Genomic DNA, 57671 nt, shown 5'->3' with positions numbered 1-57671 from the left:
CTACGTGGTTGAGCCTAAGATTACTGGGTAAAGGCGGTAACTCGCCGAGGCGTATACCGTCCAGACTAACGTTATAGCTGTCATCGCCTGGCGCCCATGAGATATGATCCAAGCCTCTGCGCCAGGCAAGCATCATCAGAGCACTCGCCTCATACTTATTTTCGGCACTATCCATAAACGCACTTTCAGGCCTACCTGAACCTGTAGGCGAGTCGATCCAAGCCTGTAAGCTTTTGGTTATCTCTCGCTTAACGCGCTTGAGTCGGCGCAATTCTGTCAGTGGATCAACCCCTTGCTCAATCAACAAATCGAGATATCCCACAACTTCAGCATCGTCAAAGTCCTTATAAATATATCTGGCACGCCGCTTTAACGATGAGGAGTGCGCTCCGACATCTCTCCCGCATAAGGGATAACCTACCTTGCCGCTCGCCAGCCTGATAGGCGGCTTAAACAACGGCTTAATCTGTTGCATGCCTAAGGCCTGCAGCGACTGCGTACGCGCCTTCACCGCCAACTTAGCCAGTGCCGCATTGAAAAGTGACTCATCTGTAACCTCTGGGAACCCCAGGGCATTACGCTCTGAGGCTGTCAGCGACTTAAATACTGTCGTCACCAAGGACGGTGTAGCCGCTTCGGGATCAAGTATGTAAGTCTCACCCATTAGCGTGTAACGCTGATACCCCTGAACACTGCTGACCAATACACGAGGGCTCGCCGAACCTACAGCACCAAATCGATGAGTGACTGCGCCATAGATAGAGCCATCACGGACTTCAAAACCCACGCCCTCTGGCCAATGATCAAGCAGAGGCAAGAAGTGGCCGGCGAGTGTTTCTGTGTCCTGAAGGTTTACCGACTCCAGATAAAAACCCTCTAAAGCGCGGTCCAAACGTGCTGTTTGCAGGTAACTACGAGCATACCCAGCCACACGAAGAGGCACTTTGCCTTCAATCAAAGAAATGTAATCAGCATGATTGGCTGTCTCCACCAAGGCTTGAATCACGGGTGCTGGCAAGCCCGAAAAACTCGTATGGATAGGGTTACCAGCCGTATCAGCGAACACATTGAAACGCTCATAATTACTTTCAAATACCTGCAGTCGGTGCTCCCGAGCATAAGTCGTCATCTTCGCAGCGAGCAGGTTCACCGAGTCCGGGGTCACTGCAGCACTTGTACCTATCAACGCTTCGCGCTCTTGCTCAGTCAGCCCGGTAAGTAGGGTTTCAAGCAGATTGCCTTCAACAGCTGCAGAAGGCAGAACGCTGATACTTTCAGCGGTATGACTCCAGGCAGAGTTGCCATATCGCTGCCTGACGGCACCCGAAGCATCCAGCAAGCTCAGTCCTTTGCCCTCAGGCCAGCCCGCCAATTGGGGCGCGACACTTAATTGCAGCTCTGCCAAACCCGGTGCTCGATGTTCACCGCGACCCATTTTTTCAATAAAAGCAGTGATCTCTGAATCAATCTCAAAACGTTTTAAACTCACCTTCAACAACGCGGGTAGCGGCAAGTTATCCAGATGCACCTCTCGCAACACCGCTTCGCTGGTGTCAGTGACCTGCATGACTCGCTCCAAAGCGACGTCATCGAGCTTGGCGGCGACGACTCCCAAACGCCGCATTAAGGTGCTACTCCCCTCCCACTTCAACGGCTGTTCATGCACATGCTGCCAAGTACCTTCACCATTGTGTACTAAGGCTGGCCCATAAGCGTTTTCACGCTTAGGGTGCTCAATGCGCCATTGATTGATTTTGTCATCAAACTCGATCTGGTATTTTTTGCCATCAACCTCGGCATAGGTTTTACCGCCAACAGTGATAATCCCCTGCTCATCGACGGTTTCATGGGGGAGCATCTGTTGCGTGCTTTCATAGTGCTTTAGATCACGGTTCCACAAGCGCACGGAGCCATCATCACGGGCAATAGGTTCAAACTCATTGAAGTAAGCCACGCTTGCTTGGCGCACACTGGTAACAGTCTTTTTGAGTACCTCTACCCCGATCACCGTGGCCACACCAACGGCCAAATCTTTAGCCACATTCAATAAGTGCGAACGGGCATGGTCGATATCGCCATGCGCCCAGTCCTCTACGCCTTCATAAACCTGCGACAGCATTTCAACAACTGCCACTGCCAACATCACTGCACCCAACGCCGGGACAAACAGCGAAGCCACATTGACCAAAAACAGCCCTGCTGACTTATACATCTGCCACGTTTTTTCACGCTCACGCTCATCGACCACCCGCGTAGGAACGGCAAATACTTGAGCGTCGGCAAACATCTTTTTTATATGGCTGGCGACTAAATAGTGCGCAGCTGTTTTGCCCAGAGGCGTTGTCGTAAGTGCCAAAGCCGGGGGCATGGATTTGAGTGACTGAATAAAAGCGGGTTTAGCACTAAGAGCAATAAAGCGACTAAAAAAACTCTGAAAATCCGGTTGTGCCAGCCGCACTTTCAAATCATCGATAAATGCCTGTAAAGACGGGTACTCCCGCAAGGGGGACACGGGGTCATTAGGGATATAAGCGATTAAACGGTTGGTCGGGTGCATCAACACCGAATCTGCTGAAAATACAACCACACCTTCGATGGTCGTGTCGAGAATAGACAACGAGCTTTGAAGAATCGGCTGATCATCCAGCATAACCTGAGCGTCAGAACCTGTTGCGCAACCTTGAGCCGCCAAATCAATCAGCGCTTGATAGGCTGTTTCGCTAATGCGATTGCTCAAATACGCCACATGAGCATCGACTTCCAAATCGTAAGCCTTGAGCAACTCCAAGTCCGAGTGAGTGGCCGCCTGCTCAGCGGTTGGGGCTTCACCGCCCGGTACTGCAACTTTCAAGAAGTCCTTCAAATAGGACTGATAATGACCACCCAAATCAAGCTGGCGACAAAAGGCTGCAAAGTGCCTGAACTCGAGACCGTTGATTTTTTTAGGCTGGCCCTTTAGTAAGAAGTGACACCGCTGGTGGAAGTTCTCCCTCTCTGGAAAGTTTTGCAGCGCTGCCCATAACAAGGTTTTAGGTTCTTCGTAGGTCACACGATAGTCAAGCGTGCCTAGCAATGTGCTAATCCCTGCGAGCTGTTCGTGAGCAATCACCACATGATCGCTTGGAGTAAGCGGTGCTCCTTTGAACTGGCGCTTGAGTTCAGCATTCAACAACGCTGCGCCGAAGGTTTCTACATCTTTAAGCTGCCCGAATTGCTTGCCGACTTTAAGGTGATAAGTACGGCTAACTTCCATTGCCTTATTCAAGGCTTTGATGATTTGCGGTGTAGCGCGAGTGCTTACCAACCACTTCGGCATGTGGCTGAGCACTAACTCCGTAGGCTCCAGATCGCTCAAGGTGTTGTCGCGTGCGTCCAACAGTAGACGCTTGTTGGTGTGGGTCATACAGGGGGCTTCCTTGTCAGTTGATAGTGAGCCATCAACCTAACGCCCCGTTTCTCGCTCCAATCCATACATAACTATTGCGCTCACTCAAAAAAATGGCTACACCAAGTTTTTTGAACGATTGAGGCTCTCCCCACTCGAAAAAAGACTGCTTACGCCAGCGCACTCTGACGATGTGCTTGCGCTGAAAGGGATCGGGTTAAAGGTCAGAGTGCTACACCCGGTCCAAAACAGAGCCTGAGCGCGATCAATCAGTTGCCATGTGTCATTGGCATGTGTGACTGAGAAACAGCGCTCAGGCCCGGATTCAAAAGGGTTTTAGCACCATGTGCGGATTAGCTGGCGAGTTACGTTTTGATCACCAACCTGCCGACCTGGCAGCCATCGAACGCATCACCCATCACCTTGCACCTCGTGGGCCTGACGCTTGGGGGTTTCACAGTCAGGGGCCAATAGCCCTCGGCCACCGCCGACTGAAAATCATGGATTTATCGGACGGCTCTGCGCAGCCGATGATCGACAATCAGCTTGGGTTGTCTCTGGCCTTCAATGGCGCCATTTATAACTTTCCCGAATTAAGGGCAGAACTCGAAGACCTCGGCTACGCCTTCTATTCCGAGGGCGACACGGAGGTGTTGCTAAAGGGTTATCACGCATGGGGCGAGGCCTTACTGCCCAAACTCAATGGCATGTTTGCTTTTGCCATTTGGGAGCGCGATAGCCAAAAACTGTTCATTGCCCGCGATCGTCTGGGCGTCAAGCCGCTGTACCTGTCGCATACCCACCAACGCTTGCGCTTTGCGTCGACCCTGCCAGCCTTGCTCAAGGGGGGCGACATCAACCCGATGCTCGACCCGGTCGCGCTCAACCATTATCTGAACTTCCACGCGGTAGTGCCTGCCCCTCGCACGCTGGTTGCCGGTATCGAAAAATTGCCACCCGCAACATGGCTGCGCATCGACGCCAAGGGCAACACCGAACAGAAAACCTGGTGGACCTTGCCCTACGGCCCCCATGCCGACGAAACCCATTTAACCCTGGAGGACTGGCGTGACCGCGTACTCGACAGCACCCGTGAAGCCGTGGCCATTCGCCAGCGTGCAGCAGTGGATGTTGGGGTTCTGCTGTCGGGCGGTGTTGATTCCAGCTTGTTGGTGGGGTTGTTGCGCGAAGTAGGCGTACAGGATCTGTCGACCTTTTCCATCGGATTTGAAGACGCAGGCGGCGAGCGCGGTAATGAATTCGAGTATTCGGATCTGATCGCCAAGCACTACGGCACGCACCATCACCAGTTGCGCATTGGTGAGCATGAAATCATCGAACAGCTACCCGCCGCTTTTCGGGCCATGAGTGAGCCTATGGTCAGTCACGACTGCATTGCGTTTTACCTGCTGTCTCGTGAAGTGGCCAAACACTGCAAAGTGGTGCAAAGCGGCCAAGGCGCTGATGAGTTGTTTGCGGGTTATCACTGGTATCCCCAAGTCGACGGCGCCAGCGACCCTTATGCGGCTTACCGCGAAGCATTTTTTGATCGCAGCTATGACGACTACAAGGCCACAGTTCAACCGCAGTGGCTGACAGCCAATGATGCGGCCGGCGACTTTGTGCGCCAACATTTCGCACAACCTGGCGCAGACGCTGGCGTCGATAAAGCCTTGCGGCTGGACAGCACAGTGATGCTGGTGGATGACCCGGTCAAACGAGTGGACAACATGACGATGGCCTGGGGGCTTGAAGCGCGTACGCCGTTTCTCGATTACCGCTTGGCTGAACTGTCGGCACGCATCCCCGCGCGCTTCAAGCTGCCCGATGGCGGTAAGCACGTCCTCAAAGAAGCTGCCCGTCTGGTCATTCCCAGTGAAGTCATTGATCGCAAAAAAGGCTACTTTCCGGTCCCCGGTCTCAAGCATTTACAAGGCGACACCCTCAATTGGGTGCGCGACCTGCTGCTGGACCCAAGCCAGGATCGTGGCCTGTTTCAACCCGCTATGCTCGACCGCCTGCTGACCAACCCCCAGAGTCAACTGACGCCGTTAAACGGCTCAAAACTGTGGCAACTGGCTGCGTTAAACCTGTGGCTGAGCGAGCAAGGAATCTAACCCATGAAACCCCTCGCTACGGCTTACAGCCAACGTTTGTTACGCGGCCAAACCCCGTCTTACGAGCGTCTGCAAGCACGCTTTGCCGAAGATGGCAGTGAACTGGGCGCACAACCCGTGGCCGTGCATTGCGGCTGGGGGCGTTTGCTGATCGGGCACACCTTTCCCGACCCGGCTTGTCTGGCCAGTGAGTTGCTCAATGAACAAGCTGGTGAACGCGATATCGCCCTGTATGTGGCTGCGCCCCAGCAAGTGCTCGCGCAATCGCCGCAACAGTTGTTTCTTGATCCGTCTGACACTTTACGTCTGTGGTTCACCGATTACCGGCAAGCAACCCGCGTGTTCCGTGGCTTTCGGATTCGACGGGCGCAAAGCGATGCCGACTGGCAAGCGATCAACGCGCTGTATCTGGCGCGCACAATGCTGCCCATTGACCCGGCCCTACTAACAGCCCGCCATCAAGGAGGCCCGGTGTATTGGCTGGCTGAGGACGAGGACAGTGGCGCGGTGATTGGCAGTGTGATGGGTTTGAACCACCACACAGCTTTTAACGACCCTGAGCATGGCAGCAGCCTGTGGTGTTTGGCCGTTGACCCGCAATGCACACGGCCTGGCGTGGGTGAGGTGTTGGTGCGGCACTTGATCGAACACTTTATGAGCCGGGGCCTTAGCTATCTCGACTTGTCGGTGTTGCACGATAACCATCAGGCAAAAAACCTGTACGCCAAACTGGGCTTTCGCACCTTGTCCACGTTCGCCATCAAACGCAAAAACGGCATCAATCAGCCGCTGTTTCTTGGGCCGGGGCCACAAGAAGGTCTAAATCCTTATGCCCGCATTCTGGTTGAAGAAGCCTACAAGCGCGGGATCGATGTCCAAATAGATGACGCCAGTACCGGACTTTTCACCCTCACCCACGGCGGTCGCAAAATCCGATGCCGTGAGTCACTCACCGACCTCACCAGCGCTATCAGCATGAGCCTGTGTCAGGACAAAAGCCTGACCCACAAGGTGTTAAACAATGCGGGTTTGAACGTGCCCACGCAGCAACGTGCGGGCAATGCCGATGACAATCTGGCGTTTCTTGAGCAGCACTTACGCGTGGTGGTCAAACCTCTGGATGGCGAACAAGGCAACGGCGTAGCCGTGGATCTGACCTGCATTGAGGATGTGCAGCACGCCATCGACGTGGCAAAGCGCTTTGACCAGCGCGTGCTGCTCGAAAGCTTCCATGAGGGGCTCGACCTGCGCATTGTGGTGATCGGCTTTGAAGTGGTGGCGGCTGCCATTCGCCGCCCTGCACAAGTGTTGGGGGACGGTTTGCACAGCGTGCAGCACCTGATTGAAACCCAAAGCCGTCGCCGACAAGCTGCCACCGATGGCGAGAGCCGCATCCCGCTGGACGCCGAAACCCTGCGCACAGTGCAGGCCGCTGGCTATGAGTACGACAGCATTCTGCCAGCAGGCCAGACACTGGCGGTGCGCCGCACTGCCAATCTGCACACTGGGGGGTGCTTGGAGGACGTGACCCAACACCTGCATCCCGTGCTGGCCGATGCAGCCATTCGCGCTGCTCGGGCGTTAGATATCCCGGTCGTTGGGCTGGATCTGATGGTGCCGGCTGCCGATCAGCCTGAGTACGTGTTTATCGAAGCCAATGAGCGCGCAGGGCTGGCCAACCACGAACCTCAACCGACAGCTGAGCGCTTTATCGACTTGCTGTTCCCCCACAGTCAGCCTGCGCTTTGAGTGCATGGCTGAACGTCAAATGGGGCCAACTCGCGAAGACAGAACGCGATTGGCCCTGCCTGAGGAGTTCTTATGAAACGCACAATCCCCGAACCCGACCTTGACTACCTGCAACGGGTACTGCTGGAAATGCTAGCCATCCCCAGCCCTACCGGGTTTACCGATACCATCGTGCGCTATGTCGCAGAACGCCTCGAAGAACTCGGAATCCCCTTTGAGTTGACCCGGCGCGGCACGTTGCGGGCCACTCTAAAGGGCCAGAAAAACAGCCCGGATCGCGCCGTCTCTGCCCACTTGGACACCATCGGCGCCAGCGTGCGGGCGATCAAAGACAATGGGCGTTTGGTGTTAGCGCCCGTGGGCTGTTGGTCTAGTCGCTTTGCCGAAGGCAGCCGGGTCAGCTTATTTACCGACAATGGCGTGATTCGCGGCAGTGTGTTGCCATTAATGGCCTCAGGCCACGCATTCAATACCGGGGTCGATGAACTGCCGATCAGTTGGGATCACATTGAATTACGTCTGGACGCCTACTGCGCCACCCGCGCCGACTGCGATTCACTAGGCGTCAATGTCGGCGATTTTGTGGCCTTTGATCCACTCCCGGAATTCACGGACAGCGGTCATATCAGTGCTCGCCACCTGGATGACAAAGCAGGTGTTGCGGCGTTGTTGGCCGCGTTAAAGGCCATCGTCGACAGCGGCCAACAGCCACTGATTGACTGCCATCCGCTGTTCACCATCACCGAAGAAACCGGCAGCGGCGCCGCAGCGGCATTGCCGTGGGACGTGAGTGAGTTTGTCGGCATTGATATCGCACCCGTAGCACCGGGCCAACATTCCAGCGAACACGCGGTGAGTGTGGCGATGCAGGATTCGGGGGGGCCGTATGACTATCATTTGTCGCGCCATCTGTTGCGTTTGGCGAGCGAAAACGAGTTGCCGGTACGCCGCGATATGTTCCGCTACTACTTCAGCGATGCGCATTCGGCAGTAACCGCCGGGCATGACATTCGTTGTGCATTGCTCGCCTTTGGCTGTGATGCGACCCACGGCTATGAGCGCACCCACATCGACAGTTTGGCGGCGTTAAGTCGCCTGCTTGGGGCGTACATCCTGAGCCCACCCGTGTTTGCCAGCGACGCACAGCCCGCACAAGGCTCGCTGGATCGCTTCAGTCATCAGCTGGAACATGACGCACAGATGGAGAGCGACACCCGAGTGCCGTCGGTAGACAGTTTGATGGGGGACAACCGAGGCTAAACAAACAAAAAACGCCCGCAGGCTGCGAACGCGTGATCGTAAAAATCACACAATCGCAGCCTACGGGCGTGTCGCGGGTTGTTACACCTGAGACTGTGCGCCTTCAAACCACGCCAGCTTCTCACGCAGCAATACCACTTCGCCCACGATCACCAGCGTAGGGGCGTGAACTTCATGCTCTGCCACCAGTGTCGGTAAATCGCTCAACGTGCCGGTAAATACTCGTTGGTTGGACGTTGTGCCTTGCTGTATCAGCGCGGCGGGCGTGGCAGGTGAACGCCCATGTGCGATCAACTGTTCGCAAATAGTCGGTAAACCCACCAGCCCCATGTAGAACACCAAGGTTTGTGCCGGGGCGACCAAGTCGTTCCACGGCAGATTGCTGGTGCCGTCCTTCAAGTGCCCGGTCACGAAACGCACAGATTGGGCGTAGTCGCGATGGGTCAGCGGAATCCCGGCATAGGCTGCGCAACCACTGGCTGCGGTAATCCCCGGCACGACTTGAAAAGGAATCCCGTGGGCGGCCAGCTCTTCGATTTCTTCGCCGCCACGACCAAAGATGAACGGGTCGCCGCCTTTAAGCCGAACCACACGCTTGCCTTGCTTGGCCAAATCCACCAATTGCTGATTAATCTGGTCTTGGGGCACGGCATGGTCAGCACGACGCTTGCCGACGTAAATGCGCTCGGCGTCACGACGGCATAGCTCAAGAATCGCAGGGGCGACCAAACGGTCGTAGAGCACCACGTCCGCCTGCTGCATCAAACGCAGTGCGCGAAAGGTCAGCAAATCCGGATCACCCGGGCCAGCACCCACGAGGTAAACCTCGCCGGTAGCCTTGGTGGCTTGGCCGTTGATCTTGGCCAGCAGCAAGCGCTCGGCTTCAGTCCCCTGCCCGGCCAGTTGGCGGTCAGCAATCGGGCCTTGAAAGACGTCTTCCCAGAAAGCGCGGCGTTGCTGCACATCCGGGAACAGGCCTTTGACCTGAGCACGAAAACGCGCGGCCAACCCCGCCAACTGACCATAAGTCGAAGGAATCCAGGTTTCGAGCTTAGCGCGAATCAAGCGGGCCAAGACCGGCGCATCACCACCACTGGAAACCGCAATCACCAACGGCGAACGGTCCACAATGGCGGGAAAAATCACACTGCACAAAGCAGGCGCATCCACCACATTGACCGGCACACAACGGCGATGAGCATCCGCACTGACTTGAGCATTAAGCGGCTCGTCATCGGTGGCGGCGATGATCAATCCGCAGCCATCAAGGTCGGATTCAACATAGCCACGCAACACCAGCTCTCCACCGCTGCTGTTAACCAGCTCGCACAGTTGGGCCTCTATGGCGGGTGCAACAACCCGCAGCACTGCCCCGGCATCGGCCAGCAGTCGGGATTTGCGCAAGGCAATTTCCCCACCACCGACCACCAGCACACGACTGCCACGCAGGTTATGAAACAGCGGCAGAAACTCCATTTAGCCGATGACCTCAATGCCGCCCATGTAGGGCTTGAGCACTTCAGGCACACGGATCGAGCCGTCAGCCTGCTGGTAGTTTTCAAGCACGGCAACCAAGGTACGGCCTACTGCCAAACCAGAACCGTTGAGGGTGTGAACCAGCTCAGGTTTGTTGGTTTCAGGGTTACGGAAGCGGGCCTGCATACGACGGGCCTGGAAGTCGCCACAGTTGGAGCACGACGAAATTTCGCGGTACTTGTCCTGGCTCGGGATCCACACTTCCAGATCGTAGGTTTTGACCGCGCTGAAGCCCATGTCACCTGTGCAAAGCGCCAGCGTGCGATAAGGCAGCTCAAGCAATTGCAGGACTTTTTCGGCGTTGCCGACCAAGCCTTCCAGTGCCTGCATCGAGGTGGATGGCTCAACGATCTGCACCATTTCAACCTTGTCGAACTGGTGCTGGCGGATCATGCCACGCGTGTCACGGCCCGATGCGCCAGCCTCACTGCGAAAGCATGGCGTGTGTGCCACAAACTTGATCGGCAGCGATTTGTGATCGACGATTTCGCCCGACACAATGTTGGTCAGCGACACTTCGGCGGTCGGAATCAAGTACAGATCGGCTTCGCCTTCGCGGCTGATCTTGAACAGGTCTTCTTCGAACTTAGGCAACTGGCCCGTACCTTGCAGCGCAGGTGCTTGCACCAGGTAAGGCGTATACGCCTCTTCGTAGCCGTGTTCATTGATATGCAGGTTGAGCATGAACTGCGCCAACGCACGGTGCATACGTGCGATAGGGCCGCGTAACAAGGCAAAACGTGCACCAGACAACTTGGCCGCCGTTTCGAAATCCAGCCAGCCGTATTGTTCGCCCAGTGCAACGTGATCCTTGATCTCAAAATCAAAGGTCTTGGGTGTGCCCCAGCGACGAATTTCTACGTTGGCGTCTTCATCAGCACCTACCGGCACGGAGGCGTCTGGCAGGTTTGGCAGGCTTAGCAGAATCGAGTCCAGCTCGGTCTGAATGGCGTCCAATGCAACCTTGCCGTTGTTCAGCTCGCTACCCATGGTTTCGACGCTCGCCATCAGCGGCGCGATGTCTTCACCACGGGCCTTGGCCTGACCAATGCTCTTGGAAATGGCATTACGCTCAGCCTGCAACCGCTCGGTCAGGGTCTGCACTTCTTTGCGCTTGGCTTCCAGCGCGTCGATACGTGCCACGTCCAGCGTGAAGCCACGGGATGCGAGGCGATCCGCTACGTCCTGCAGGTTGCTACGTAACAGTTTGGAATCGAGCATGTCGGTTTCTCGTTTATCAAAGTTTGGTCAGGGACAGGCCAGCCCATGTTGCAAGCAGCCCGCCGAATACGCTGAGGGCCGCATAGCCCAGTGCCAGTGGCACTTGCCCGCTTTCAAGCAGGCGCACCGTATCCAGTGAAAAAGATGAAAAAGTGGTTAACCCACCCAGGAAACCGACCATCAGTCCGGCACGGACTTCAATCGGTACTTCCGGGCGTATCAGAAAAAGTCCGTAAAGGACGCCAATCAGCAGGCAGCCCACGATATTAACGGCCAACGTCGCGGTATAAAAGTGCCGCGGCCAATTGGCGGTAATCCAGTTACCCGTCGCAAAGCGCAGCAAGGTGCCTGCAATGCCGCCTGCCGAGACGGCCGCGATCAACGCAATCATGGCTTTCGGCGCTGTATGGGGCTGACACGATCAAGTGCTGCCAAGTGTTTTAGCTTCTCGCCGATCTTCAATTCAAGCCCACGCGGCACAGGCTGATAGAGCGCCAAGGGCTCAAGTTCATCCGGGAAGTAGTCTTCACCGGCCGCGTAAGCGTCGGGCTCGTCATGGGCGTAACGGTATTCGTCGCCATAGCCGAGTTGTTTCATCAGCTTGGTTGGCGCATTACGCAAATGCAGCGGCACTTCAAGCGAGCCATGCTCGCTGGCACTGCGCAGTGCAGCCTTGAAGCCCATGTACACGGCATTGCTTTTGGGCGCACAGGCCAAATACGTGATTGCTTGTGCGACGGCCAGCTCACCTTCCGGGCTGCCGAGACGCTCTTGCACGTCCCACGCCGACAAACACAAGCTCAACGCGCGAGGGTCTGCGTTACCAATGTCTTCACTGGCCATGCGCACTACACGTCGGGCGATGTACAACGGGTCGCAGCCGCCATCAATCATGCGTGCAAACCAATACAACGCACCGTCCGGGTTAGAGCCACGTACCGATTTATGCAATGCAGAAATCTGATCGTAAAAAGCCTCGCCCCCCTTGTCGAACCGACGCTGAGTGTCGCCCAACAAACTTTGCAACAGATCGGTGCCAATTTCGCTGTTGTCTTCAGCTAGATCCGAGGCGTTTTCAAGCAGATTAAGCAACCGCCTGCCATCACCGTCCGCGGCCCTGAGCAAGATATGAAACCCTTCTTCACTGAGGGTTAAACCACGCTTGCCCAAGCCTCGTTCTTCGGTCAGTGCGCGCTGCACCAACTTATGCAAAGCGGCTTCATCAAGGCTTTTGAGCACATACACTCGCGCCCGCGAAAGCAGCGCGTTATTGAGTTCAAAAGACGGGTTTTCAGTGGTCGCACCAATGAAGATCAAGGTGCCGTCTTCCACATAAGGCAAAAACGCATCCTGCTGTGACTTGTTGAAGCGATGCACTTCGTCAACGAACAGGATGGTACGCCGTCCATACTGGCCAGCTTGCTGCTTGGCGATTTCGACAGCTTGACGGATCTCTTTGACCCCTGCCAAAACCGCCGAAACGGTTTCAAAGTGCGCATCCGACACTTCAGCCAGCAACCGCGCCAAGGTGGTTTTACCCACACCCGGCGGCCCCCAGAAAATCATCGAATGCAGCGCGCCCTGCTCCAGCGCTTCGCGCAAGGGCTTGCCGCGTGCGAGCAGGTGCTGTTGGCCGACATATTCATCCAGGTTGGTTGCGCGCAAACGGGCAGCCAAGGGTTGAGCTATCGGAGCGCTTCGAAACAAATCCATGAGCAGCGTTTAAAACCTCTTGTCCCAGGCTTATTCCTGGATCACATCAGCCCCTTTCGGGATGTCGAACTTGAATTTTGACGCTGGGATCGGCTCGTTGGCCTTCACTCCAGTGAACAAAATGTTGGTGCGCTGCCCCACGCTGTCAATCAACTGCATATCGTTGATTTTGCCGCTACGAAACGACAGGCGTAGGGAATCGAACAACGTGTCTTTGGTTTTAGGTTTCAAGGTGAAGTCCTTCACCTCACCGGCCTCTTTAGAGGTGATGTCAAAACTTTCGCTGATTTTAGACACATCACCCGACAACAACAGGGCAGGGGTTTGAGTTAAACGCTGATCAAGCTTCTTGATCGTGGCCTGCTCCAGATCAGGGTCCCAGAGGGTGACTTTCTGACCATCAGAAATCATCGTCTGCTCGTTAGGAGCATCGGTGTGCCAGTAGAACAGGCCCGGACGCTGCAAAGCCATCTCACCAGCAGTTTCCTGTAATTGTGTACCGGAGCCATCAAGTGTGAGCTGCGTAAAACGGCCAGTAAGCGTTTTCGAGCTTTCTAGAAGGTTGGTCAAACTCTGAACATCTGGCTGAGCGGCACTGGCGGAAAATGCAGTAAAGGCCAACACCGGTAACAAAAGCATGCTGATAAGACGCATGAAAATCCTCATTGATTGGTTTAACGCTGCCTGCTTGTACGCAGGCAGGCATAATCAGTCGCGTATTGGAGCAGGCGCCAGCACTTCACGCGAGCCATTGGTATTCATTGAAGTTACGACCCCGGCCATTTCCATGGACTCGATCATGCGCGCAGCGCGGTTGTAGCCGATTTTCAATTTGCGCTGTACCGCCGATATTGAGGCGCGGCGACTTTCCAGAACGAACTGAACGGCCTCGTCGTACAGCGCATCGGTTTCAGCATCATCACTGCCTTCGCTGCTGCCGCCGTCAAACCCGCTGCCGGGCTCTTCAACGCCGGCAAGAATGTCATCGTTGTAGTCCGGGCTGCCACGCAGCTTCCAGGCTTCAACCACACGGTGTACTTCTTCATCCGATACAAACGCACCATGCACACGAATCGGCAGGCTGGTGCCTGGCGGCATGTACAGCATGTCGCCGTGGCCCAGCAATTGCTCGGCACCGCCTTGATCGATGATGGTACGTGAGTCGATCTTGCTTGAAACCTGAAACGCCATGCGGGTCGGAATGTTGGCCTTGATCAAGCCAGTGATCACGTCAACCGAAGGGCGCTGTGTGGCGAGTATCAAGTGGATGCCCGCGGCTCGCGCTTTCTGGGCAATACGGGCGATCAGCTCTTCAACCTTTTTGCCGACGATCATCATCATGTCGGCAAATTCGTCGACCACCACCACGATGGTTGGCAACTTGGTTAGCAACGGCGCTTCGTCGTGAATGCTTTCACGCTTATACAGCGGGTCGGTCAAGGGTTCGCCAGCCGCTTCTGCGTCCTTGATTTTCTGGTTGAAGCCCGCAAGGTTACGCACCCCCATCTTGGCCATCAGCTTGTAGCGACGCTCCATCTCGGCAACGCTCCAACGCAGAGCGTTGGCCGCATCCTTCATGTCGGTAACCACTGGGCACAGTAAATGCGGGATGCCTTCGTAGATCGACAGTTCAAGCATTTTCGGGTCGATCATGATCAGCTTGGCGTCTTCAGGGCCAGACTTGAACAGAATCGACAGGATCATGGCGTTAACGCCTACCGACTTACCGGAACCGGTCGTACCGGCCACCAGCAAGTGTGGCATTTTGGCCAAATCGGTGATCACTGGCTTGCCGCCAATGTCGTGCCCCAGGGCCAAGGTGACGGGCGATTTAGCGTCGTCAAATTCAGGGGTCGACAACACCTCCGAAAAGCGCACGATCTGGCGGTCTTCGTTAGGAATTTCGATACCAACCGTGGTTTTACCGGGGATGACTTCAACCACCCGCACGCTGGTCACTGCCAGCGAACGAGCCAAGTCTTTGGCCAGGTTGGCGATACGGCTTACCTTGACCCCGGCAGCAGGCTGAATTTCGTAGCGAGTAATAACCGGGCCCGGGTGGATAGAGTCAACCGAGACCTCAACCCCAAACTCCTTGAGCTTGATCTCAAGCAGGTGCCCCACAGCGGCCAACGACTCTGGCGAATAATTGAGTTGTTTCTTCTCGGCCGGGTCAAGAATCGAAATGGGAGGCAAAGTGCCCTCTACTGCACTGTCGACAAACAACGGCACTTGTTTCTCTTTTTGCACACGCTTGCTCGGCTCTGGAGCCTTGGCTGGGGCCGGAGCAATCACGGCAGGCACATGTTTTTCGCGCTCGGCCATGTGCTTGCTCAGCGCCTGCTCGCGTTCGATCAAGCGCTCTTTGGCCTTGGCTTGTTCGCGTTTGTCAGAAACGCTCGGTGCGACCACTTCGCTGACCCGTGTATCCACCTCACGCAATTGCGCCACAAGCTGTTTGCGCTCATTGCGCTCCGACCACCAGCGATTGGCAGCGCCTTGAATCAGCTCAAACAAATCCAGAGTGATTTTGCCGGTGACGTCCATGACCTTGAACCATGACAAGTCAGTGAAAACCGTCAAACCGAACAGAAACAGGGCAATCAGCAACAAAGTGCTGCCCTGAATGTTCAGGGCGTTCTTGGCCAGATCACCCAGACTTTCACCCAGTGCGCCACCCGCACCCGCTGGTAGGCCTTCGGCGGAGTGAAAGTGAATGTGAGCCAGCGCTGCTCCCGAGAGCACCAAAAAAACCAGACCGATCAAGCGCCACGAAAACAACCAGCCACTCCACTGCCACGGCTGATGCCGTTCACGGAAAATCTGGTAGGCCTTGACCGCCAGCAGCAGCGGGAAAATGTAGGCAAAGTAACCGAGCACCATGAACAGGATGTCAGCACTGTACGAGCCCGCAGGGCCGCCAAAGTTCTGCACATCCACCACACGGCTATTGTGGCTCCAGCCGGGATCATCCTTGCTGTAGGTCAGCAAGGCCATCATCAGAAACAGGCATAAGGCGCCTATAGCAATCAATGCACCTTCCTTAAGCCGGTAGTGCAATTGCTGACGCCAGAGAGGAACTGCTGTAGGTGCTGCTGTGGATTTCTTCAAAACGCGTCTATTCCTGCGCCTGCGGCGCGCCCAACTATTGATTGACTGCAAAATACTGTTCAAATCGAACAGGTGACAAGTTCAGACATGAAACTGGACTAGCCTTGCACACAGCCTTGTACTATTACCCGCAATGACATGATCAGCCGACCATGAAGTGCAGCGAACTATGTGCAGCTTAGAACAGCTCAAACAGGCGAGCCATTGTACGGGTTTAAGCCGTGGATGCCACGTTGACAAAGGGCGTGAGAAAAATCGCCCATCAGATACCTTTGAGGCGCCAATTTGAGCACGCATTACCTTTTGTGACAAAGACTTATAGCGCAACCAAAACAGTAACTGGTCAGATCGACTAAGACCGCACAAGCACCACAGAGTTGCAGCCTCCTCCCCTTATTCTGTAAGACTGATTGCCATGCTGACTTGGTTAAAACGCGACACCCTGACATTCCCGCCTTTAACAAAGGCAATGCGCGAGCCCAACGGCCTTCTGGCCGCTGGCGGCGATCTTTGCGCGGATCGGCTGATTCACGCCTACCGCCACGGGTGCTTTCCATGGTTTTCCGAGGGGCAGCCCATTCTTTGGTGGTCGCCTGACCCGCGCACGGTGCTGTTTCCCGAAGAACTGCACATCTCTCGCAGTTTGGGAAAGCTTCTACGCCAACAACGCTACCAAGTGAGCTTTGACCGGGATTTTGCCCGCGTGATTCAAGCCTGCGCCGCCCCGCGCAGCTATGCGGACGGCACTTGGATTACCGATGAAATGCAAAGTGCCTACATCGAGCTTCACGCTCGGGGCTTTGCCCACTCAGTAGAAGTGTGGGACAACGGTGAGCTAGTCGGTGGGCTGTATGGCCTGGCAATGGGCCAACTGTTTTTTGGCGAGTCGATGTTCAGTCGTGCCGACAACGCTTCAAAGTTCGGCTTTGCAACACTGGTCAAACACCTTCAAGCATGGGGTTTTGTGCTGATTGACTGCCAAATGCCAACCGATCATCTGCACAGTTTGGGTGCGCGCGCTATACCGCGTCAGCAGTTCGCCGATTACTTACGCGACCATCTGGATCAACCTACAACGGCCCAATGGGTTTTGTAGGCGAGTTTTGCGAGCTGGCTTACACTTAATTTAAAGATTTTCCGAGGGCCGATCATGACCGAGCTGGCGCGCTTGAAGTTTTATGCCACTCAACCTCACACTTGCAGCTACCTGCCCGATGAACAGGCCACCACGCTGTTCCTCGACCCCAGCCAGCCAATGGACGTGCAGGTGTATGCCGACTTGTCCGAAATGGGCTTTCGGCGCAGCGGCGATCACCTCTACCGTCCGCACTGCCAAAAGTGCGACGCCTGCACCCCGGCGCGCATTCCAGTGGCACGCTTTATCCCTAATCGTCAGCAAAAACGCATTTTCAAGCGCAACGCCGACTTAAAGGTGCAAGAGGCCAAGCCGGGGTTCAGTGAAGAGCATTTCGATCTTTACCAACGCTATATCGAACAACGCCATGCTGATGGCGATATGTTTCCGCCCAGCCGAGACCAGTTTTCGACTTTTTTGGTGCGTGACCTGCCGTTCTCGAAATTCTACGAGTTTCGCCTTGATGGACGCCTGCTCGCAGTAGCGGTAACCGACGTACTGCCTAATGGCTTATCAGCGGTCTACACCTTTTATGACCCGGATCAAGAGCGCCGCAGCCTTGGACGCTACGGGATTCTTTGGCAAATTGCCGAAGCCCGGCGTCTGGAGCTTGATGCTTTGTACCTTGGGTACTGGATCAAAAACTGCAAAAAGATGAATTACAAGACCGAATACAGGCCCATTGAGCTGCTGATTAACCAAAGATGGAGCACTCTTAACTGAACCCCTTGGCTTAAACCCCATTTTTCGGGCACAATGCACGCCGCTTTTGCCTGGCGCAGTTGCACCGGGCCATTCATTGGACACCGAGGGCTTTACTGCATGTCGAAAGAAGACAGCTTCGAAATGGAAGGCACTGTCGTCGACACCCTGCCCAACACCATGTTTCGTGTGGAGTTGGAAAATGGGCACGTCGTAACCGCGCATATCTCCGGCAAGATGCGCAAGAACTACATTCGTATTCTTACCGGTGACAAAGTGCGCGTCGAGCTGACGCCCTATGACTTGAGCAAAGGGCGCATCACTTACCGCGCTCGCTAATCAAGTCAATACAAAACGCCCGGTTATGCCGGGCGTTTTTGTGTGCGTTATCCGCTGGCGACGATCTTTTGATCCTTAAGGATCGCAGCCTGCGGCAGCTCCCACGGAATTGCGGTACAAAAAAAGCGCCTTTCGGCGCTTTTTTTGTACCGCGATATCAACTACGCCATTTCGACTGCAGTTTCATATTCAAAGGTCAGTTCGCCGTCTTTCAGGTCGATGTGAACCACACCGCCGTGATCGGCCAGCTCACCAAAGAGAATCTCCTCAGCCAACGGACGCTTGATTTTTTCTTGGATCAAACGCGCCATTGGTCGTGCGCCCATCAACACATCGTAGCCACCTGCTGCCAACCAACCGCGCGCCGCGTCTGTCACATCAAGCTGCACATGCTTGTCTTCCAGCTGTGCTTGCAGCTCGGTGAGGAACTTGTCCACCACATTTTTGATGACCTCATGACTGAGGCGACCAAACTGAATGATGGTGTCCAAACGGTTGCGGAACTCCGGAGTAAAGCTCTTCTTGATCGCTTCCATCGCATCGGAAGAGTGATCCTGGAAGGTAAACCCGATTGACGCCCGCGAAGCCGTCTCTGCGCCTGCGTTGGTGGTCATGATAATGATCACGTTGCGGAAGTCAGCCTTGCGCCCGTTGTTATCAGTGAGCGTGCCGTGATCCATCACCTGCAACAACAGGTTAAAGACTTCGGGATGCGCCTTCTCGATCTCATCGAGCAACAACACGCAATGCGGTTGCTTGGTAATGGCTTCCGTCAACAAACCGCCCTGATCAAAACCTACGTAACCTGGAGGCGCACCGATCAGACGCGATACGGTATGACGCTCCATGTACTCAGACATGTCAAAACGCACTAACTCGACACCCAAAGCCTTGGCCAACTGACGCGCAGCTTCGGTTTTACCCACGCCGGTAGGGCCCGCGAACAGGAATGAGCCGACGGGCTTGTCCGGTGATTTGAGGCCAGCACGAGACAGTTTGATAGCAGTCGACAGCGAATCAATCGCTGCATCCTGACCAAACACGGTCAGCTTGAGATCGCGCTCAAGGTTACGCAGCAGCTCTTTGTCGGAGCTGGAGACATGCTTAGGTGGAATACGGGCGATTTTCGCCACGATGTCTTCAACCTGCTCAACCTCAATGCGCTTGACGCGTTTTTCAACGGGCTGCAGGCGCTGGTAAGCACCTGCCTCATCAATCACATCAATGGCTTTGTCCGGCATGTGCCTATCGTTGATATAACGCGAAGCCAGTTCAGCGGCGGCCCGCAACGATTCATCGCTGTATTCAATATTGTGATGCTGCTCGAAGCGCCCTTTAAGGCCACGCAGGATCCCAATGGTGTCTTCAACCGATGGCTCGGACACATCAACTTTCTGGAAACGACGCGCCAAGGCCCGGTCTTTTTCGAAGATTCCGCGGAATTCCTGAAAAGTGGTCGAGCCAATGCAACGAATGTCACCCGAGGACAGCAGCGGCTTGAGCAGGTTGGAGGCATCCATCACCCCGCCAGACGCTGCACCAGCACCAATAATGGTGTGGATTTCGTCGATGAACAAAATCGCCTGGGGGCGTTTTTTCAACTCACCCAGCAGCGCCTTGAAGCGCTTCTCGAAATCACCACGGTACTTGGTGCCCGCCAGCAGTGCGCCAAGATCAAGTGAGTAGACAATGCTGTTAGCCAGCAAATCCGGCACTTGATTATCCACAATGCGCTTGGCCAAGCCTTCAGCAATTGCGGTTTTACCCACGCCTGCCTCGCCCACCAGCAACGGGTTGTTTTTACGACGACGAGCCAGAATCTGAGCCACTCGCTCAACTTCAAGCTCACGTCCTACCAGCGGATCAATCCGCCCTTGGCGGGCCAGTTCGTTCAAGTTGCTGGCATAAGCATCCAGAGGATTGCTTGAGGACGACGATTCGCCGCCCTCTTCATCCTGCATGTCGTGCTCGCCATCAGAGTGATCGCTATGGCCCGGCACTTTAGAGATGCCGTGGGCAATAAAGTTGACAACGTCGATGCGCGCCACGCTCTGCTGCTTGAGCATGAACACGGCCTGGCTTTCTTGCTCGCTGAAAATAGCGACCAGTACATTGGCACCCGTGACCTCACGCTTGCCAGAGCTTTGCACATGGAACACCGCACGCTGCAAGACGCGCTGAAAGCCCAGTGTTGGCTGGGTCTCACGGTCTTCATCGTGGACAGGGATCAGAGGGGTTGTGGAGTCAATAAACTCTTGCAGGTCATGCTTGAGTTTGTCGAGATTTGCGCCACAGGCGCGTAGAACGGTTGCGGCTGCCTCATTATCCAAAAGGGCCAACAGGAGATGCTCAACCGTCATGAACTCATGACGCTTGGAGCGGGCTTCCTTGAAGGCAAGATTGAGGGTGACTTCGAGCTCGCGGTTTAACATGGCTTCACCTCATACCCAAGTGGTCGGCGTTAACCGTCCTTCTCGATTTCACAGAGTAGCGGATGCTGGCTTTCGCGTGCGTACTGATTTACCTGCGCCGCTTTAGTCTCAGCAATATCACGGGTAAACACGCCGCACACTGCCCGTCCTTCTGTATGAACGGCCAGCATGACCTTGGTCGCCAATTCGCGATTCAAGTTAAAAAACACCTCAAGCACTTCGACAACGAAATCCATCGGTGTGTAGTCATCGTTGAACAAAACCACCTTGTACATCGGCGGCGCCTGAAGGACAGGCTTAGCCTCTTGAACAGCCAAGCCAGCGGAGTCGTCGCCATCAAAATCGGGTCGATCCTGATTGAATGTTAGTCGAATCTGGCTGATTGCATGCATGGAAAGAAAGGTTCGTAGTTGAGCGAATACAGTGATGGAGGCAAGCACGTCAAATTTCAACCGCGCCGCCGCGTGACCTTGACTATCGGTAAAACGGTGTTACAACCAATAGTACCCACAGTGGGGAATAAAGGTCCGCACAGTCAACCCTATTTATGGGTTTATGTGCGAGTGAACTGGATGATACTCCAGTGATGGAGTCGTTTGTAGCAGAGGGATATGAGTATGCAAGGCAAGGTCAAGTGGTTCAACAATGCCAAAGGCTTCGGCTTTATCAATACGGAGGCCAAGGAAGGCATCGATGAACAGGGACACCCAATCGACTTCTTTGCCCATTTTTCAGCCATTCAGATGGACGGCTACAAGACGCTAAAAGCGGGTCAGCCTGTGAGTTTCGAAATCACCCAAGGCCCCAAAGGTCTACATGCCGTGAACATTACGAACACTCCAACGACCAGCGCGACAACAGTGACTGCGCAAGAGGTTAATCCCCTCTCGGTCTGACCCACCGATCCCACAGTCAGCCTCAAAAAAACGGCCGATTCATTTACATGAATCAGCCGTTTTTTATGTCACATCAGCTCACATATGAGCGATCAAGGCATCGCCAAAGCCCGAAGACGACACCAGCTTGGCGCCCTCCATCAGTCGCTCGAAATCGTAGGTCACCGTCTTAGCGGAAATCGCGCCATTGGTGCCCTTGATAATCAAATCAGCGGCCTCAGTCCAACCCATATGACGCAACATCATTTCAGCCGACAGGATCAATGAGCCGGGGTTGACTTGATCTTTGCCCGCGTATTTAGGCGCCGTACCGTGTGTAGCCTCAAACATGGCGATGGTGTCAGACAAGTTGGCACCCGGCGCAATCCCGATCCCGCCGACCTCCGCTGCCAGCGCATCAGACAGGTAATCGCCATTGAGGTTGAGCGTGGCAATCACGTCATATTCAGCAGGGCGCAGCAGAATCTGCTGGAGCATGGCATCGGCAATGGCATCTTTGACGATCACATTGCGACCCGTTTTGGGGTTTTTGAACTGCATCCACGGGCCACCATCAAGCAGGGTTGCGCCGAACTCTTCGGCTGCCACTTCATACGCCCACTCTTTGAAGGCACCCTCGGTGAACTTCATGATGTTGCCTTTGTGAACAATGGTCAGCGACTCGCGATCATTGTCGACCACGTACTGCAACGCCTTGCGCGCCAGTCGCTTAGTGCCCTCTTTGGACACGGGCTTAACGCCAATTCCGCAGTCCCGATCGAAGCGGATCTTAGTCACGCCCATTTCTTCTTTCAGAAATTTGATGACCTTAATGGCTTCAGGCGAACCCGCCTTCCATTCAATGCCGGCATAAATGTCTTCGGAGTTCTCGCGAAAGATGGTCATGTCCACGTCGCCGGGCTTTTTGACCGGGCTCGGCACACCTTCAAACCAGCGAACCGGCCGTAGACAGACATATAAATCGAGCTGCTGACGAAGCGCTACGTTAAGGGAGCGAATACCGCCACCCACTGGAGTCGTCAGCGGGCCCTTGATGGAGACGACGTAATCCTTGACGGCATCCAGGGTTTCTTGCGGCAGCCATGTGTCCTGATCGTAGACCTGAGTGGCCTTTTCACCTGCATAGACTTCCATCCAGGAGATTTTGCGCTTGCCGCCGTAGGCTTTATTAACGGCTGCATCGACGACCTTGATCATGACCGGGCTGATATCGACACCAATGCCATCCCCTTCGATATAGGGAATGATCGGGTTGTCAGGCACGTTGAGAGAGTGGTCTGCGTTGACGGTGATTTTTTCACCTGCGGCTGGAACCTTAATCTTGTTGTATCCCATGCTGAACTCCATTTGTGGGTTGAACATCATGCCGATCTGGAGCGTAACCCAGTTAAATCGGCACGCAAACTGAATGTTCTTCCCGTCGATTTCAGACCACCCCTGGAGGGTACTGGCAACCCCGTAAACAAAGGCTAAACAGACAATATCCAGCACTTTCAACACACCATCCTTAGACCAATGGATGCCCTTTGAATCACCTCAACCCTCGCAGCAACCTTAGCGACCTATGTATACTGCGCCGGTGACCGCGGAGTCATCGCGAGACACCACACTGCAATGAGTCTTTCAGGCCTAGAAAGGCTGAGCCGTTACCCCGGCTCGACCGCTTGACGCTCTACTGATGCATTCACATCACCGCGAAGAACCTCGACTTTCGGCTCATTGTTCACTGTGAACGAAAGCGCCTACCCTGCGCATCTCGAGAATCTGAGCACGCTCAGCAAAGAAGAGAGTTAATCCGAAATGTCCACCCGTTCGAAGATCATCTATACCTTCACCGACGAAGCTCCGGCCCTCGCCACCTACTCACTGCTGCCCATCATCGAAGCCTTTACCGCTCCCGCTGATATTGCTGTTGAGACGCGCGACATCTCTCTGGCAGGCCGTATCCTCTCCAGCTTCCCCGAGCAATTGGGTGACAAGGCTGTAGCAGACCACCTCGCCGAACTGGGCGCCCTGGCCGTTACGCCTGAAGCCAACATCATCAAGCTGCCTAACATCAGCGCCTCGGTTCCGCAATTGCAAGCCGCAATCAAAGAACTGCAAGCGCAGGGCTTCAACATCCCGGACTACCCTGAAACCGTAACCACTGACGCTGACAAAGACGTCAAGGCGCGTTACAGCAAAGTCATGGGCAGCGCTGTAAACCCGGTACTGCGCGAAGGCAACTCTGACCGCCGCGCACCGCTGTCGGTTAAAAACTACGCCCGCAAGCACCCGCACAAAATGGGCGCTTGGGCTGCTGATTCCAAATCCCACGTAGCGCACATGAGCGAAGGCGACTTCTACGGCAGCGAAAAAGCTGCACTGATTGAAGCCCCGGACAGCGTAAAAATCGAACTGATCGCTCAAGACGGCACTACTTCCGTCCTGAAAGAAAAAACCGCCGTACAAGCCGGCGAGATCATCGATTGCTCGGTCATGAGCAAAAAAGCCCTGCGCCAGTTCGTAGCGGCCGAAATCGAAGACGCCAAGAAAAAAGGCGTTCTGTTCTCGGTTCACCTCAAAGCCACCATGATGAAGGTCTCCGACCCGATCATGTTTGGTCAGATCGTGGCTGAGTTCTACAAGGACGCGCTGGAAAAACACGCTGACGTCCTGAAAGAAATCGGTTTCAACCTGAACAACGGCATTGGCGATCTGTACGCTCGCATCAAAGCCCTGCCAGCAGACAAGCAAGCTGAAATCGAAGCTGACATTCAGGCTGTGTACGCTGACCGCCCTGCTCTGGCGATGGTGAACTCCGACAAAGGCATCACCAACCTGCACGTGCCGAGCGACGTTATCGTCGACGCCTCGATGCCAGCCATGATCCGTGACTCTGGCAAAATGTGGGGCGCCGACGGCCAACTGCACGATGCCAAGGCTGTGATCCCGGATCGCTGCTACGCCACCATCTACCAAGCGACCATCGAAGACTGCATCAAGCACGGCGCTTTCGATCCAACCACTATGGGCAGCGTGCCAAACGTTGGTCTGATGGCGCAAAAAGCCGAAGAATACGGCTCCCACGACAAAACCTTCCAAATCAAGACTGACGGCGTTGTTCGGGTAACCGACAGCAGCGGCAAAGTGCTGATGGAACAAAAAGTCGAAGAAGGCGATATCTGGCGCATGTGCCAGGCCAAAGACGCGCCAATCCGCGACTGGGTCAAACTGGCCGTTAACCGCGCTCGCGCCAGCAACACCCCAGCGATTTTCTGGCTGGACCCTAAGCGTAGCCACGACGGCGTGATGATCGAAAAAGTTCAGGCTTACCTGAAGGATCACGACACCAGCGGCCTGGACATTCGCATCATGTCGCCTGTAGACGCCATGAAGTTCACCCTGGAACGCACCCGTGCAGGTCTGGACACCATCTCGGTGACTGGCAACGTACTGCGCGACTACCTGACTGACCTGTTCCCGATCATGGAACTGGGCACCAGCGCCAAAATGCTGTCGATCGTTCCGCTGATGAATGGCGGCGGTCTGTTTGAAACTGGCGCAGGCGGTTCTGCACCTAAGCACGTCCAACAACTGCTGGAAGAAAACTTCCTGCGCTGGGACTCGCTGGGTGAGTTCTTGGCTCTGGCAGCATCCTTGGAGCACCTGGGCACGACCTACAACAACCCGAAAGCGTTGGTGTTGGCCAAAACCCTGGACCAGGCCACTGGCCAGTTCCTCGACAACAACAAATCGCCATCGCGTAAAGTCGGCAACATCGACAACCGCGGCAGCCACTTCTACCTGGCGCTGTACTGGGCTCAAGCTCTGGCCGCACAGACTGAAGATGCTGCACTGCAAGCACAATTCGCCCCTGTAGCCAAAGCCATGGCCGAGAACGAAGCAACTATCGTTGCTGAGCTCAACGCTGTACAGGGCAAGCCTGTCGACATTGGTGGTTACTACCACGCCGATGCTGACAAGGTGAGCAAAGTAATGCGCCCTAGCGCCACATTGAACGCGATCATCGCCTCCGTGTAAGCGCAACAAAGCAACACCACAAACCCCGGCCCACGACGCCGGGGTTTGTGGTTTCTGCACAACACACATTTCGTAGCGGCTGCCGAAGGCGGCGCTCGGTTGCGAAGCGAATACAAACACCAGCAACAGCGTACTGCCTGACTTTACAGCGACGGCAGCGGCGACAGGCTTGGGGCTTGGAGCGAAGTTTCTGTAGCATCTACAAACCTCCCTAAAACCGAGCACACCTCATGGACTGGAAACCCCACATCACTGTCGCCACCGTCGTTGAAGACAACGGCCGCTTCTTGATGGTTGAAGAACTCAAAGGCGAGCGCGCCGTGCTCAACCAGCCCGCCGGGCATCTGGACCCAAATGAAAGCCTGATCGACGCCGCCATTCGCGAAACCCTTGAAGAGACCGGCTACGACGTTGAGCTCACCAGCGTGATCGGCATTTATTTGTACACCGCACCCAGCAATGGCGTGACTTATCAGCGCGTGTGCTTTGCCGGCAAGGCCCTCAAACATCACCACGACTATCAACTGGACACTGGCATCATCGGCCCGCTGTGGCTGAGTCGTGACGAGCTGATAGCACAACGCGATCGCTGGCGCAGCGAGTTGACCTTGCAGTGCATCGATGATTATTTGAGCGGCAAACGGTTTGACCTCAGTTTAATCCGCCCTTCGGTTTAGCCTTGAGCGCTTGGGCCTGCTAGAATCGCGTCCTTTTTCAAGAACACTCATTGAAACCTTATGCGTGATCCAGCCTTAGTCGCCCCCGAAAACCAGCGCGTCATCGTCGGCATGTCCGGCGGTGTTGACTCTTCCGTTTCCGCCGTTTTGCTCATGGAGCAGGGCTACCAGGTGGAAGGCCTGTTCATGAAGAACTGGGAGGAAGACGACGGAACGGATTACTGCACCGCCATGGACGACCTGGCCGATGCCCAAGCTGTGTGCGACAAAATTGGTATCAAGCTGCACACTGCCAACTTCGCCGCTGAATACTGGGACAACGTGTTTGAGCACTTCCTGGCGGAATACAAAGCCGGTCGCACACCCAACCCGGACATCCTTTGCAACCGTGAAATCAAGTTCAAGGCGTTCCTCGATTACGCCCTGATGCTGGGCGCTGATCTGATTGCTACCGGCCACTACGTGCGTCGTCGGGACATCGACGGCCGTACCGAACTGCTTAAGGGCTTGGACCCGAACAAGGATCAGAGCTACTTCTTACATGCCGTCGGCGGCGAACAAATTGCCCGCACCCTGTTCCCGGTTGGGGAGCTTGAGAAGCCAGAAGTACGCAAAATCGCCGAAAAGCACGATTTGGCCACCGCAAAGAAAAAAGACTCCACGGGCATCTGCTTTATTGGTGAGCGCCGTTTCAGCGACTTCCTCAAGCAGTACCTGCCTGCACAGCCGGGCGAGATCAAAACCACCGAAGGCGAAGTGATTGGCCGCCATCACGGCTTGATGTATCACACCATCGGCCAGCGTCAGGGCTTGGGCATCGGCGGTTTGAAAGACGCGAGCGACGAACCGTGGTACGTGCTGTTCAAAGACTTGGAAAACAACGAGTTGATCGTCGGCCAAGGCAACGATCACCCGTGGCTGTTCTCCCGCGCGTTGCTCGCCTCTGAAATCTTTTGGGTTAACCCGATCGACCTCAGCAGCCCACTGCGCTTGACGGCCAAGGTTCGTTATCGCCAAAGCGACCAACCTTGCACCCTCGAGAAAACCGCTAATGGCTATCGCGCAACCTTCGACGACCCGCAGCGAGCAGTAACGCCCGGCCAATCTGTGGTGTTTTACGAGGGTGAAGTGTGCTTGGGCGGCGGCGTGATCGAAGTAGCCGAGCCCTGGACAAGCAAGAGCGCACAGGCATGAACGCCACTCAGGAACAACTGATCGCCCTTGGCGGTGTGTTTCTCGCCGCTGTGCTGGTCGACAAAATAGCCAAGACAGGCCAAGTGAGTGAAGCCGATCTGGCCTGCATGCTCGGTAGCTTGCTGATTCGCGACCCCAAAGACACGCTAGAAGTGTATGGCGGTGACGACATCAACCTGCGTGAAGGCTACCGCGCCCTGATCGGCGCCCTTGAGCGCGACCCCAACACCCTGCAACGCGAGCCATTGCGCTATGCGCTGTCAATGCTGGGGCTTGAGCGCCAACTGGCCAAGCGTGAAGACATGCTTGAGCTGATCGGCAAGCGTCTACCGCAAATCCAGTCACAAGTGGAACACTTCGGGCCCGCTCACGAAAACGTGGTTGCCGCCTGTGGCGCGCTCTATCAGGACACGCTCAGTACGCTGCGCCAACGTATTCAAGTCCACGGCGACATGCGCAACCTGCAACAACCCAGCAACGCCGCTAAAATTCGCGCCCTGCTGCTGGCCGGCATTCGTTCGGCACGGCTGTGGCGGCAATTGGGTGGTCATCGCTGGCAGTTGGTCTTCAGCCGCCGCAAGCTGCTCAAAGAGCTTTATCCCATGCTGCGCGGCTAAAACCCGTCAGCACGTACACCTTGTAACGTCGCTACGCGTATGACGCCGGTCACTTGGCAACGGACCGGCCGTTTTTTTCATGTATGATACGCGCCCCATTTCGTTGCCCGACTGTCCGAGAACACCCCATGCAGCTTTCTTCGCTCACTGCGGTTTCCCCTGTTGACGGCCGCTACGCCGGCAAAACCCAGGCCCTGCGCCCAATTTTTAGCGAGTACGGCCTGATCCGTGCTCGCGTACTGGTTGAAGTTCGCTGGCTCCAGCGCTTGGCTGCACACGCTGCCATCCCTGAAGTCCCAGCTTTCTCCGCCGAAGCCAACGCTGTTCTGAACGAACTGGCCGAAAACTTCTCTCTGGAACACGCCGAACGCGTCAAAGAGATCGAGCGCACCACCAACCACGATGTAAAAGCCATTGAGTACCTGCTCAAAGAGCAGGCTGCCAAGCTGCCTGAACTGGCCAACGTCAGTGAGTTCATCCACTTTGCTTGCACCAGCGAGGACATCAACAACCTGTCCCACGCTCTGATGCTGCGCGAAGGCCGTGATGACGTCATGTTGCCGCTGATGCGCCAGACTGCCGAAGCCATCCGCGAGCTGGCGATCAAATTCGCTGACGTGCCGATGCTGTCGCGCACTCACGGCCAACCGGCTTCGCCGACCACACTGGGCAAAGAACTGGCCAACGTGGTTTACCGTCTGGAGCGTCAAATCGCTCAAGTGGCCGCTGTTCCGCTGCTGGGCAAGATCAACGGCGCTGTCGGCAACTACAACGCTCACCTGTCGGCCTACCCGCAGATCGACTGGGAAGCCAATGCCCGCGCCTTCATCGAAGGCGAGCTGGGCCTGGGCTTCAACCCGTACACCACGCAAATCGAACCGCACGACTACATCGCCGAACTGTTTGATGCCATTGCGCGCTTTAACACCATCCTGATCGACTTTGATCGCGATATCTGGGGCTACATCTCGCTGGGCTACTTCAAGCAGCGCACCATCGCTGGCGAAATTGGCTCCTCGACCATGCCGCACAAGGTCAACCCGATCGACTTCGAAAACTCCGAAGGCAATCTGGGTATCGCCAACGCCCTGTTCCAGCACTTGGCCAGCAAATTGCCAATCTCTCGCTGGCAGCGCGACCTGACTGACTCCACCGTATTGCGCAACCTGGGCGTGGGCTTTGCTCATAGCGTTATCGCGTACGAAGCCAGCCTTAAAGGCATCAGCAAACTGGAGCTTAATGCTCAGAAAATCGCTGCTGACCTGGACGCGTGCTGGGAAGTTCTGGCCGAACCCATCCAGACCGTGATGCGTCGTTACAACATTGAAAACCCGTACGAGAAGCTCAAAGAGCTGACCCGCGGCAAGGGCATCAGCCCAGAAGCCCTGCAAACCTTCATCGACGGCCTTGAAATGCCAGAAGCAGCCAAAGCCGAGCTGAAACTGCTGACACCTGCCAATTACATTGGCAACGCTGTTGAGCAGGCCAAGCGCATCTGATCGCTGCAACGACCTATTAACGCCCGGCCGTGCCGGGCGTTTTTATTCCCGATTACAAAGTGTATTTTTTCAATAGGTTACACATGAATCCTGATATTCCTCTTCAACTTCTGGGCGGCATCACGGCACGCGAGTTTTTGCGCGACTACTGGCAGAAAAAACCGCTGCTGATCCGTCAAGCCATCCCTGACTTCGAAAGCCCAATCGACGCCGACGAACTGGCCGGCCTGGCGCTGGAAGAAGAAGTCGAATCGCGCCTTATCATCGAACACGGCGAACGCCCGTGGGAGTTGCGTCGCGGCCCTTTCGCCGAAGACGAATTCAGCAAATTGCCAGAAAGCGAATGGACGTTGCTGGTGCAAGCTGTCGATCAGTTCGTGCCTGAAGTGGGCGAGCTGCTTGAAAACTTCCGTTTTCTGCCAAGCTGGCGCATTGATGACGTGATGATCAGCTACGCCGCACCCGGCGGCAGCGTAGGCCCGCATTTCGACAACTACGATGTGTTCTTGCTGCAAGGTCACGGCAAGCGCCATTGGCAGATCGGCCAGATGTGTGACTCCGAAAGCCCACTTCTGGAGCACGCCGACCTGCGCATTCTGGCTGACTTCCAGGCCACCGACGAGTGGACACTGGAGCCCGGCGACATGCTTTATCTGCCTCCGCGCCTTGCCCACTGCGGCGTTGCAGTAGACGACTGCCTGACCTATTCCGTAGGTTTTCGCGCCCCAAGCGCCGCTGAAGTCCTGACCCACTTCACCGACTTCCTCAGCCAGTACCTGCCTGATGAAGACCGTTACACCGACGCCGACGCACAACCGGTTAGCGACCCGCACCAGATCCAGCACGACGCCCTCGATCGCCTCAAAGGTTTGCTGGCCGAGCACATGAGCGATGAGCGCATGCTGCTGACCTGGTTCGGCCAGTTCATGACCGAACCACGCTATCCGGAACTCGTCGTCGGCCCTGAGCTCGAAGAAGAAGACCTGTTCGCCAACCTGGACCAGGGCGCGATACTGATTCGCAACCCAAGCGCTCGACTGGCATGGTCAGAGGTTGACGAAGACCTGCTGCTGTTCGCCAGCGGTCAAAGTCGCCTATTGCCAGGCAAGCTGCGCGACCTGCTGAAAATGATTTGTGCAGCAGATGCTTTGCACAGCGACAACCTCGGCTTATGGTTGGCCGACGAAGATGGACGCAACCTGCTCTGTGAGCTGGTTAAACAAGGAAGCCTGGGGTTCGCCGATGAATAGCATTCACGTACGTGTCGCCGACTGGCAAAAGGACAACGCCGAACTTCGACGCATTCGTGAGGCCGTGTTTATTGCCGAACAATCTGTCCCGCCCGAGCTGGAGTGGGATGCAGACGATGCCGATGCTGTGCATTTTCTGGCCTATGAGGGCGACTTTCCCATCGGCACTGCTCGCCTTTTGCCGGATGGTCATATTGGCCGGGTGTCAGTCCTCAAAGACTGGCGTGGACTGAGCGTGGGCGACGCTCTGATGCAAGCGGTAATCAGCGAAGCTGAAAAACGCGGCCTAAAAGAGCAAAAACTCAGCGCCCAAGTGCATGCCACACCGTTCTATGAGCGACTGGGCTTCAAAATTGTCAGCGACGAATTCCTGGAAGCAGGCATTCCTCACGTTGATATGGAGCGTGCGGGCTAATCCAAAGCCCCGCCTTCGCGAAGACTATTAACGCCCTGCTATCTCTTGGATCGCAGGGCGTTTTGCTATCTGGCATTCAACCTCACCCCATTGATGCCGACAAACTGGCAAACTCTGGCCACATCCTTTCCAAATATTGCGGAGATAACGGACATGTCCCTACGCCCCCTCATCGCCAGCTTGTTGCTGATGTTCAGTATCAGCGCCCTTGCCGATACCCAAGTGATCACGCTGCAAAATCGCACCAGCGCTGATCTTCTGCCTGTAGCGCAAAACTTTATCGGCAATGACGGCAAGGTCAGCGCATACGGCAATCAATTAATTGTCGAGGCCTCCGCGCAAAAAATTCAAAACCTGGAAACGCTGCTAAACCAACTCGACACACCCGCCAAGCGCCTGCTGATCACTGTTGACACCAGCGATAACAACTCCCCCAACACTGACAACAGCACCCGGGTGTACAGCACCGCCAGCCGCGAAGGCGGCATGCAACAGATTCAAGCGACAGAGGGTGTGCCTGCACTGATCCAGACCGGCAAAAGCGTGCCGCTGACCAGCACACAAACTGATGCCTACGGGCGCCTGCTGACACAGACTGAGTACCGCAACGTGACACAGGGTTTTTATGTCACGGCCAGCATTACAGGTGAAACGGTACACCTCGCCATTAGCACCAATCGCGACCGCATGAGCCAGGAACGCCCAGATGTAGTGAACGTGCAAAGTAGCGACACACAAGTCAGCGCCCCCCTCGGGCAATGGATCACATTGGCAGGCATCAACGGCCAGACCCAAGCCGACAAACAGGGTACAACCCGCACGTACTCTACTCAAAGCCGGGATGACATGACGTTACGGGTCAAAGTCGACATGCTCGACCAAAAAGCCCAAAACTGACTGATGAGTCGTATTAGACCAAATATGTAGTGCCATATAAAAAGCACTACAAAGTGTTTGACGGCTCAAAAAAGCAAAGGCATGATGGCCCCGCTCCCGCCGATCAGAGCCCTTGTAAAGGATCTTGATCGTTAACGAGAAGCCATTCACGCACTCACTCAAACAACTCAGTTGTGTGCCTGGCGGAGCAAGCATTTTTCAATCCAGACCTATGCGACGAGGTTTATCTCCATGGCACTGACACGCGAACAGCAAATTGCAGCCCTTGAAAAAGACTGGGCCGAAAACCCACGCTGGAAAGGCGTGACTCGCGATTACTCCGCTGCTGACGTGGTCCGCCTGCGCGGCTCGGTTCAACCCGAGCACACTTTTGCAAAAATGGGCGCTGACAAGCTGTGGAAACTGGTGACACAGGGCGCACACCCGTCCTTCCGTCCTGAGAAAGATTTCGTCAACTGCATGGGCGCCCTGACCGGGGGTCAAGCAGTTCAACAGGTTAAAGCCGGCATCCAGGCTATCTACCTGTCGGGTTGGCAAGTGGCGGCAGACAACAACTCTGCCGAATCCATGTACCCCGATCAGTCGCTGTACCCAGTGGACTCCGTGCCAACTGTGGTCAAGCGCATCAACAACTCGTTCCGTCGTGCTGACCAGATCCAGTGGAAAGCCGGCAAAAACCCGGGCGACCAAGGTTACATCGACTACTTCGCACCGATCGTGGCTGACGCTGAAGCCGGTTTCGGCGGCGTTCTGAACGCATACGAACTGATGAAAAGCATGATCGAAGCAGGCGCCGCCGGCGTTCACTTTGAAGATCAGCTGGCCTCGGTTAAAAAATGCGGCCACATGGGCGGCAAGGTACTGGTTCCAACCCAAGAAGCCGTACAAAAGCTGACCGCTGCTCGCTTGGCGGCCGACGTTGCAGGCACACCGACCATCATCCTGGCTCGTACCGATGCTAACGCCGCTGACCTGCTGACTTCTGATTGCGACCCGTACGACCAGCCATTCGTCACCGGCGAACGTACCAAAGAAGGCTTCTACAAAGTGCGCGCCGGCTTGGACCAGGCTATCGCTCGCGGCTTGGCCTACGCCCCGTACGCCGACCTTATTTGGTGCGAAACTGCCAAACCGGATTTGGAAGAAGCCCGTCGCTTTGCTGAAGCGATCAAAAAGGAATACCCGGACCAACTGCTGTCCTACAACTGCTCCCCTTCCTTCAACTGGAAGAAGAACCTGGACGACGCAACCATCGCCAAGTTCCAGCGTGAACTGTCGGCAATGGGCTACAAGCACCAGTTCATCACTCTGGCGGGCATCCACAACATGTGGCACAGCATGTTCAACCTGGCGCACGACTACGCCCGCAACGACATGACTGCCTACGTGAAACTGCAAGAGCAGGAATTCGCTGACGCCGCCAAAGGCTACACCTTTGTGGCGCACCAGCAGGAAGTGGGCACCGGCTACTTCGACGACATGACCACTGTGATCCAAGGTGGCTCGTCTTCAGTAACCGCCCTGACCGGCTCGACTGAAGAAGAACAGTTCCACTAATGGAACCACGGCCATTGCCCAGCCTGTAAAGAACAAACGCAATGCCATATACGTAGCGCCCCGACTGGTTCGGGGCGTTTTTTTGTCAGGCATTTACACGCCACACCTGAAAAACCCGGGCAAAAACTGACACAGATCCAGGCAAGCCCAAACAAAAACGTTTAAAAAGCCAAGCCCAAAACTTGCAACCTGCACATATATAAGCCAACTTCCCTGCACGCAGTCGGCGTTGTAGCAACTGCAGAAGACTTAAACGATATTAATTATCATTTAGCGCTGTTTTTATTGAATACCTGATCCACAAAACATAATCACCGAAACACGCTGTAATCCCCGCAGCACGCGGCTTACGCAGACTTTGAGGAAAGACATACCACTAAAGGATTGAATTAAATCATCTTAGAAAATTTACTTGCTGGGTGTTTAGCCATAAAATCGCGCCCATCAATTGCGCTGCGACATATCGTCACTGCTTTATTACCTTTTTAAGCTCAGAGACCTTGTTCTCTGTTAAGGATTACCAGCATGCCCGAAGCGACAGGACTCATAGCCCATAACTGGGGCTTTGCCATTTTCCTTCTCGGCGTTGTCGGCCTTTGTGCCTTCATGCTTGGCGTCTCCAGCCTCCTTGGGTCAAAAGCCTGGGGTCGCAGCAAAAACGAACCGTTCGAGTCCGGCATGCTACCTACCGGTGGCGCCCGCTTACGGCTCTCAGCCAAATTCTATCTGGTCGCGATGCTCTTCGTGATCTTCGATATCGAAGCCCTCTTTCTCTTTGCCTGGTCTGTGTCTGTTCGCGAAAGCGGCTGGACCGGATTCGTCGAAGCTCTCGTTTTCATAGCAATTCTGTTGGCAGGCCTTGTCTACCTATTTCGGGTGGGTGCTCTTGATTGGGCACCGGAAGCTCGTCGTAAGCGGCAGGCCAAGCTGAAACAATGAGGCTTTGGCGATGCAATACGAACTCACCAGGATCGACCCGGATGCTCCTAACGAGCAGTACCCGATCGGCACGCGGGAAACCGTTTCCGATCCGTTAGAAGATCAAGTCCACAAAAACATCTTCATGGGCAAGCTAGAAGACGTGCTGAACGGCACGGTCAACTGGGGGCGTAAAAACTCCCTATGGCCGTACAACTTCGGCCTGTCGTGCTGCTACGTGGAAATGACCACCGCCTTCACGGCGCCCCACGACATCGCGCGCTTTGGCGCCGAAGTTATCCGGGCATCGCCGCGTCAGGCGGATTTCATGGTTATTGCCGGTACCTGCTTTATCAAGATGGCGCCGATCATTCAGCGTCTCTACGAGCAAATGCTTGAACCTAAATGGGTTATCTCCATGGGTTCGTGCGCCAACTCCGGCGGCATGTACGACATCTACTCTGTGGTTCAAGGGGTCGACAAGTTCCTGCCCGTGGACGTTTACGTACCCGGCTGCCCACCCCGCCCAGAGGCTTTCCTGCAAGGCTTGATGCTCTTGCAAGAGTCGATTGGCCAGGAGCGTCGCCCACTTTCCTGGGTCGTCGGCGAGCAAGGCGTTTATCGCGCCGAGATGCCGTCGCAAAAGGAACAGCGCCGCGAACAGCGTATTCAGGTCACTAACCTGCGCAGCCCCGACGAAGTCTGATCCAGCTCTGCTTCTTTTATAGAACGAGACACTGGCTTCATTCTTTACGTTGAACGAAAGCGATAAAAAAACCATGACTACAGGCTCCGCTCTGTACATCCCGCCTTATAAGGCTGACGACCAAGATGTGGTTGTCGAACTGAACAACCGTTTTGGCCCTGAGGCGTTCACCGCACAGGCCACGCGCACCGGCATGCCGGTGCTGTGGGTTGCCCGCGCCAAACTGGTCGAAGTGTTGACCTTCCTGCGTAACCTGCCAAAACCTTACGTCATGCTCTATGACCTGCACGGTGTGGACGAACGTCTGCGCACCAAGCGTCAGGGCTTGCCATCGGGTGCCGATTTCACTGTTTTCTACCACTTGATGTCGCTTGAACGTAACAGCGACGTGATGATCAAGGTGGCGCTGTCCGAGGGCGATTTGAGCCTGCCGACCGTGACCGGGATCTGGCCAAACGCCAACTGGTACGAACGTGAAGTCTGGGATATGTTCGGCATCGACTTTGCCGGCCACCCTCACCTGTCGCGCATCATGATGCCGCCGACTTGGGAAGGTCACCCGCTGCGCAAGGACTTCCCGGCCCGTGCTACCGAGTTTGACCCGTACAGCCTGAGCCTGGCCAAGGTTCAGCTGGAAGAAGAAGCCGCCCGTTTCAAACCCGAAGATTGGGGCATGAAACGTTCCGGCGAAAACGAGGACTACATGTTCCTCAACCTGGGCCCGAACCACCCTTCGGCTCACGGTGCCTTCCGGATCATCCTGCAACTGGACGGCGAAGAAATCGTCGACTGCGTGCCAGACATCGGCTACCACCACCGTGGTGCCGAAAAAATGGCAGAGCGTCAGTCCTGGCACAGTTTCATCCCGTACACCGACCGTATCGACTACCTCGGCGGCGTGATGAACAACCTGCCGTACGTGCTCTCGGTCGAGAAGCTCGCAGGCATCAAGGTGCCAGATCGGGTAGACACCATCCGCATCATGATGGCCGAGTTCTTCCGTATCACCAGCCACCTGCTGTTCCTGGGGACTTACATCCAGGACGTGGGCGCCATGACCCCGGTGTTCTTCACCTTCACCGACCGTCAGCGCGCTTACAAAGTGATCGAAGCGATTACCGGCTTCCGTCTGCACCCGGCTTGGTACCGTATCGGCGGTGTTGCCCACGACCTGCCACGCGGCTGGGAAAAACTGGTCAAAGAGTTCATCGACTGGATGCCAAAGCGTTTGGACGAGTACCAAAAGGCGGCATTGGACAACAGCATCCTGCGTGGCCGTACCATCGGCGTCGCTGCATACAACACCAAAGAGGCCCTGGAATGGGGCGTCACGGGTGCAGGTCTGCGCTCCACCGGTTGCGACTTCGACGTGCGTAAAGCGCGCCCGTATTCGGGTTACGAGAACTTCGAGTTTGAAGTGCCGCTGGCTGCCAATGGCGATGCCTACGACCGCTGCATCGTGCGGGTCGAAGAAATGCGCCAGAGCCTGAAAATCATCGAACAGTGCATGCGCAACATGCCAGAAGGCCCGTACAAGGCGGATCACCCGCTGACCACGCCGCCGCCTAAAGAGCGCACGTTGCAGCACATCGAGACCTTGATTACGCACTTCCTGCAAGTTTCGTGGGGCCCGGTCATGCCGGCCAACGAATCCTTCCAGATGATCGAAGCGACCAAGGGCATCAACAGTTATTACCTGACGAGCGATGGCGGCACCATGAGCTACCGCACCCGGATTCGCACACCAAGCTTCCCGCACCTGCAACAGATCCCTTCGGTGATCAAAGGCGAAATGGTCGCGGACTTGATTGCGTACCTGGGTAGTATCGATTTCGTTATGGCCGACGTGGACCGCTAAGCATGAACAGCACGCTTATCCAGACAGACCGTTTCACCTTGAGTGAAACCGAGCGCTCGGCCATCGAGCACGAGCTGCATCACTACGAAGACCCGCGTGCGGCGTCGATCGAAGCCCTGAAAATCGTTCAAAAAGAGCGCGGCTGGGTTCCGGACGGTGCCGTTTACGCCATTGGCGAAATGCTCGGCATCCCTGCCAGCGACGTTGAAGGTGTGGCGACGTTCTATAGCCAGATCTTCCGCCAGCCAGTGGGTCGCCACATTATTCGCGTGTGCGACAGCATGGTGTGCTACATCGGCGGCCACGAATCAGTGGTTGGCGAGATCCAGAGCAAACTGGGCATTGGCCTTGGCCAAACCACACCGGACGGCCGCTTCACGCTGCTGCCGGTTTGCTGCCTGGGCAACTGTGACAAGGCACCGGCGTTGATGATTGACGACGACACTTTCGGTGACGTGCAGCCATCGGGCGTCGCTTCGTTGTTGGAGGGCTACCCATGACCCTGACTTCCTACGGCCCTGCCAACCGCATCGCGCGCTCGGCAGAAACCCACCCGCTGACCTGGCGTTTGCGTGATGACGGCGAGCCTGTATGGCTTGACGAATATCAGGCCAAAGACGGCTACGCCGCTGCGCGCAAGGCGTTCGCCGATATGGCTCAGGACGACATCGTCCAGACCGTGAAAGACGCAGGCCTCAAGGGTCGCGGCGGCGCAGGCTTCCCCACGGGCGTGAAGTGGGGGCTGATGCCTAAAGACGAATCCATGAACATCCGTTACCTGCTGTGTAACGCCGATGAAATGGAGCCCAACACCTGGAAAGACCGCATGCTGATGGAGCAACTGCCCCATCTGCTGATCGAAGGCATGCTGATCAGCGCCCGCGCGCTGAAAACCTACCGTGGCTACATCTTCCTGCGCGGTGAATACGTTACCGCCGCCAAGCACCTCAACCGTGCGGTAGAAGAAGCCAAGGCTGCAGGCCTGCTGGGCAAGAACATTCTGGGCTCAGGTTTTGACTTTGAGCTGTTCGTTCACACCGGCGCCGGGCGTTATATCTGCGGTGAAGAAACCGCACTGATCAACTCCCTTGAAGGCCGTCGGGCCAACCCGCGCTCCAAGCCGCCGTTCCCGGCCGCCGTGGGCGTATGGGGCAAGCCGACCTGTGTAAACAACGTTGAAACCCTGTGCAACGTACCGGCCATCATTGGCAACGGCGTTGACTGGTACAAATCCCTGGCCCGCGAAGGCAGTGAAGACCACGGCACCAAGCTGATGGGTTTCTCCGGCAAGGTAAAAAACCCGGGCCTGTGGGAACTGCCATTCGGCGTACCAGCCCGCGAGCTGTTCGAAGACTACGCTGGCGGCATGCGCGATGGCTTCAAGCTTAAGTGCTGGCAACCTGGTGGCGCTGGTACTGGTTTCTTGCTGCCCGAGCATCTGGACGCGCAAATGTATGCCGGTGGTATCGCCAAGGTCGGCACCCGTATGGGTACAGGTCTGGCAATGGCCGTCGACGACAGCGTCAACATGGTGTCGTTGCTGCGCAACATGGAGCAGTTCTTTGCTCGCGAGTCGTGCGGTTTTTGCACCCCTTGCCGTGATGGGTTGCCTTGGAGCGTCAAGCTTCTGATGGCAATCGAACACGGCGAAGGTCAGCCCGGCGATATCGAGACCCTGCTGGGTCTGGTCGGCTTCCTCGGCCCTGGCAAAACGTTCTGTGCGCACGCACCGGGCGCAGTGGAGCCATTGGGCAGCGCGATCAAGTACTTCCGCCCAGAGTTTGAAGCCGGTATTGCGCAAGCAAAACCTGGCGTTCCGCCTCTGGCACGCCCGATCGTAATCGGCGCGTAACGCTCTGAATGAGGGTGGTCCGTGCCGCCCTCTGATCGCTCGATAACGCCGTAAGGCTGGGTTGTTTCGAGCGAATAACAAGATTCCATTAGCCACGCCCGCTGACACCGGGCCAACGAAGAACTTTGAACCATGGCCACTATCCACGTAGACGGCAAAGAGCTCGAAGTCGATGGGGCAGACAACCTGTTACAGGCTTGTTTGTCGCTAGGACTCGATATTCCGTATTTCTGCTGGCACCCTGCCCTTGGCAGTGTTGGCGCCTGCCGCCAGTGCGCAGTCAAGCAGTACACCGACGAGAACGACACCCGTGGTCGTATCGTCATGTCGTGCATGACCCCCGCCACCGACGGTAGCTGGATCTCCATCGAAGACGAAGAAGCGAAAGTGTTTCGCGCCAGCGTCGTCGAATGGCTGATGACCAACCACCCGCACGACTGCCCAGTGTGCGAAGAAGGCGGTCACTGCCACCTGCAAGACATGACCGTGATGACCGGCCATAACGAGCGCCGTTATCGCTTCACCAAGCGCACCCACCAAAACCAGGAACTCGGCCCGTTCATTTCCCACGAAATGAACCGCTGCATTGCCTGCTATCGCTGTGTGCGTTTCTACAAAGACTACGCAGGCGGTACTGACCTGGGCGTATTCGGCGCTCACGACAACGTGTACTTCGGTCGCGTTGAAGACGGCGTGCTCGAAAGCGAGTTCTCGGGCAACCTGACTGAAGTCTGCCCGACCGGTGTGTTCACTGACAAAACTCACTCCGAGCGTTACAACCGTAAGTGGGACATGCAGTTTGCACCGAGCATCTGTCACGGTTGCTCCAGCGGCTGCAACATCAGCCCGGGCGAGCGTTATGGCGAACTGCGTCGTATCGAAAACCGCTTCAACGGTTCGGTCAACCAGTACTTCCTGTGTGACCGTGGCCGTTTCGGCTATGGCTATGTCAACCGCACCGACCGTCCACGTCAGCCACTGCTGGCCGACGGCACCAAGCTGAGCCTCGATGCGGCGCTGGATAAAGCCGCTGACCTGCTGCGTGGTCGCAACATTGTCGGTATCGGTTCGCCGCGCGCCAGCCTCGAAAGTAACTACGCGTTGCGCGAACTGGTCGGTGCCGAACACTTCTACAGCGGTATTGAAGCCGGTGAGCTGGAGCGCATCCGCTTAGTGCTGCAAGTGCTCAAGAACAGCCCGCTGCCTGTGCCGAACATGCGCGAGATCGAAGACCACGACGCTATTTTCGTGCTTGGCGAAGACCTGACCCAAACGGCCGCCCGCATGGCGCTGTCGCTGCGTCAATCGGTCAAAGGCAAAGCTGAAGACATGGCCGACGCCATGCGCGTTCAGCCTTGGCTCGACGCCGCCGTGAAAAACATTGGTCAGCACGCGCTGAACCCTCTGTTTATCGCAAGCCTGGCTGAAACCAAGCTCGACGACGTGGCTGAAGAGTGCGTTCACGCCTCGCCAGACGATCTGGCCCGCATCGGTTTCGCCGTCGCTCACGCCCTCGACGCCAGCGCACCGGCGGTTGTAGGTCTGGACGCTGAAGCCCTCGAACTGGCCAAGCGCATCGCCGACGCTCTGCTCGCGGCTAAACGCCCATTGATCATTGCCGGCACTTCGCTGGGCTCCAAAGCCCTGATCGAAGCCGCAGGTAACATCGCCAAAGCCTTGCACCTGCGCGAGAAGGTCGGTTCCATCAGCCTGATCGTCCCAGAAGCCAACAGTCTGGGCTTGGCCATGCTCGGTGGCGAATCAGTAGACGCCGCGCTGCAAGCCGTGATCGACGGCAAAGCCGATGCCATCGTGGTACTGGAAAACGACCTGTTCACCCGTGTTGACGCAGTCAAGGTCAACGCTGCGCTGGATGCGGCCAAAGTGGTGATCGTTGCCGACCATCAAAAAACCGCGACCACCGACCGTGCCGACTTGGTACTGCCGGCCGCCAGCTTCGCTGAAGGCGACGGTACGCTGGTCAGCCAAGAAGGCCGCGCCCAGCGTTTCTTCCAGGTATTCGACCCAACTTATCTGGACGCCAACATTCTGGTTCACGAAGGCTGGCGTTGGCTGCATGCCCTGCGCAGCACCTTGCTGAACAAGCCTGTTGACTGGACGCTGCTCGACCACGTTACTCAAGCCACTGCGGCAAGCACACCTGAACTGGCCCGCATCGTTGATGCCGCGCCCTCTGCTGCGTTCCGTATCAAAGGCATGAAACTGGCTCGCGAACCGCTGCGTTACAGCGGACGTACAGCCATGCGTGCAAACATCAGCGTGCACGAACCGCGCACCCCACAAGACCCGGACACCGCGTTCGCCTTCTCTATGGAAGGTTACTCGGGCTCCGCCGAACCGCGCCAACAAGTGCCGTTCGCTTGGTCGCCGGGCTGGAACTCGCCACAAGCGTGGAACAAGTTCCAGGACGAAGTGGGGGGTCATATCCGCGCTGGCGACCCGGGCACTCGCCTGATCGAAAGCAAAGGTGACTCGCTGAACTGGTTCGCCAACATTCCGGGCGCTTTCAACCCGGCACGTGGCACTTGGCAAGTTGTGCCGTTCTATCACCTGCTGGGCAGCGAAGAGAACTCTTCCAAGGCCGCGCCGGTTCAAGAACGCATTCCAGCTGCCTACATCGCACTGGCCAAATCCGAAGCTGATCGTCTGGGCGTCAATGACGGTGCTCTGCTGAGCCTCAATGTTGCCGGCGTAACCCTGCGTCTGCCGCTGCGTATCAATGAAGAGCTGGGTGCAGGCCTGGTGGCATTGCCTGCTGGGCTTGCTGGCATTCCGCCTGCGATCTTTGGCCTTACCGTTGACGGTTTGCAGGAGGCAGCCCAATGACTTGGTTTACGCCTGAAGTTATCGACGTGATCATCTCGGTGCTCAAAGCCGTGGTGATCCTGCTCGCGGTTGTGGTGTGCGGTGCATTGTTGAGCTGGGTTGAACGTCGCTTGCTGGCCTTGTGGCAGGACCGTTACGGCCCGAACCGCGTAGGCCCGTTCGGCGCCTTTCAGATCGCTGCTGACATGATCAAGATGTTCTTCAAGGAAGACTGGACACCACCGTTTGCCGACAAGGTGATCTTCACCCTCGCACCGGTTGTGGCCATGAGCGCCTTGCTGATCGCTTTCGCGATTATCCCGATCACCCCGACCTGGGGTGTGGCGGATCTGAACATCGGCATCCTGTTTTTCTTTGCTATGGCCGGTCTGTCGGTCTACGCAGTGTTGTTCGCAGGCTGGTCGAGTAACAACAAGTTCGCCCTCTTGGGCGCCTTGCGTGCCTCAGCGCAAACAGTGTCCTACGAAGTGTTCATGGGCCTGGCCCTGATGGGCATCGTGGTGCAGGTGGGCTCTTTCAACATGCGCGACATCGTTGAATACCAAGCGCAAAACCTGTGGTTCATCATTCCGCAGATCTTCGGCTTCCTGACCTTTTTCATCGCTGGCGTCGCTGTGACTCACCGTCACCCCTTCGACCAACCTGAAGCGGAGCAGGAACTGGCCGATGGTTACCACATTGAATACGCCGGCATGAAATGGGGCATGTTCTTCGTCGGTGAATACATCGGGATCGTGTTGATCTCGGCGTTGCTGGTGACTTTGTTCTTTGGTGGCTGGCACGGGCCTTTCGGCATTCTGCCGCAGATACCGTTTATCTGGTTCGCCCTGAAGACCGCGTTTTTCATCATGATCTTCATCCTGCTGCGCGCCTCTATTCCGCGCCCACGGTATGACCAAGTGATGGACTTCAGCTGGAAGTTCTGCCTGCCGCTGACCCTGATCAATTTGCTGGTGACCGCCGCAGTCGTGTTGTTGAACACGCCCGCCGGCGCGGTTCAGTGAGGATAGAGACCCATGTTCAAGTACCTGTTTGACATCGTGCATGGCACCTACACCCAGCTTCGCAGCTTGGTGATGGTGTTCGGCCATGCCTTCCGCAAGCGTGACACGCTGCAATACCCGGAAGAACCGGTCTATCTGCCACCGCGCTACCGTGGCCGAATTGTTCTGACCCGCGACCCGGACGGCGAAGAGCGTTGTGTAGCCTGTAACCTGTGCGCCGTGGCGTGCCCGGTTGGCTGCATCTCGCTGCAAAAAGCCGAAACCGAAGATGGCCGTTGGTACCCGGAGTTTTTCCGCATCAACTTCTCACGCTGCATTTTTTGCGGTCTGTGTGAGGAAGCCTGCCCGACCACTGCAATCCAGCTGACACCGGATTTCGAAATGGCCGAGTTCAAACGTCAGGATCTGGTGTACGAGAAAGAAGATCTGCTGATCTCCGGCCCCGGTAAGAACCCTGATTACAACTTCTATCGTGTTGCGGGTATGGCGGTTGAAGGCAAGCCTAAAGGCGCTGCCCAGAACGAAGCCGAGCCGATCAACGTGAAGAGCTTGCTGCCTTAAGGAAGAACGATGGAATTCGCTTTCTATTTCGCATCGGGTGTCGCTGTCGTGTCCACGCTACGCGTGATCACCAACACCAACCCTGTGCACGCCCTGCTCTACCTGATTATTTCGCTGATTGCCGTAGCGATGACGTTCTTTAGCTTGGGGGCACCCTTTGCCGGTGTGCTCGAAGTGATCGCCTACGCCGGTGCCATCATGGTGCTGTTCGTGTTTGTGGTGATGATGCTCAACCAAGGCCCGGCCTCGGTAACGCAAGAACGCCATTGGCTCAAGCCTGGCATATGGATCGGGCCGAGCATTCTGTCCGCCATTCTCTTGGCCGAACTGCTGTACGTGCTGTTCGCTCACCAAAGTGGTGCGCCAATCGGTCAAACCACCATTGATGCTAAAGCCGTGGGCGTTAGCCTATTCGGCCCGTATCTGCTGGTGGTCGAACTCGCCTCGATGCTGCTGCTGGCTGCAGCGGTGACGGCGTTCCACTTGGGCCGCAATGAGGCGAAGGAGCAATAAGATGCCTGGAATACCTCTCGAACATGGTCTAGCCGTTGCTGGTGTCCTGTTCTGCCTCGGTCTGGTTGGACTGATGGTTCGCCGTAACATTCTCTTCGTGTTGATGAGTCTGGAAATCATGATGAATGCTGCTGCACTGGCATTCATCGTTGCTGGCGCACGCTGGGCGCAACCCGATGGACAAGTCATGTTCATTCTGGTGATCACCCTGGCAGCGGCCGAGGCCAGTATTGGTCTGGCCATCCTGCTGCAGCTGTATCGCCGCTTCCATACGCTTGATATCGATGCTGCCAGTGAGATGCGCGGATGAACCTTCTCTTTCTGACTTTCGTATTTCCCCTGATCGGCTTTTTGCTGCTGTCGTTCTCCCGTGGACGCTTCAGCGAAAACCTCTCGGCCCTGATTGGCGTCGGCTCCATTGGTCTCTCGGCCATTGTTGCCGCGTATGTGATCTGGCAATTCAACGTTGCGCCGCCTGAAGGTGGTCAGTACACCCAAGTACTGTGGCAGTGGTTGGCAGTAGGTGACTTTAAAGCCAACTTTGCCCTGCATCTGGATGGCCTGTCGGTCACCATGCTGGGTGTTGTCGTCGGCGTGGGCTTCCTGATCCACGTATTTGCCTCGTGGTACATGCGCGGTGAAGACGGCTACTCGCGCTTTTTCTCCTATACCAACCTGTTTATCGCCAGCATGGTGTTCCTGATCCTGGCAGATAACCTGCTGTTCGTGTACTTCGGCTGGGAAGGCGTGGGTCTGTGCTCGTATCTGTTGATCGGTTTCTACTACAGCAACCGCAACAACGGTAACGCCGCACTTAAAGCCTTTATCGTGACCCGTATCGGTGACGTGTTCCTCGCCATTGGCCTGTTCATCCTGTACCAACAACTGGGCACGCTGAACATCCAGGAGCTGCTGGTTCTGGCACCCCAGAAGTTCCAGGCCGGTGATTTCTGGATCGTGCTGGCCACTCTGATGCTGCTGGGCGGCGCCGTGGGTAAATCCGCGCAACTGCCTCTGCAAACCTGGTTGGCTGACGCAATGGCTGGCCCGACCCCGGTTTCGGCACTGATTCACGCCGCAACTATGGTTACGGCGGGTGTTTATCTGATTGCCCGCACCCACGGCCTGTTCACATTGGCACCAGATGTTCTGCATCTGGTGGGTGTGGTCGGCGGTGTAACGCTGGTACTGGCAGGTTTCGCAGCGCTGGTGCAAACCGACATCAAGCGTATCCTCGCCTACTCGACCATGAGCCAAATCGGCTACATGTTTCTGGCGCTGGGTGTGGGTGCCTGGGACGGCGCGATCTTCCACCTGATGACCCACGCCTTCTTCAAGGCGCTGCTGTTCCTTGCTTCGGGTGCGGTGATTGTTGCCTGCCACCACGAGCAGAACATCTTCAAGATGGGCGGTCTGTGGAAAAAACTGCCACTGGCATACGCCAGCTTCATCGTCGGCGGCGCGGCCTTGTCTGCCCTGCCACTGTTGACGGCAGGTTTCTACTCCAAGGACGAAATTCTTTGGGAAGCCTTCGCCAGCGGTAACAACGAACTGTTGTATGCCGGCCTGGTTGGCGCGTTCATGACCTCGCTGTACACCTTCCGTCTGATCTTCGTGACGTTCCACGGCGAAGCTAAAACTGAAGCCCATGCCGGCCACGGCGTTTCGTACTGGCTGCCTCTGAGCGTGCTGATCGTTCTGTCGACCTTTATCGGCGCCATGATCACCCCTCCACTGGCTGGCGTATTGCCACAGAGCGTTGGCCATGCAGGTGGCGAAGCCAAGCACAGTCTGGAAATCGCCTCGGGCGCTATTGCTCTGGCCGGTATTTTGCTGGCCGCTGTGCTGTACCTGGGCAAGCGTCGCTTCGTAACGGCTGTTGCCAATAGCGGCATCGGTCGCTTCCTGTCGGCCTGGTGGTTTGCCGCATGGGGCTTCGATTGGCTGTACGACAAACTGTTCGTCAAACCGTACCTGTTGATCTGCCGCTTGCTGCGCAAAGACCCGCTCGACCAAACCATTGGTTTGATTCCGCGCGCCGCCAAAGCCGGGCATAACGCCCTGAGCCGCAGCGAAACCGGTCAACTGCGTTGGTACGCTGCTTCCATGACCGCCGGTGCTGTACTGGTCATGGGCGCCATCGTGTTGGTAGCGGTCTGATATGAACCTTCGACATTGCGAAAGGAATTGAGCCCGTCATGATTCTGCCTTGGCTAATCCTGATCCCCTTTATCGGCGGCCTGCTGTGCTGGCTGGGTGAGCGCTTCGGCGCCACTCTGCCACGCTGGATTGCGTTGCTGACCATGTCCCTTGAGCTTGCCCTCGGCCTTTGGCTGTGGTCTCAAGGCAATTATTCATTTGCACCGAACCCGGGTGCCGATCCAACGTGGGCGCTTGAGTTCAAACACGTCTGGATCGAGCGATTTGGTATCAGCGTACATTTGGCGCTGGACGGCCTATCGTTGCTGATGATCCTGCTCACCGGCTTGCTGGGTGTGCTGTCGGTTCTGTGTTCCTGGAAAGAAATTCAGCGTCACGTGGGTTTCTTCCACCTGAACCTGATGTGGATTTTGGGCGGTGTTGTCGGCGTGTTCCTCGCCATCGACCTGTTCATGTTCTTCTTCTTCTGGGAAATGATGCTGGTGCCGATGTACTTCCTCATCGCGCTCTGGGGTCACAGCTCATCTGACGGCAAAAAAACCCGTATCTACGCCGCTACCAAGTTCTTCATCTTCACTCAGGCTTCCGGCCTGATCATGCTGGTGGCGATTCTCGGTCTGGTGTTGGTCAACTTCAATGACACCGGCGTGCTGACCTTCAGCTATGCCGAGTTGCTGAAAACCAAGATGTCGCTCACCACTGAGTACATCCTGATGCTGGGCTTCTTCATTGCATTTGCCGTGAAGCTGCCGGTTGTACCGTTCCACTCTTGGTTGCCCGATGCTCACGCACAGGCACCCACCGCAGGTTCGGTCGACTTGGCCGGTATCCTGTTGAAGACCGCCGCTTATGGTTTGCTGCGTTTTGCCCTGCCACTGTTCCCGAATGCCTCGGCCGAGTTCGCGCCGATTGCCATGACCCTGGGTCTGATCGGGATTTTCTACGGCGCGTTCCTGGCCTTCGCACAATCCGATATCAAACGTCTGATCGCGTTCTCCAGCGTTTCGCACATGGGCTTTGTCCTGATCGGGATCTACTCCGGCAGCTTGCTGGCCCTGCAAGGCGCAGTGATCCAGATGCTGGCCCACGGTGTTTCGGCAGCTGCGCTGTTTATCCTCAGCGGTCAACTGTACGAGCGTCTGCATACCCGCGACATGCGTGAAATGGGTGGTTTGTGGTCCAAAATCGCTTACCTGCCGGCCATCAGCCTGTTCTTTGCCGCCGCATCACTGGGCTTGCCGGGCACGGGTAACTTCATCGGCGAGTTCCTGATCCTGATGGGCTCGTTCGCCAGCTTCCCTTGGGTCACAGCGATTGCAACGACTGGCCTGGTGTTCGGTTCGGTCTACTCGCTGATCATGATTCACCGCGCCTATTTCGGCCCATCCAAGTCGGACGCCGTATTGGCCGGCATGGATGCACGTGAACTGATCATGGTGCTCGGTCTGGCGGTACTGCTGATTTTCATCGGCGTGTACCCACAACCGTTCCTCGATACTTCGGCTGCGACCATGAATGGCGTGCAGCAGTGGATCGGCACCGCCTTCACTCAACTCGCTTCGGCCCGGTAAGAGCGCTATGGAATTCACGATCCAACACTTTATCGCGCTTGCTCCACTGCTGATTACCAGCCTCACCGTTGTTGTGGTGATGCTGGCAATCGCGTGGCGCCGCAACCACTCACAGACCTTCTTGCTTTCAGTGGCGGGTCTTAACCTGGCACTGTTGTCTATTTTCCCGGCGTTGAAAGTGGCTCCACTGGCTGTCACCCCGCTGTTGATGATGGACAACTTCGCCTACTTGTACATCGGGTTGATTCTGGTCTCCACGTTGGCTTGTGTGACCCTTGCTCACGCCTATTTGGGTGAAGGTGGCACCGGCTACCCGGGTAACCGCGAAGAGCTTTATCTGCTGATCCTGCTTGCAGCGACTGGCGGCATTGTTCTGGTCAGTGCACAGCATCTGGCGGGCTTGTTTATCGGTCTGGAGCTGCTTTCAGTACCGGTTTATGGCTTGGTGGCCTATGCCTTCTTCAACAAACGTTCGCTGGAAGCCGGCATCAAGTACATGGTGTTGTCGGCGGCTGGCTCTGCGTTCCTGTTGTTCGGTATGGCGCTGCTGTACGCCGAAGCTGGCAGCCTGAGCTTTAGCGGTATTGGTCTGGCGCTGGCGGCCACTGGCGCACCTAGCGCCATCGCTCAGTTGGGCCTTGGCATGATGCTGGTCGGTCTGGCGTTCAAACTGTCGCTGGTACCTTTCCACCTCTGGACCCCAGACGTGTACGAAGGTGCTCCGGCGCCAGTGGCTGCGTTTCTGGCAACCGCGTCCAAAGTTGCCGTGTTTGCAGTGATGGTGCGTTTGTTCCAGATCTCGCCAGCGGCCAACACCGGCGTGATGAGCGATGTGCTGACCGTTATCGCGATTGCTTCGATCTTGTTCGGTAACCTGCTGGCACTGACCCAAACTAACCTCAAGCGTCTGCTGGGTTACTCCTCTATTGCTCACTTCGGCTACCTGCTGATCGCACTGGTTGCGAGCAAAGGCATGGCGATGGAAGCAATTGGCGTGTACCTGATCACCTACGTACTCACAAGCTTGGGTGCGTTCGGCGTGATTACCCTGATGTCTTCGCCTTACAAAGGCCGTGACGCCGATGCACTGTACGAGTACCGCGGCCTGTTCTGGCGTCGCCCGTACCTGACCGCTGTACTGACCGTAATGATGCTGTCGCTGGCGGGTATCCCACTGACGGCAGGCTTTATCGGCAAGTTCTACATCATCGCCACGGGCGTTGAAGCACACCAATGGTTGCTGGTCGGGTCCTTGATTCTGGGCAGCGCCATCGGCGTGTTCTACTACCTGCGCGTGATGGTGACCCTGTATCTGGTTGAGCCAAAACTGCATCGCCACGATGCACCGCTGAACTGGGAACAAAAAGCGGGTGGCGTGATGCTGCTGGCTGTTTCAGTGCTGGTATTCGTGCTGGGTGTTTACCCACAGCCGATGCTTGAACTGGTACAACGTGCAGCGTTGGGCTTGGCAGGTTAAGACCTGACCGGCTGCCCCCATACCCCGTGAAGGCTTGGCTTTCACGGGGTATTTTTTTGTTCGTCCGCTCAGTCGTCGTCTAAACAACATGAAATTTAATGTTTGCCTCACAGAAAACCCAACAATAAATTCGCGAATATTCCCCTTACACACAAGAACTAATATCGAACTATTCTTTCCCAGAGAAACCGCCTACTAAAACTTACGATCTAGCGACGCTTATAGCCGCTTAATTCCCAAGCCCCGTCTTTTAAAACAACCACCCACATTCCGTAAAAAAATAACAGAAGCACTTCACGCCCCCTCCACACAGCTGGTATTTAGTGCCTGAACAGTACACCTGCGCTTTTTATATCGCCTAAAACACATGAGCAGTCGTGTCAATTAAATATATAGTTACACACTCAAAACTCTCAAACTAATGACCTCACTGGCACACACTTCAGCACATTGACACGCTCTAACCACACTCTTACATTCAAACCGCAACACGCGCATCGCAAAATCAACCCACGTATATATGTGCAATTAAGAGGACAGTGATATGGGCTACATGATGAGTTGGAATGCAAATGAAATAACTGAGTCTCAGGTGCTGGATTCTGAAACTCAACAACAGCAAATTGAAAGTTTGCAACTGAGTGACGAAGAAAAAGCTGAACTTGACGTCGAGTAACTCAATACAAGGGGGAGACGTGTTTTACCGCTCCCCCGCATCGATCAATGGAGGTCTCTATGAGTACCGCGCAACAGGCCTGCGAGCGAGAGCTTTCGTTAGCCAAGGCTCGACAACGCATCGACCTAGAGATAGCCGCTCTGAATTTAACCTGCCATTCGCACACGTACGGAACCAAGGTTATTAACCAACGCATTACGCTCACGATGCCAAATACCCGTTGCAGCGCCATTGGCTCAGGCAAGGGCTACACAGACACAGCGCAAGTCGGTGCACGCTTTGAAGCGCTGGAGCACTACCTCACGCAATACCACTCCCTTAAAAGTGACTTCGACTATCGGCATAGCAACAGCTTTGTACGCACCGGTTTTTTGAGTGATGACAGCGTGCTGGATTTTTTGACCCGCGCCCCCGCAGCAACCATCGCCTGCCGCCGTTACCACAGCCCTCTGGATCAAAACACCTTCAGCTATCCCGTTGCATTAAGCCTGCCTCATTACGCAAACGCACCACTACCTGACGACACCTTCAACTACGCCAGCCTGAGGCGCTATTGCAGCAACAGTGGCATCGCCATTGGCGCCACATACAACGAGGCCGTCCTGCATGCCAGCAACGAGTGCATCGAGCGCGATGCCTTGTCGTTGTTCTTGTTGAGCCATTTTTACTATCAAGACCGCGTGCCAATAAAAGTCCTGCAACGCCCTGACGATCTTCACCCCCTTGCTTGCTTATGGCGAGATGTCGAACAAGAACTGGCCAGCCAAGTGGTCGTGTTGGATATCAGCACTGAGTTTTGTTCAAGCACCTATCTGGCCTTTTGCAAGCCATCACGGGCAGGCGTCAACGTGTTCGGCACAGGCACATCATTAGATCCAGAACATGCCGCCAGCCGCGCGCTTACAGAACTTGCGCAGTTACAGTTAACTACTGATACGCCAGAAGTCGCCCAACACCTTTCGCTTCAGTCCCGCCATTTGGCAGCCTTCCCGCGGTTGCAGCGTTGCCTGCACATGAACATCCAAACGCTTATGCTCAATGCCACTGTCGTGACTGTAACGCTGTCACCTGCTCAACCAGGCCTAAGCGTGTCCGAGCAGGTGAATACCATCGCACAAAATGTCCGCATCCACGGCAGAGAATTGGGCGTCAACGTGATGCACCAAAGCCAACTGGGCACAACATTGGCTAATGTGGTTATTCCAGGGTTGGAGCGGTTTTATATTGTCGGCAGTGGCAATGTTGTAGCCCCTCTTGCTCGCGGACTTAATCATCACCGTTACTGTCGGAGCTTCTATGGCTGACACTCCACGTGCGGTATTACTGAGTCAAGAAATCAATGCAATCGGTCAGTTACGCGACGAGTTTAATATTCCAAAACAAACAGCCCACTTTACATTCCCTGTCGGGCCCACCTTAAACGCACTTTTTATACTCAGCGTAGATAACGTTAACTGGGCGGGGCGAAAACTGATGACCCACACCCCTGAAAGTGGGTGGCAATCATCAAGCTGTTTGACACCCGCGATGCTATTTGGGCAACTTGTCGCCCTGTTTTATACAGAGCAAGGTTTAACCCTGTCTTTTATAACGGCCTCTACCGACGAAAAGAACCACGCCTTTGATAAAGCACTGCTTGCCCCTGAGAGCGAACTTTACTTTCCCTATCCTTTACTCAATGAGCAAGGTCAAGAGTGGGTCGCACGGGAAGACCAGTGGTCATTCAATAAACAGTTGGTGGAACAACTCGACCGTGACGAACTGCATTTTCGCCACTATTGCGCTGCTTTTTTAAAGCCGTACATCAAGCCTGGCAGTGTGCTGTATGACCCCGCGTGCTCCACAGGAACGTTTATTGCCTCTTTAGCCACCGCCTTTCCCAATGCCCGCTGTATTGGCTCAGATCAATCTCAAAGCATGGTCGACTACGCCCGAACACAGCACATTTTGCCTTCCTTGAGGTTTGAACACGGCACGGCGGCCGCCATGAGCTGTTTTACACACACCTGCGATGTTTTATTTTTGCGCTTTCTGAATGCAGAAGTCGTCAGCCACGCAGACGCCCACGCACTATTGCGCTGCATGGTAAAACCTCTGAAGCCCGGCGCCACCCTTATTATCTTTGGCCACACCCCGGTGCTGATTAATGTCCGCTACTGGGCCAATGCGCTGGGCTTAACCCTTAAAACTTCTTTGGCCGCTCGCCCTGAGCATCGTGAGTTATTTGAATTTTATGTGCTGCAGGCCAATCCATGAATTTGCAAAGCCAACACGCGGGCTATTACTCAACGACGGATGGCCATCAACTTTATTGGCAACGTCACGGGCACCTTGGCGCTGAGCCGATATTTTTTCTGCATGGCGGCCCGGGCGGGTACTGCCAGGAGCAACATCTGGCTTTTTTTGATTTGGCCCGTTTCGATGTTGTGCTGTTCGACCAAAGAGGTTGTGGGCGCTCAAAACCCCAAGGGCTGCTTACCGACAACACTACCGATGCGCTCATTCAGGATATTGAGTCCCTGCGCCAGTTCTTCGGTTTCACTCAGATCAGTTTGCTGGGCATCTCCTGGGGCAGTTGGTTGGCGCTTAAATACCAGCACCATTTCCCACACCGCGTACGCACATGTGTGCTGGCGTCTGTGTTTGTCCCCGTTGCAGAGAACCTCGCCACCTACCACCAAACGCTCAGCCAGATATTCACACCGCTGAGCCTGGAACACGCCTATCAGGTGCTGTGTACTGGCTGTGCACAAGCGCAACGTGAAATGACACTGATCTGGTGCAAAGCCCATCTATCAACGTCAATGGAAGCCAATCAACTGGACGCCTTTGTCGATGAAGCGGCGATTGCTTCCATTCGCCTCGAACTGCATTACCACCTCAACCACTACTTCTTTAGCGCTGACGATCACACCCTGCGACTCGCACCATCAACCACATTGATTCAAGGCATCTTCGACCCTCACGGCATGCAAAGCCTGCGCTGGCTTAGACAGCGGGCCAACCTCCCGCGCAAACTGGTTCGCGCCGGGCACAATGCGCTTGAGCCCACCCTGCTCAAGACTATCCGCAACACGCTCAGCCCAATCTAGTTGTTGCGACTCATTCTTGGCTTGTATAGGCTTGCGCGCCGCCTGCCTATCGATCTGGAATCTACGTTAATGCGCCCTGCACGTTCTTCGCTGTTGCCCTTGGCGCTACTCTGGGCTGTGCCCACTTACGCCAATGCACTGGAACTGGATGAAGTTCAGGTGCGCGGCGAACAAAGCAGCGAGCTGGAAATGGCCCAAGCCGCACTCAAGCAAGTGCCCGGCGCCAGCAATCTGATTGATATGAGCCGGGTCGAAAATGGCCGCGCTGCCAGCAATAGCGATGTGCTGGCTTATCAGCCGGGCGTGTATGCGCAGTCTTCAGGCAACGATGGCACCAAGGTGTCCGTTCGGGGCTCGGGGATTAACCGCGCACCCGGTGCTCATGGTTCTGGGCTGTATGTGATGTTTGACGGCCTGCCATTGACCGGCCCCGGCGGTACGCCTTACGAATTGTTCGAGCCGCTGTGGCTGAACCGCGCCGAAGTACTGCGCGGGGCCAATGGTTTTGAAACGGGCGCACTGGCGCTGGGGGGCTCGATCAACTATGTCACCCATACCGGTTATGACGCGGCCCCCTTACAAGTGCGGTATGAAGCAGGCAGTTACGGCTATCAAAAACGCCAAATCAGCTCCGGACAGGTGTTAGGTGATCTCGATTATTACGTCGCCCTGACCGACTCTGAAACAGATGGCTATCAGGATCACACTCGCGGCAACAGCAAAGGCATCGCCGCCAACCTTGGCTATCGCTTCAGCCCACAGCTCGAAACCCGTTTTTACCTGCGCTATCGCGAAACAGATAACCAACTGGCCGGTCGAGTCACCAAAGACGCCATTAAACATCACCCGCGTGCAGCCAATCCGGCCTATGTGTCCGGAGATTACACCCGCCCGCAGCCGGGCAGCACGTGGCTAGGTAACAAGACCACGATGTATCTGGATGACGACTCGCAACTGGAAGTCGGGCTGGTCTACCACGACTTTCCGATGGATCTGCGCGAAGGCCCGAACCGCCTCAAGGTCGCATACACAGACGTCAGCGGCACGCTGAACTACAGGCGCCGTGACACGTTGTTTGGCCTTGAGAGCAACACCACAGTGGGTTTGCGCACCACCAAACACCTGCCCAACAGCGGCGCCTCAGAATATGTGCGCATTCCTAGAAACAACACCGCAGGCTATGCGCCTGGCACTAAAATCCGTGATTTCAGCTACCAGGGCTCAGACACCGTATTGCACGCCAGCAATGATCTGGAACTGATCCCTGACCTGTGGCTGACCACCGGTATGGCGCTGATCTATACCCGCCGCGAAAGCGATGTGAGCTACCCGGCCACGGGGGGCAAGGTCAGCCAACATGACTGGGACTACGCACCGCGAGTCGGCCTGCGTTATGAGTTCAACCCTCAGTTGCAGGTGTATGGCAACCTCAGTCGCTCTGTGGAGCCACCGCACCCGTGGTCGATGATCTGGAGTTCTGCGTTTCGCTTTCCAGCAGGTAGCGGCCCGGCAACTGGCCAGCAAAGCACACCCATTGCCCTGCAAAACCAAACAGCGACCACCCTTGAGTTAGGCACCCGCGGCGAGTCGTGGGTCGGACAGTGGGATTTGGCCTGGTACTACTCTGACGTCCGGCATGAGCTGCTGACCGTAGAGCTGCAATCGGCTAATGGCGGTTTACAACCCATTACGGGCGAGTCCAACGCCAGCCCAACCGTGCATCAAGGTGTCGAAGCCGGGCTCAATAGCCTGCTGTGGGAGCAAGACGCTGTAGGCAAAGTGTCGCTGCGTCAGGCATACACCTTCAGTGATTTCCATTACCGCAACGACCCGCGCTTTGGCAGCAACCGCCTGCCGGGCATCCCGCAGCATTACTACCAAGCTGAAGTGCGGTACGACCACCCGCAGGGGTTCTATGCAGGGGTGAACACCCAAGTCGCCTCACGCATCGCCGTGGATTACGCCAACTCGTATTACGCATCGTCCTACACGCTGTTTGGCGCAACCGTGGGCTACGCGTCGCCGAAACAGGACTGGCAAACCTGGCTCGACTTGCGCAACCTCACCAACCAACATTACGCCGCCACTGTCACCCCCGGTTATGACGACAACGGCAAAGACGTGGCCCGCTCAACGCCCGGCGAAGGCATAGGCGCGTACGTCGGGGTTGCCTATACGTTCAAGTAAGTCGGCTTAAGGTCTGTACGAAATGTTTTCAACGCCGTACTACCGAGCGCAGATACATTTCGTACAGTGCTTAGTTGATATCGTCGGGCAGTCGCACCTTACGTCGCGTGCCGCTGAACAAGCCCCAACTGGACAGAAACAAGGCAGCGACCAAAGGCCCAATCACAAAGCCGTTCAGGCCAAAGATCGCCATGCCGCCCAAGGTTGAAATCAAGATCAAAAAGTCCGGCATTTTGGTGTCTTTACCGACCATGATCGGACGCAGCACGTTGTCCACCATGCCGATTACAAACACCCCGTACAACGCCAAAATCACACCGTCCCACACCGCCCCTGTAGCAAGAAAGTACAGCGCCACCGGCGCCCAGACGATCCCGGCGCCCACTGCGGGGAGTAAGGATAAAAACATCATCAGGACCGCCCAGAACAAGGCGCTGTGAATCCCCAGAACCCAGAAGATCAGCCCGCCTAACGCCCCCTGCGTGACAGCAACGGCAACGTTACCTTTAACCGATGCCCGTACCACGCGACGAAATTTGAGTTGTAACAGACGTTTTTGTTGCTCCGCCAGCGGCACCGCGTTGCGGATCATGCGCACCATTTGCTGACCATCGCGAATAAAAAAATACAGCAGGTAGAGCATGATGAAAAAGCTCACCACCAACTCAAAGGTACTCTGGCCAAAACTGAATACTTGTGTGGCAAAGAACTGACTGCCTTCGAGTGCACCCTTGGAAATCTTCTCGCTCAAGCCTGCCATATTGCCCAGACCAAAGCGGTCGAGCCAGTTTTGAACCGTCTGAGGAAGAATGTCCTTGAACTGCATTACGTAGCTGGCAACGTTAATTTTGCCGCTTTCGACATCCTTGTAGAGCATGGCCACTTCTTGCACCAACAAGGCCGTGGTGATAATCACCGGCAAAATCGCAATTAACGTACACACACCCAAGGTGGCGAAGGTTGCCAGGTTACGGCGCCCTTTAAACTTGAGCAGCAGTTTGCGCTGCAAGGGCGCAAATAGAATCCCCAAGGTAACGGCCCAGAAAATCGCGCCATAAAACGGCAGCAAAATCCAGATAAAAGCAATTGTGACCAAGGCCAGCAGCAACAGGAGGGTTTTGCGTTGTAGGCTGGTTTCGTTCATATGCTGTCCATGTCAATTAGGGGCCGGGGCGCCAATATACAGCCGGGGGGCGTTTTTGCTGCATAAAGCATAGATCCAGATCAAGATTGCGACGTTGGAGCTGGACTACCATCGCGCCCTTTTGCGAATGGCTCGACTATGTCCCTTGCTCCGCCCGAACTCCTCGCCCCTGCCGGCACCCTGAAGAACATGCGTTACGCCTTCGCGTATGGTGCTGACGCCGTGTACGCAGGCCAACCGCGCTACAGCTTGCGGGTGCGCAATAACGAATTCGACCACGACAATCTAGCGATTGGCATCAAGGAAGCCCAAGCCCAGGGCAAGCGCTTTTATGTGGTGGTCAACATTGCCCCGCACAACGCCAAACTGCGCACCTTCCTCAAAGATCTGGAGCCTGTCATTGCGATGGCTCCAGATGCACTGATCATGTCTGACCCGGGCCTGATCATGCTGGTGCGCAAGCACTTCCCACAGATGCCGATTCATTTATCAGTACAAGCCAATACCGTGAACTGGGCCAGTGTCGAGTTTTGGTATCAGCAAGGCTTAAGCCGGATCATCTTGTCGCGTGAGCTGTCGCTGGAAGAAATCGAAGAAATTCGCCAGAAAGTCCCTGACATGGAACTGGAGATTTTCGTACACGGCGCGCTGTGCATGGCCTATTCGGGCCGCTGCCTCCTATCGGGCTACATGAACAAACGCGACGCCAATCAGGGCAGTTGCACCAATGCCTGCCGCTGGAAGTACGAAGCAGCACCGGCCACCGAAAATGAGCTCGGCAATATCGTCAATGTGGTGCAACCGCTGCCCGTGGAGCCCACGCTGGGCATCGGTCAGCCGACCGACGAGGTGTTCGTGTTGCACGAGGCAAATCGCCCGGAGGAACCGATGGCCGCGTTTGAAGACGAGCACGGCACCTACATCATGAACTCCAAAGACCTGCGTGCGGTGCAGCACGTAGCGCGCCTGACTGAAATGGGCGTGCACTCGCTGAAAATTGAAGGTCGAACCAAGTCGCACTTTTACTGCGCGCGGGCCACGCAGGTGTATCGCAAGGCGATTGATGACGCCGCGGCAGGCCGCGAATTTGATCGCAGCTTGATGACTGATCTCGAATCACTGGCTCAGCGTGGTTATACCGAGGGCTTTTTACGCCGCCACGTTCACGATGAATACCAGAACTACTTGCATGGCAGCTCGCTGTCCCAACGCCAACAGTTTGTGGGTGAATTGACCGGCGAGCGCCGTAACGGCCTGGCCGAGGTCAAGGTCAAAAACCGCTTTGCGCTGGGCGACCACCTGGAACTGATGACGCCGCATGGCAACTATCACTTTGACCTGGACCAACTGCACAACAGCGCAGGTTTGCCCACCCCAGTA

Annotated in this window: 46 protein-coding genes (2 of these 46 running past the window's edge); 35 read left to right on the top strand and 11 right to left on the bottom strand. The window is 55.9% G+C overall.

Features of this window, described 5'->3' with window-relative positions; all coding sequences use genetic code 11:
• On the bottom strand, nucleotides 1-3403 hold the 5' portion of the coding sequence (locus tag ACZRJQ_RS08505) for an NEL-type E3 ubiquitin ligase domain-containing protein (protein WP_463977917.1). The gene continues 1427 nt to the left of window position 1, outside the view; 3403 of the gene's 4830 nt are visible here — the first part of the coding sequence; the start codon lies at nucleotides 3401-3403; its stop codon lies off the left edge, out of view.
• A gap of 326 nt (nucleotides 3404-3729) precedes the next feature.
• On the opposite strand from ACZRJQ_RS08505, the gene ACZRJQ_RS08500 reads away from it, so the two are divergent.
• The 3 genes from ACZRJQ_RS08500 (at nucleotide 3730) to ACZRJQ_RS08490 (ending at nucleotide 8511) form a co-directional block, all read left to right on the top strand.
• A complete protein-coding gene (locus tag ACZRJQ_RS08500) occupies nucleotides 3730-5502 on the top strand; it encodes an N-acetylglutaminylglutamine amidotransferase (RefSeq protein WP_463977916.1) in 1773 nt (590 codons plus the stop codon).
• A gap of 3 nt (nucleotides 5503-5505) precedes the next feature.
• Nucleotides 5506-7251 carry an N-acetylglutaminylglutamine synthetase gene (gene ngg, locus ACZRJQ_RS08495; protein WP_463977915.1) on the top strand — a complete coding sequence of 582 codons (1746 nt, stop codon included), beginning with the start codon at nucleotides 5506-5508 and terminating at the stop codon, nucleotides 7249-7251.
• Nucleotides 7252-7323: 72 nt separating this feature from the next.
• Nucleotides 7324-8511, top strand: a complete 1188-nt coding sequence (locus tag ACZRJQ_RS08490) for an osmoprotectant NAGGN system M42 family peptidase (RefSeq protein ID WP_463977914.1) — start codon at nucleotides 7324-7326, stop codon at nucleotides 8509-8511.
• 81 nt (nucleotides 8512-8592) lie between these two features.
• On the opposite strand, the gene cysG is transcribed toward ACZRJQ_RS08490, so the two are convergent.
• The 6 genes from cysG to ACZRJQ_RS08460 are packed head-to-tail and all read right to left on the bottom strand — an operon-like array spanning nucleotide 8593 to nucleotide 16092.
• The gene (gene cysG / locus ACZRJQ_RS08485; RefSeq protein WP_463977913.1) at nucleotides 8593-9987 is read right to left on the bottom strand and encodes a siroheme synthase CysG; all 1395 of its coding nucleotides are present in this window, start codon (nucleotides 9985-9987) and stop codon (nucleotides 8593-8595) included.
• Complete coding sequence (gene serS / locus ACZRJQ_RS08480) at nucleotides 9988-11268, bottom strand: serine--tRNA ligase (protein WP_463977912.1); 1281 nt, start codon at nucleotides 11266-11268, stop codon at nucleotides 9988-9990.
• 16 nt (nucleotides 11269-11284) lie between these two features.
• Complete coding sequence (gene crcB / locus ACZRJQ_RS08475) at nucleotides 11285-11659, bottom strand: fluoride efflux transporter CrcB (protein WP_463977911.1); 375 nt, start codon at nucleotides 11657-11659, stop codon at nucleotides 11285-11287.
• Entirely contained in the window at nucleotides 11656-12981 is a 1326-nt protein-coding gene (locus ACZRJQ_RS08470; RefSeq protein WP_463977910.1) for a replication-associated recombination protein A, read from the bottom strand. The genes crcB and ACZRJQ_RS08470 overlap by 4 nt, the downstream gene beginning before the upstream one ends.
• Before the next feature lie 30 nt (nucleotides 12982-13011).
• Nucleotides 13012-13635 carry an outer membrane lipoprotein periplasmic chaperone LolA gene (gene lolA, locus ACZRJQ_RS08465; protein ID WP_463977909.1) on the bottom strand — a complete coding sequence of 208 codons (624 nt, stop codon included), beginning with the start codon at nucleotides 13633-13635 and terminating at the stop codon, nucleotides 13012-13014.
• 54 nt (nucleotides 13636-13689) lie between these two features.
• Nucleotides 13690-16092, bottom strand: coding sequence for a DNA translocase FtsK (locus ACZRJQ_RS08460; RefSeq protein ID WP_463977908.1), 2403 nt, complete (start codon nucleotides 16090-16092; stop codon nucleotides 13690-13692).
• 415 nt (nucleotides 16093-16507) lie between these two features.
• Between ACZRJQ_RS08460 and aat the strand changes: the two genes are divergently transcribed.
• From aat to infA, 3 genes are all read left to right on the top strand, one after another.
• Nucleotides 16508-17188, top strand: coding sequence for a leucyl/phenylalanyl-tRNA--protein transferase (aat, locus tag ACZRJQ_RS08455; RefSeq protein ID WP_463977907.1), 681 nt, complete (start codon nucleotides 16508-16510; stop codon nucleotides 17186-17188).
• A 54-nt stretch (nucleotides 17189-17242) separates the two neighbouring features.
• The gene (locus tag ACZRJQ_RS08450) at nucleotides 17243-17950 is read left to right on the top strand and encodes an arginyltransferase (RefSeq protein WP_463977906.1); all 708 of its coding nucleotides are present in this window, start codon (nucleotides 17243-17245) and stop codon (nucleotides 17948-17950) included.
• Nucleotides 17951-18049: 99 nt separating this feature from the next.
• A complete protein-coding gene (infA, locus tag ACZRJQ_RS08445) occupies nucleotides 18050-18268 on the top strand; it encodes a translation initiation factor IF-1 (protein WP_002553999.1) in 219 nt (72 codons plus the stop codon).
• A gap of 161 nt (nucleotides 18269-18429) precedes the next feature.
• On the opposite strand, the gene clpA is transcribed toward infA, so the two are convergent.
• Nucleotides 18430-20700: an ATP-dependent Clp protease ATP-binding subunit ClpA gene (gene clpA, locus ACZRJQ_RS08440; protein WP_463977905.1), complete on the bottom strand. Its 2271-nt coding sequence runs from the start codon at nucleotides 20698-20700 to the stop codon at nucleotides 18430-18432.
• Nucleotides 20701-20729: 29 nt separating this feature from the next.
• Complete coding sequence (gene clpS / locus ACZRJQ_RS08435) at nucleotides 20730-21092, bottom strand: ATP-dependent Clp protease adapter ClpS (RefSeq protein ID WP_463977996.1); 363 nt, start codon at nucleotides 21090-21092, stop codon at nucleotides 20730-20732.
• Nucleotides 21093-21317: 225 nt separating this feature from the next.
• Between clpS and ACZRJQ_RS08430 the strand changes: the two genes are divergently transcribed.
• A complete protein-coding gene (locus ACZRJQ_RS08430; protein ID WP_463977995.1) occupies nucleotides 21318-21596 on the top strand; it encodes a cold shock domain-containing protein in 279 nt (92 codons plus the stop codon).
• Between the two features lie 78 nt (nucleotides 21597-21674).
• On the opposite strand, the gene icd is transcribed toward ACZRJQ_RS08430, so the two are convergent.
• Complete coding sequence (gene icd / locus ACZRJQ_RS08425; protein ID WP_463977994.1) at nucleotides 21675-22931, bottom strand: NADP-dependent isocitrate dehydrogenase; 1257 nt, start codon at nucleotides 22929-22931, stop codon at nucleotides 21675-21677.
• Between the two features lie 465 nt (nucleotides 22932-23396).
• On the opposite strand from icd, the gene ACZRJQ_RS08420 reads away from it, so the two are divergent.
• From ACZRJQ_RS08420 to ACZRJQ_RS08290, 27 genes are all read left to right on the top strand, one after another.
• Entirely contained in the window at nucleotides 23397-25619 is a 2223-nt protein-coding gene (locus tag ACZRJQ_RS08420; protein ID WP_463977904.1) for an NADP-dependent isocitrate dehydrogenase, read from the top strand.
• 230 nt (nucleotides 25620-25849) lie between these two features.
• Nucleotides 25850-26296, top strand: coding sequence for an NUDIX hydrolase (locus ACZRJQ_RS08415; protein ID WP_463977903.1), 447 nt, complete (start codon nucleotides 25850-25852; stop codon nucleotides 26294-26296).
• A gap of 60 nt (nucleotides 26297-26356) precedes the next feature.
• Entirely contained in the window at nucleotides 26357-27490 is a 1134-nt protein-coding gene (gene mnmA / locus ACZRJQ_RS08410; RefSeq protein ID WP_463977902.1) for a tRNA 2-thiouridine(34) synthase MnmA, read from the top strand.
• On the top strand, nucleotides 27487-28107 hold the full coding sequence (gene hflD / locus ACZRJQ_RS08405; protein ID WP_463977901.1) for a high frequency lysogenization protein HflD: 621 nt from the start codon (nucleotides 27487-27489) through the stop codon (nucleotides 28105-28107). The genes mnmA and hflD overlap by 4 nt, the downstream gene beginning before the upstream one ends.
• 128 nt (nucleotides 28108-28235) lie before the next feature.
• Complete coding sequence (gene purB / locus ACZRJQ_RS08400; RefSeq protein WP_463977900.1) at nucleotides 28236-29606, top strand: adenylosuccinate lyase; 1371 nt, start codon at nucleotides 28236-28238, stop codon at nucleotides 29604-29606.
• A gap of 83 nt (nucleotides 29607-29689) precedes the next feature.
• Nucleotides 29690-30856 carry a ribosomal protein uL16 3-hydroxylase gene (locus ACZRJQ_RS08395; protein ID WP_463977899.1) on the top strand — a complete coding sequence of 389 codons (1167 nt, stop codon included), beginning with the start codon at nucleotides 29690-29692 and terminating at the stop codon, nucleotides 30854-30856.
• Nucleotides 30849-31271 (top strand): GNAT family N-acetyltransferase, encoded by a 423-nt coding sequence (locus ACZRJQ_RS08390; RefSeq protein WP_463977898.1) that lies wholly within the window; start codon nucleotides 30849-30851, stop codon nucleotides 31269-31271. The genes ACZRJQ_RS08395 and ACZRJQ_RS08390 overlap by 8 nt, the downstream gene beginning before the upstream one ends.
• Before the next feature lie 153 nt (nucleotides 31272-31424).
• On the top strand, nucleotides 31425-32168 hold the full coding sequence (locus tag ACZRJQ_RS08385) for a secretin N-terminal domain-containing protein (protein ID WP_463977897.1): 744 nt from the start codon (nucleotides 31425-31427) through the stop codon (nucleotides 32166-32168).
• 231 nt (nucleotides 32169-32399) lie between these two features.
• The gene (gene aceA, locus ACZRJQ_RS08380; protein ID WP_048365296.1) at nucleotides 32400-33725 is read left to right on the top strand and encodes an isocitrate lyase; all 1326 of its coding nucleotides are present in this window, start codon (nucleotides 32400-32402) and stop codon (nucleotides 33723-33725) included.
• Nucleotides 33726-34250: 525 nt separating this feature from the next.
• Complete coding sequence (locus tag ACZRJQ_RS08375; protein ID WP_003446990.1) at nucleotides 34251-34664, top strand: NADH-quinone oxidoreductase subunit A; 414 nt, start codon at nucleotides 34251-34253, stop codon at nucleotides 34662-34664.
• Nucleotides 34665-34674: 10 nt separating this feature from the next.
• Complete coding sequence (locus tag ACZRJQ_RS08370; RefSeq protein WP_463977896.1) at nucleotides 34675-35349, top strand: NuoB/complex I 20 kDa subunit family protein; 675 nt, start codon at nucleotides 34675-34677, stop codon at nucleotides 35347-35349.
• A gap of 73 nt (nucleotides 35350-35422) precedes the next feature.
• The gene (gene nuoC, locus ACZRJQ_RS08365; protein ID WP_463977895.1) at nucleotides 35423-37207 is read left to right on the top strand and encodes an NADH-quinone oxidoreductase subunit C/D; all 1785 of its coding nucleotides are present in this window, start codon (nucleotides 35423-35425) and stop codon (nucleotides 37205-37207) included.
• A 2-nt stretch (nucleotides 37208-37209) separates the two neighbouring features.
• On the top strand, nucleotides 37210-37707 hold the full coding sequence (gene nuoE, locus ACZRJQ_RS08360) for an NADH-quinone oxidoreductase subunit NuoE (RefSeq protein WP_463977894.1): 498 nt from the start codon (nucleotides 37210-37212) through the stop codon (nucleotides 37705-37707).
• The gene (nuoF, locus tag ACZRJQ_RS08355; RefSeq protein ID WP_463977893.1) at nucleotides 37704-39059 is read left to right on the top strand and encodes an NADH-quinone oxidoreductase subunit NuoF; all 1356 of its coding nucleotides are present in this window, start codon (nucleotides 37704-37706) and stop codon (nucleotides 39057-39059) included. Before nuoE ends, nuoF begins: the two co-directional genes overlap by 4 nt.
• Nucleotides 39060-39191: 132 nt before the next feature.
• Nucleotides 39192-41906: an NADH-quinone oxidoreductase subunit NuoG gene (nuoG, locus tag ACZRJQ_RS08350; protein ID WP_463977892.1), complete on the top strand. Its 2715-nt coding sequence runs from the start codon at nucleotides 39192-39194 to the stop codon at nucleotides 41904-41906.
• The gene (nuoH, locus tag ACZRJQ_RS08345; protein WP_060691357.1) at nucleotides 41903-42910 is read left to right on the top strand and encodes an NADH-quinone oxidoreductase subunit NuoH; all 1008 of its coding nucleotides are present in this window, start codon (nucleotides 41903-41905) and stop codon (nucleotides 42908-42910) included. Before nuoG ends, nuoH begins: the two co-directional genes overlap by 4 nt.
• Before the next feature lie 12 nt (nucleotides 42911-42922).
• Nucleotides 42923-43471 carry an NADH-quinone oxidoreductase subunit NuoI gene (gene nuoI / locus ACZRJQ_RS08340; RefSeq protein WP_016780194.1) on the top strand — a complete coding sequence of 183 codons (549 nt, stop codon included), beginning with the start codon at nucleotides 42923-42925 and terminating at the stop codon, nucleotides 43469-43471.
• Nucleotides 43472-43480: 9 nt separating this feature from the next.
• Complete coding sequence (gene nuoJ / locus ACZRJQ_RS08335) at nucleotides 43481-43984, top strand: NADH-quinone oxidoreductase subunit J (protein WP_463977891.1); 504 nt, start codon at nucleotides 43481-43483, stop codon at nucleotides 43982-43984.
• A 1-nt stretch (nucleotide 43985) separates the two neighbouring features.
• Entirely contained in the window at nucleotides 43986-44294 is a 309-nt protein-coding gene (gene nuoK, locus ACZRJQ_RS08330) for an NADH-quinone oxidoreductase subunit NuoK (RefSeq protein WP_003446970.1), read from the top strand.
• Nucleotides 44291-46144: an NADH-quinone oxidoreductase subunit L gene (gene nuoL / locus ACZRJQ_RS08325; RefSeq protein ID WP_463977890.1), complete on the top strand. Its 1854-nt coding sequence runs from the start codon at nucleotides 44291-44293 to the stop codon at nucleotides 46142-46144. Before nuoK ends, nuoL begins: the two co-directional genes overlap by 4 nt.
• Before the next feature lie 38 nt (nucleotides 46145-46182).
• Nucleotides 46183-47715 (top strand): NADH-quinone oxidoreductase subunit M, encoded by a 1533-nt coding sequence (gene nuoM / locus ACZRJQ_RS08320; protein ID WP_463977889.1) that lies wholly within the window; start codon nucleotides 46183-46185, stop codon nucleotides 47713-47715.
• 7 nt (nucleotides 47716-47722) lie between these two features.
• Nucleotides 47723-49192: an NADH-quinone oxidoreductase subunit NuoN gene (gene nuoN, locus ACZRJQ_RS08315; protein ID WP_463977888.1), complete on the top strand. Its 1470-nt coding sequence runs from the start codon at nucleotides 47723-47725 to the stop codon at nucleotides 49190-49192.
• Nucleotides 49193-49736: 544 nt separating this feature from the next.
• Nucleotides 49737-49868, top strand: coding sequence for a hypothetical protein (locus ACZRJQ_RS08310; protein WP_463977887.1), 132 nt, complete (start codon nucleotides 49737-49739; stop codon nucleotides 49866-49868).
• A 59-nt stretch (nucleotides 49869-49927) separates the two neighbouring features.
• Nucleotides 49928-51172: a YcaO-like family protein gene (locus ACZRJQ_RS08305; protein ID WP_463977886.1), complete on the top strand. Its 1245-nt coding sequence runs from the start codon at nucleotides 49928-49930 to the stop codon at nucleotides 51170-51172.
• A complete protein-coding gene (locus ACZRJQ_RS08300) occupies nucleotides 51165-52124 on the top strand; it encodes a class I SAM-dependent methyltransferase (RefSeq protein ID WP_463977885.1) in 960 nt (319 codons plus the stop codon). Before ACZRJQ_RS08305 ends, ACZRJQ_RS08300 begins: the two co-directional genes overlap by 8 nt.
• On the top strand, nucleotides 52121-52960 hold the full coding sequence (locus ACZRJQ_RS08295) for an alpha/beta fold hydrolase (protein WP_463977884.1): 840 nt from the start codon (nucleotides 52121-52123) through the stop codon (nucleotides 52958-52960). Before ACZRJQ_RS08300 ends, ACZRJQ_RS08295 begins: the two co-directional genes overlap by 4 nt.
• Before the next feature lie 69 nt (nucleotides 52961-53029).
• Complete coding sequence (locus ACZRJQ_RS08290; protein WP_463977883.1) at nucleotides 53030-55147, top strand: TonB-dependent receptor family protein; 2118 nt, start codon at nucleotides 53030-53032, stop codon at nucleotides 55145-55147.
• Nucleotides 55148-55217: 70 nt separating this feature from the next.
• Here the strand turns inward: ACZRJQ_RS08290 and ACZRJQ_RS08285 are convergent, their stop codons facing one another.
• The gene (locus ACZRJQ_RS08285) at nucleotides 55218-56291 is read right to left on the bottom strand and encodes an AI-2E family transporter (protein ID WP_463977882.1); all 1074 of its coding nucleotides are present in this window, start codon (nucleotides 56289-56291) and stop codon (nucleotides 55218-55220) included.
• Between the two features lie 138 nt (nucleotides 56292-56429).
• Between ACZRJQ_RS08285 and trhP the strand changes: the two genes are divergently transcribed.
• A protein-coding gene (trhP, locus tag ACZRJQ_RS08280; RefSeq protein WP_463977881.1) for a prephenate-dependent tRNA uridine(34) hydroxylase TrhP crosses the window boundary here: on the top strand, nucleotides 56430-57671 show its 5' portion. The gene runs 108 nt beyond the window's last position; only the first 1242 of its 1350 coding nucleotides appear in the window; its start codon is at nucleotides 56430-56432; its stop codon lies off the right edge, out of view.

It is taken from the genome of Pseudomonas sp. E315, from assembly GCF_055406205.1.
The sequence above is the reverse complement of the archived record's forward strand: the minus strand, read 5'-3'. Positions and strand labels throughout refer to the sequence as shown.

What these genes read in the sequence shown, in the direction of transcription:
- ACZRJQ_RS08500 (WP_463977916.1), top strand. Translation starts at nt 3,730, where the DNA reads ATGTGCGGATTAGCTGGCGAGTTACGTTTTGATCACCAACCTGCCGAC.
- ngg (WP_463977915.1), top strand. Translation starts at nt 5,506, where the DNA reads ATGAAACCCCTCGCTACGGCTTACAGCCAACGTTTGTTACGCGGCCAA.
- ACZRJQ_RS08490 (WP_463977914.1), top strand. Translation starts at nt 7,324, where the DNA reads ATGAAACGCACAATCCCCGAACCCGACCTTGACTACCTGCAACGGGTA.
- cysG (WP_463977913.1), bottom strand. Translation starts at nt 9,987, where the DNA reads ATGGAGTTTCTGCCGCTGTTTCATAACCTGCGTGGCAGTCGTGTGCTG.
- serS (WP_463977912.1), bottom strand. Translation starts at nt 11,268, where the DNA reads ATGCTCGATTCCAAACTGTTACGTAGCAACCTGCAGGACGTAGCGGAT.
- crcB (WP_463977911.1), bottom strand. Translation starts at nt 11,659, where the DNA reads ATGATTGCGTTGATCGCGGCCGTCTCGGCAGGCGGCATTGCAGGCACC.
- ACZRJQ_RS08470 (WP_463977910.1), bottom strand. Translation starts at nt 12,981, where the DNA reads ATGGATTTGTTTCGAAGCGCTCCGATAGCTCAACCCTTGGCTGCCCGT.
- lolA (WP_463977909.1), bottom strand. Translation starts at nt 13,635, where the DNA reads ATGCGTCTTATCAGCATGCTTTTGTTACCGGTGTTGGCCTTTACTGCA.
- aat (WP_463977907.1), top strand. Translation starts at nt 16,508, where the DNA reads ATGCTGACTTGGTTAAAACGCGACACCCTGACATTCCCGCCTTTAACA.
- ACZRJQ_RS08450 (WP_463977906.1), top strand. Translation starts at nt 17,243, where the DNA reads ATGACCGAGCTGGCGCGCTTGAAGTTTTATGCCACTCAACCTCACACT.
- infA (WP_002553999.1), top strand. Translation starts at nt 18,050, where the DNA reads ATGTCGAAAGAAGACAGCTTCGAAATGGAAGGCACTGTCGTCGACACC.
- clpA (WP_463977905.1), bottom strand. Translation starts at nt 20,700, where the DNA reads ATGTTAAACCGCGAGCTCGAAGTCACCCTCAATCTTGCCTTCAAGGAA.
- clpS (WP_463977996.1), bottom strand. Translation starts at nt 21,092, where the DNA reads ATGCATGCAATCAGCCAGATTCGACTAACATTCAATCAGGATCGACCC.
- ACZRJQ_RS08430 (WP_463977995.1), top strand. Translation starts at nt 21,318, where the DNA reads ATGCAAGGCAAGGTCAAGTGGTTCAACAATGCCAAAGGCTTCGGCTTT.
- icd (WP_463977994.1), bottom strand. Translation starts at nt 22,931, where the DNA reads ATGGGATACAACAAGATTAAGGTTCCAGCCGCAGGTGAAAAAATCACC.
- ACZRJQ_RS08420 (WP_463977904.1), top strand. Translation starts at nt 23,397, where the DNA reads ATGTCCACCCGTTCGAAGATCATCTATACCTTCACCGACGAAGCTCCG.
- ACZRJQ_RS08415 (WP_463977903.1), top strand. Translation starts at nt 25,850, where the DNA reads ATGGACTGGAAACCCCACATCACTGTCGCCACCGTCGTTGAAGACAAC.
- mnmA (WP_463977902.1), top strand. Translation starts at nt 26,357, where the DNA reads ATGCGTGATCCAGCCTTAGTCGCCCCCGAAAACCAGCGCGTCATCGTC.
- hflD (WP_463977901.1), top strand. Translation starts at nt 27,487, where the DNA reads ATGAACGCCACTCAGGAACAACTGATCGCCCTTGGCGGTGTGTTTCTC.
- purB (WP_463977900.1), top strand. Translation starts at nt 28,236, where the DNA reads ATGCAGCTTTCTTCGCTCACTGCGGTTTCCCCTGTTGACGGCCGCTAC.
- ACZRJQ_RS08395 (WP_463977899.1), top strand. Translation starts at nt 29,690, where the DNA reads ATGAATCCTGATATTCCTCTTCAACTTCTGGGCGGCATCACGGCACGC.
- ACZRJQ_RS08390 (WP_463977898.1), top strand. Translation starts at nt 30,849, where the DNA reads ATGAATAGCATTCACGTACGTGTCGCCGACTGGCAAAAGGACAACGCC.
- ACZRJQ_RS08385 (WP_463977897.1), top strand. Translation starts at nt 31,425, where the DNA reads ATGTCCCTACGCCCCCTCATCGCCAGCTTGTTGCTGATGTTCAGTATC.
- aceA (WP_048365296.1), top strand. Translation starts at nt 32,400, where the DNA reads ATGGCACTGACACGCGAACAGCAAATTGCAGCCCTTGAAAAAGACTGG.
- ACZRJQ_RS08375 (WP_003446990.1), top strand. Translation starts at nt 34,251, where the DNA reads ATGCCCGAAGCGACAGGACTCATAGCCCATAACTGGGGCTTTGCCATT.
- ACZRJQ_RS08370 (WP_463977896.1), top strand. Translation starts at nt 34,675, where the DNA reads ATGCAATACGAACTCACCAGGATCGACCCGGATGCTCCTAACGAGCAG.
- nuoC (WP_463977895.1), top strand. Translation starts at nt 35,423, where the DNA reads ATGACTACAGGCTCCGCTCTGTACATCCCGCCTTATAAGGCTGACGAC.
- nuoE (WP_463977894.1), top strand. Translation starts at nt 37,210, where the DNA reads ATGAACAGCACGCTTATCCAGACAGACCGTTTCACCTTGAGTGAAACC.
- nuoF (WP_463977893.1), top strand. Translation starts at nt 37,704, where the DNA reads ATGACCCTGACTTCCTACGGCCCTGCCAACCGCATCGCGCGCTCGGCA.
- nuoG (WP_463977892.1), top strand. Translation starts at nt 39,192, where the DNA reads ATGGCCACTATCCACGTAGACGGCAAAGAGCTCGAAGTCGATGGGGCA.
- nuoH (WP_060691357.1), top strand. Translation starts at nt 41,903, where the DNA reads ATGACTTGGTTTACGCCTGAAGTTATCGACGTGATCATCTCGGTGCTC.
- nuoI (WP_016780194.1), top strand. Translation starts at nt 42,923, where the DNA reads ATGTTCAAGTACCTGTTTGACATCGTGCATGGCACCTACACCCAGCTT.
- nuoJ (WP_463977891.1), top strand. Translation starts at nt 43,481, where the DNA reads ATGGAATTCGCTTTCTATTTCGCATCGGGTGTCGCTGTCGTGTCCACG.
- nuoK (WP_003446970.1), top strand. Translation starts at nt 43,986, where the DNA reads ATGCCTGGAATACCTCTCGAACATGGTCTAGCCGTTGCTGGTGTCCTG.
- nuoL (WP_463977890.1), top strand. Translation starts at nt 44,291, where the DNA reads ATGAACCTTCTCTTTCTGACTTTCGTATTTCCCCTGATCGGCTTTTTG.
- nuoM (WP_463977889.1), top strand. Translation starts at nt 46,183, where the DNA reads ATGATTCTGCCTTGGCTAATCCTGATCCCCTTTATCGGCGGCCTGCTG.
- nuoN (WP_463977888.1), top strand. Translation starts at nt 47,723, where the DNA reads ATGGAATTCACGATCCAACACTTTATCGCGCTTGCTCCACTGCTGATT.
- ACZRJQ_RS08310 (WP_463977887.1), top strand. Translation starts at nt 49,737, where the DNA reads ATGGGCTACATGATGAGTTGGAATGCAAATGAAATAACTGAGTCTCAG.
- ACZRJQ_RS08305 (WP_463977886.1), top strand. Translation starts at nt 49,928, where the DNA reads ATGAGTACCGCGCAACAGGCCTGCGAGCGAGAGCTTTCGTTAGCCAAG.
- ACZRJQ_RS08300 (WP_463977885.1), top strand. Translation starts at nt 51,165, where the DNA reads ATGGCTGACACTCCACGTGCGGTATTACTGAGTCAAGAAATCAATGCA.
- ACZRJQ_RS08295 (WP_463977884.1), top strand. Translation starts at nt 52,121, where the DNA reads ATGAATTTGCAAAGCCAACACGCGGGCTATTACTCAACGACGGATGGC.
- ACZRJQ_RS08290 (WP_463977883.1), top strand. Translation starts at nt 53,030, where the DNA reads ATGCGCCCTGCACGTTCTTCGCTGTTGCCCTTGGCGCTACTCTGGGCT.
- ACZRJQ_RS08285 (WP_463977882.1), bottom strand. Translation starts at nt 56,291, where the DNA reads ATGAACGAAACCAGCCTACAACGCAAAACCCTCCTGTTGCTGCTGGCC.